Annotated in this window: 53 protein-coding genes, 2 tRNA genes and 1 pseudogene (2 of these 56 only partly in view); 26 read left to right on the top strand and 30 right to left on the bottom strand. The window is 67.7% G+C overall.

What is annotated here, in order from left to right; translation table 11 throughout:
• Window positions 1-1063 carry the 5' portion of an amino acid permease gene (locus ON43_RS17200; protein WP_040808468.1) on the bottom strand. The gene continues 365 nt to the left of window position 1, outside the view, so only the first 1063 of its 1428 coding nucleotides appear in the window; its start codon is at window positions 1061-1063; the stop codon falls past the left edge of the window.
• Between the two features lie 322 nt (window positions 1064-1385).
• Between ON43_RS17200 and hsaA the strand changes: the two genes are divergently transcribed.
• The gene (hsaA, locus tag ON43_RS17195) at window positions 1386-2582 is read left to right on the top strand and encodes a 3-hydroxy-9,10-secoandrosta-1,3,5(10)-triene-9,17-dione monooxygenase oxygenase subunit (protein WP_040808466.1); all 1197 of its coding nucleotides are present in this window, start codon (window positions 1386-1388) and stop codon (window positions 2580-2582) included.
• Between the two features lie 9 nt (window positions 2583-2591).
• On the opposite strand, the gene ON43_RS17190 is transcribed toward hsaA, so the two are convergent.
• Window positions 2592-3575, bottom strand: coding sequence for a proline dehydrogenase family protein (locus ON43_RS17190; RefSeq protein WP_373283451.1), 984 nt, complete (start codon window positions 3573-3575; stop codon window positions 2592-2594).
• Window positions 3572-5230: an L-glutamate gamma-semialdehyde dehydrogenase gene (gene pruA / locus ON43_RS17185; protein ID WP_040808462.1), complete on the bottom strand. Its 1659-nt coding sequence runs from the start codon at window positions 5228-5230 to the stop codon at window positions 3572-3574. Before pruA ends, ON43_RS17190 begins: the two co-directional genes overlap by 4 nt.
• Window positions 5231-5386: 156 nt before the next feature.
• On the opposite strand from pruA, the gene ON43_RS17180 reads away from it, so the two are divergent.
• Window positions 5387-7057: a PucR family transcriptional regulator gene (locus ON43_RS17180; protein WP_083913474.1), complete on the top strand. Its 1671-nt coding sequence runs from the start codon at window positions 5387-5389 to the stop codon at window positions 7055-7057.
• On the opposite strand, the gene ON43_RS17175 is transcribed toward ON43_RS17180, so the two are convergent.
• The 3 genes from ON43_RS17175 to ON43_RS17165 all read right to left on the bottom strand — a co-directional run bounded on the left by ON43_RS17175 (window position 7054) and on the right by ON43_RS17165 (window position 10760).
• Window positions 7054-8307 carry a lipase family protein gene (locus ON43_RS17175; RefSeq protein ID WP_083913473.1) on the bottom strand — a complete coding sequence of 418 codons (1254 nt, stop codon included), beginning with the start codon at window positions 8305-8307 and terminating at the stop codon, window positions 7054-7056. The genes ON43_RS17180 and ON43_RS17175 overlap by 4 nt on opposite strands.
• Window positions 8308-8427: 120 nt before the next feature.
• Window positions 8428-9390, bottom strand: coding sequence for an alpha/beta hydrolase (locus ON43_RS17170; protein WP_040808714.1), 963 nt, complete (start codon window positions 9388-9390; stop codon window positions 8428-8430).
• A gap of 134 nt (window positions 9391-9524) precedes the next feature.
• The gene (locus tag ON43_RS17165; RefSeq protein WP_245568629.1) at window positions 9525-10760 is read right to left on the bottom strand and encodes a lipase family protein; all 1236 of its coding nucleotides are present in this window, start codon (window positions 10758-10760) and stop codon (window positions 9525-9527) included.
• A gap of 131 nt (window positions 10761-10891) precedes the next feature.
• On the opposite strand from ON43_RS17165, the gene ON43_RS17160 reads away from it, so the two are divergent.
• The gene (locus tag ON43_RS17160; RefSeq protein ID WP_157514080.1) at window positions 10892-11998 is read left to right on the top strand and encodes a hypothetical protein; all 1107 of its coding nucleotides are present in this window, start codon (window positions 10892-10894) and stop codon (window positions 11996-11998) included.
• Window positions 11999-12011: 13 nt separating this feature from the next.
• Here ON43_RS17160 and ON43_RS17155 read toward each other — a convergent pair whose 3' ends face one another.
• Window positions 12012-13244 carry a cytochrome P450 gene (locus ON43_RS17155; protein ID WP_040808459.1) on the bottom strand — a complete coding sequence of 411 codons (1233 nt, stop codon included), beginning with the start codon at window positions 13242-13244 and terminating at the stop codon, window positions 12012-12014.
• Window positions 13245-13252: 8 nt separating this feature from the next.
• Window positions 13253-13447 carry a ferredoxin gene (locus tag ON43_RS17150; protein ID WP_040808458.1) on the bottom strand — a complete coding sequence of 65 codons (195 nt, stop codon included), beginning with the start codon at window positions 13445-13447 and terminating at the stop codon, window positions 13253-13255.
• A 234-nt stretch (window positions 13448-13681) separates the two neighbouring features.
• Between ON43_RS17150 and ON43_RS17145 the strand changes: the two genes are divergently transcribed.
• Window positions 13682-14272, top strand: coding sequence for an NADPH-dependent FMN reductase (locus ON43_RS17145; RefSeq protein ID WP_040808457.1), 591 nt, complete (start codon window positions 13682-13684; stop codon window positions 14270-14272).
• An 8-nt stretch (window positions 14273-14280) separates the two neighbouring features.
• Here the strand turns inward: ON43_RS17145 and ON43_RS17140 are convergent, their stop codons facing one another.
• Complete coding sequence (locus ON43_RS17140) at window positions 14281-15855, bottom strand: FUSC family protein (RefSeq protein ID WP_051178545.1); 1575 nt, start codon at window positions 15853-15855, stop codon at window positions 14281-14283.
• A 199-nt stretch (window positions 15856-16054) separates the two neighbouring features.
• Window positions 16055-17164: a tetratricopeptide repeat protein gene (locus ON43_RS17135; RefSeq protein WP_157514079.1), complete on the bottom strand. Its 1110-nt coding sequence runs from the start codon at window positions 17162-17164 to the stop codon at window positions 16055-16057.
• Between the two features lie 150 nt (window positions 17165-17314).
• On the opposite strand from ON43_RS17135, the gene ON43_RS17130 reads away from it, so the two are divergent.
• The 7 genes from ON43_RS17130 to ON43_RS17100 all read left to right on the top strand — a co-directional run bounded on the left by ON43_RS17130 (window position 17315) and on the right by ON43_RS17100 (window position 25144).
• The gene (locus ON43_RS17130) at window positions 17315-18289 is read left to right on the top strand and encodes a 4Fe-4S binding protein (RefSeq protein ID WP_051178544.1); all 975 of its coding nucleotides are present in this window, start codon (window positions 17315-17317) and stop codon (window positions 18287-18289) included.
• Window positions 18286-19398, top strand: coding sequence for a 4Fe-4S binding protein (locus tag ON43_RS17125; RefSeq protein WP_063712565.1), 1113 nt, complete (start codon window positions 18286-18288; stop codon window positions 19396-19398). The genes ON43_RS17130 and ON43_RS17125 overlap by 4 nt, the downstream gene beginning before the upstream one ends.
• Entirely contained in the window at window positions 19391-19987 is a 597-nt protein-coding gene (locus tag ON43_RS17120; protein WP_040808454.1) for a hypothetical protein, read from the top strand. The genes ON43_RS17125 and ON43_RS17120 overlap by 8 nt, the downstream gene beginning before the upstream one ends.
• An 87-nt stretch (window positions 19988-20074) precedes the next feature.
• Complete coding sequence (locus ON43_RS17115; RefSeq protein ID WP_040808453.1) at window positions 20075-20362, top strand: hypothetical protein; 288 nt, start codon at window positions 20075-20077, stop codon at window positions 20360-20362.
• Between the two features lie 15 nt (window positions 20363-20377).
• On the top strand, window positions 20378-22411 hold the full coding sequence (locus ON43_RS17110; RefSeq protein WP_040808452.1) for an aconitate hydratase: 2034 nt from the start codon (window positions 20378-20380) through the stop codon (window positions 22409-22411).
• Between the two features lie 4 nt (window positions 22412-22415).
• A complete protein-coding gene (locus ON43_RS17105; RefSeq protein WP_218003285.1) occupies window positions 22416-23912 on the top strand; it encodes a bifunctional phosphatase PAP2/diacylglycerol kinase family protein in 1497 nt (498 codons plus the stop codon).
• A gap of 149 nt (window positions 23913-24061) precedes the next feature.
• Window positions 24062-25144 (top strand): GGDEF domain-containing protein, encoded by a 1083-nt coding sequence (locus tag ON43_RS17100; RefSeq protein WP_040808451.1) that lies wholly within the window; start codon window positions 24062-24064, stop codon window positions 25142-25144.
• Between the two features lie 308 nt (window positions 25145-25452).
• Here the strand turns inward: ON43_RS17100 and ON43_RS42550 are convergent, their stop codons facing one another.
• Window positions 25453-26091 (bottom strand): Uma2 family endonuclease, encoded by a 639-nt coding sequence (locus tag ON43_RS42550; RefSeq protein ID WP_051178543.1) that lies wholly within the window; start codon window positions 26089-26091, stop codon window positions 25453-25455.
• Between the two features lie 252 nt (window positions 26092-26343).
• Between ON43_RS42550 and ON43_RS17085 the strand changes: the two genes are divergently transcribed.
• The 3 genes from ON43_RS17085 (at window position 26344) to ON43_RS17075 (ending at window position 28358) form a co-directional block, all read left to right on the top strand.
• A complete protein-coding gene (locus tag ON43_RS17085) occupies window positions 26344-26625 on the top strand; it encodes a sigma factor-like helix-turn-helix DNA-binding protein (protein ID WP_083913472.1) in 282 nt (93 codons plus the stop codon).
• 44 nt (window positions 26626-26669) lie between these two features.
• Window positions 26670-27287 carry an anti-sigma factor family protein gene (locus ON43_RS17080; RefSeq protein WP_040808448.1) on the top strand — a complete coding sequence of 206 codons (618 nt, stop codon included), beginning with the start codon at window positions 26670-26672 and terminating at the stop codon, window positions 27285-27287.
• Between the two features lie 213 nt (window positions 27288-27500).
• Complete coding sequence (locus tag ON43_RS17075) at window positions 27501-28358, top strand: enoyl-CoA hydratase-related protein (RefSeq protein WP_051178541.1); 858 nt, start codon at window positions 27501-27503, stop codon at window positions 28356-28358.
• A 94-nt stretch (window positions 28359-28452) separates the two neighbouring features.
• Here ON43_RS17075 and ON43_RS17070 read toward each other — a convergent pair.
• Together ON43_RS17070 and mihF are read right to left on the bottom strand one after the other, a co-directional pair.
• A tRNA-Leu gene (locus ON43_RS17070) sits at window positions 28453-28537 on the bottom strand.
• Window positions 28538-28677: 140 nt separating this feature from the next.
• Window positions 28678-28992 (bottom strand): integration host factor, actinobacterial type, encoded by a 315-nt coding sequence (mihF, locus tag ON43_RS17065; RefSeq protein ID WP_040808447.1) that lies wholly within the window; start codon window positions 28990-28992, stop codon window positions 28678-28680.
• Window positions 28993-29266: 274 nt separating this feature from the next.
• Here mihF and ON43_RS17060 point away from each other — a divergent pair, with 274 nt between their 5' ends.
• The 3 genes from ON43_RS17060 (at window position 29267) to ON43_RS17050 (ending at window position 30775) form a co-directional block, all read left to right on the top strand.
• Window positions 29267-30097 (top strand): tetratricopeptide repeat protein, encoded by an 831-nt coding sequence (locus ON43_RS17060; RefSeq protein WP_040808446.1) that lies wholly within the window; start codon window positions 29267-29269, stop codon window positions 30095-30097.
• A gap of 187 nt (window positions 30098-30284) precedes the next feature.
• Complete coding sequence (locus ON43_RS17055) at window positions 30285-30593, top strand: hypothetical protein (RefSeq protein WP_040808698.1); 309 nt, start codon at window positions 30285-30287, stop codon at window positions 30591-30593.
• A 94-nt stretch (window positions 30594-30687) separates the two neighbouring features.
• Window positions 30688-30775, top strand: a tRNA-Leu gene (locus ON43_RS17050).
• 94 nt (window positions 30776-30869) lie between these two features.
• On the opposite strand, the gene ON43_RS17045 is transcribed toward ON43_RS17050, so the two are convergent.
• The 8 genes from ON43_RS17045 to ON43_RS17010 all read right to left on the bottom strand — a co-directional run bounded on the left by ON43_RS17045 (window position 30870) and on the right by ON43_RS17010 (window position 38187).
• Window positions 30870-31058: a hypothetical protein gene (locus ON43_RS17045; protein ID WP_157514077.1), complete on the bottom strand. Its 189-nt coding sequence runs from the start codon at window positions 31056-31058 to the stop codon at window positions 30870-30872.
• 268 nt (window positions 31059-31326) lie between these two features.
• The gene (locus ON43_RS17040; protein ID WP_040808440.1) at window positions 31327-31806 is read right to left on the bottom strand and encodes a VOC family protein; all 480 of its coding nucleotides are present in this window, start codon (window positions 31804-31806) and stop codon (window positions 31327-31329) included.
• Between the two features lie 373 nt (window positions 31807-32179).
• Window positions 32180-32944, bottom strand: a complete 765-nt coding sequence (locus tag ON43_RS17035) for an SDR family NAD(P)-dependent oxidoreductase (RefSeq protein WP_040808438.1) — start codon at window positions 32942-32944, stop codon at window positions 32180-32182.
• Window positions 32941-33924: a hypothetical protein gene (locus tag ON43_RS17030; RefSeq protein WP_157514076.1), complete on the bottom strand. Its 984-nt coding sequence runs from the start codon at window positions 33922-33924 to the stop codon at window positions 32941-32943. The genes ON43_RS17035 and ON43_RS17030 overlap by 4 nt, the downstream gene beginning before the upstream one ends.
• A gap of 160 nt (window positions 33925-34084) precedes the next feature.
• A complete protein-coding gene (locus tag ON43_RS17025) occupies window positions 34085-34897 on the bottom strand; it encodes an alpha/beta fold hydrolase (protein WP_040808436.1) in 813 nt (270 codons plus the stop codon).
• Between the two features lie 64 nt (window positions 34898-34961).
• A complete protein-coding gene (locus ON43_RS17020) occupies window positions 34962-36089 on the bottom strand; it encodes a cytochrome P450 (RefSeq protein ID WP_051178540.1) in 1128 nt (375 codons plus the stop codon).
• Window positions 36090-36133: 44 nt separating this feature from the next.
• Window positions 36134-37030 carry an SMP-30/gluconolactonase/LRE family protein gene (locus ON43_RS17015; RefSeq protein ID WP_040808434.1) on the bottom strand — a complete coding sequence of 299 codons (897 nt, stop codon included), beginning with the start codon at window positions 37028-37030 and terminating at the stop codon, window positions 36134-36136.
• Window positions 37024-38187 carry a cytochrome P450 gene (locus tag ON43_RS17010; RefSeq protein ID WP_245568628.1) on the bottom strand — a complete coding sequence of 388 codons (1164 nt, stop codon included), beginning with the start codon at window positions 38185-38187 and terminating at the stop codon, window positions 37024-37026. Before ON43_RS17010 ends, ON43_RS17015 begins: the two co-directional genes overlap by 7 nt.
• Before the next feature lie 86 nt (window positions 38188-38273).
• On the opposite strand from ON43_RS17010, the gene ON43_RS17005 reads away from it, so the two are divergent.
• A complete protein-coding gene (locus ON43_RS17005; RefSeq protein WP_040808429.1) occupies window positions 38274-38885 on the top strand; it encodes a TetR/AcrR family transcriptional regulator in 612 nt (203 codons plus the stop codon).
• Window positions 38886-38890: 5 nt separating this feature from the next.
• On the top strand, window positions 38891-39646 hold the full coding sequence (locus tag ON43_RS17000) for a helix-turn-helix transcriptional regulator (RefSeq protein WP_051178538.1): 756 nt from the start codon (window positions 38891-38893) through the stop codon (window positions 39644-39646).
• A 7-nt stretch (window positions 39647-39653) separates the two neighbouring features.
• Here the strand turns inward: ON43_RS17000 and ON43_RS16995 are convergent, their stop codons facing one another.
• Window positions 39654-40574: an alpha/beta fold hydrolase gene (locus ON43_RS16995; RefSeq protein WP_051178537.1), complete on the bottom strand. Its 921-nt coding sequence runs from the start codon at window positions 40572-40574 to the stop codon at window positions 39654-39656.
• 83 nt (window positions 40575-40657) lie between these two features.
• On the opposite strand from ON43_RS16995, the pseudogene ON43_RS43730 reads away from it, so the two are divergent.
• Window positions 40658-41285, top strand: a pseudogene (locus ON43_RS43730) (winged helix-turn-helix transcriptional regulator).
• 4 nt (window positions 41286-41289) lie between these two features.
• Here the strand turns inward: ON43_RS43730 and mug are convergent.
• Window positions 41290-41853, bottom strand: coding sequence for a G/U mismatch-specific DNA glycosylase (gene mug, locus ON43_RS16990; protein ID WP_040808425.1), 564 nt, complete (start codon window positions 41851-41853; stop codon window positions 41290-41292).
• Window positions 41854-41975: 122 nt separating this feature from the next.
• Between mug and ON43_RS44850 the strand changes: the two genes are divergently transcribed.
• Together ON43_RS44850 and ON43_RS44845 are read left to right on the top strand one after the other, a co-directional pair.
• Window positions 41976-42131 carry a hypothetical protein gene (locus ON43_RS44850; RefSeq protein WP_157514075.1) on the top strand — a complete coding sequence of 52 codons (156 nt, stop codon included), beginning with the start codon at window positions 41976-41978 and terminating at the stop codon, window positions 42129-42131.
• Window positions 42132-42407: a hypothetical protein gene (locus ON43_RS44845; protein WP_157514074.1), complete on the top strand. Its 276-nt coding sequence runs from the start codon at window positions 42132-42134 to the stop codon at window positions 42405-42407. It begins immediately after the preceding gene.
• Here the strand turns inward: ON43_RS44845 and ON43_RS16985 are convergent.
• From ON43_RS16985 to ON43_RS16955, 7 genes are read right to left on the bottom strand one after another with little or no spacing between them, the layout of a single operon-like run.
• A complete protein-coding gene (locus ON43_RS16985; RefSeq protein WP_051178536.1) occupies window positions 42386-43123 on the bottom strand; it encodes an aspartate/glutamate racemase family protein in 738 nt (245 codons plus the stop codon). The two genes, ON43_RS44845 and ON43_RS16985, sit on opposite strands and share 22 nt — an antisense overlap.
• A gap of 23 nt (window positions 43124-43146) precedes the next feature.
• Window positions 43147-44436, bottom strand: a complete 1290-nt coding sequence (locus ON43_RS16980; protein ID WP_040808424.1) for an NAD(P)/FAD-dependent oxidoreductase — start codon at window positions 44434-44436, stop codon at window positions 43147-43149.
• Between the two features lie 9 nt (window positions 44437-44445).
• Complete coding sequence (locus tag ON43_RS16975; RefSeq protein ID WP_040808422.1) at window positions 44446-45321, bottom strand: family 3 encapsulin nanocompartment shell protein; 876 nt, start codon at window positions 45319-45321, stop codon at window positions 44446-44448.
• Window positions 45315-46139, bottom strand: coding sequence for an SDR family NAD(P)-dependent oxidoreductase (locus tag ON43_RS16970; protein ID WP_040808420.1), 825 nt, complete (start codon window positions 46137-46139; stop codon window positions 45315-45317). Before ON43_RS16970 ends, ON43_RS16975 begins: the two co-directional genes overlap by 7 nt.
• A 6-nt stretch (window positions 46140-46145) precedes the next feature.
• Complete coding sequence (locus ON43_RS16965) at window positions 46146-47081, bottom strand: sulfotransferase (protein ID WP_040808419.1); 936 nt, start codon at window positions 47079-47081, stop codon at window positions 46146-46148.
• On the bottom strand, window positions 47078-48244 hold the full coding sequence (locus tag ON43_RS16960) for an MFS transporter (protein WP_040808685.1): 1167 nt from the start codon (window positions 48242-48244) through the stop codon (window positions 47078-47080). The genes ON43_RS16965 and ON43_RS16960 overlap by 4 nt, the downstream gene beginning before the upstream one ends.
• Window positions 48241-49581 (bottom strand): DegT/DnrJ/EryC1/StrS family aminotransferase, encoded by a 1341-nt coding sequence (locus ON43_RS16955; protein ID WP_040808683.1) that lies wholly within the window; start codon window positions 49579-49581, stop codon window positions 48241-48243. The genes ON43_RS16960 and ON43_RS16955 overlap by 4 nt, the downstream gene beginning before the upstream one ends.
• Window positions 49582-49965: 384 nt before the next feature.
• Between ON43_RS16955 and ON43_RS42545 the strand changes: the two genes are divergently transcribed.
• The 4 genes from ON43_RS42545 to ON43_RS16935 form a co-directional block, all read left to right on the top strand.
• Window positions 49966-52689 (top strand): tetratricopeptide repeat protein, encoded by a 2724-nt coding sequence (locus tag ON43_RS42545; RefSeq protein ID WP_157514073.1) that lies wholly within the window; start codon window positions 49966-49968, stop codon window positions 52687-52689.
• Between the two features lie 24 nt (window positions 52690-52713).
• Window positions 52714-53109, top strand: coding sequence for a hypothetical protein (locus ON43_RS16945; protein WP_051178534.1), 396 nt, complete (start codon window positions 52714-52716; stop codon window positions 53107-53109).
• A complete protein-coding gene (locus ON43_RS16940) occupies window positions 53090-55582 on the top strand; it encodes an Hsp70 family protein (RefSeq protein WP_040808416.1) in 2493 nt (830 codons plus the stop codon). The genes ON43_RS16945 and ON43_RS16940 overlap by 20 nt, the downstream gene beginning before the upstream one ends.
• 556 nt (window positions 55583-56138) lie before the next feature.
• Window positions 56139-57267 carry the 5' portion of an MFS transporter gene (locus ON43_RS16935; protein WP_083913469.1) on the top strand. 224 nt of this gene lie beyond the right edge of the window, so 1129 of the gene's 1353 nt are visible here — the first part of the coding sequence; its start codon is at window positions 56139-56141; its stop codon lies off the right edge, out of view.

Raw genomic sequence — 57267 nt, 5'->3', positions numbered from 1 at the left:
GGGTCGGGTGGGTCTTGGCGAACCACTCCGGCAGCAGCCCGTCACGGCTCATGGCGTACCAGACGCGGGTCACGCCGAGCATGAAGGTGAGCACCACGGTGATGATGCCGACGATCGCGCCGACGGCGATGATGTTGGCGACGCTGCCCATCCCGGCGGATTTGAACGCGGTGGAGAAGCCACTGGTGGGGCTGATGTCGGTGTACTTCTGCATGCCGGTCAGCACCAGGCAGGCCAGTACGTACAGCACCATGGCGATGGCGAGTGAGTAGATGATCGCCTTGGGCAGATGCTTTTTCGCCTCGGTGGACTCCTCGGCCGCGGTACTCATGGCGTCATACCCGAACACCGCGAAGAACACCGTCGCCGCACCCGTCCACACCGCGCCGGTCCCGAACGGGAAGTAGGGGTGATAGTTCGCGCTGTCGATCTTGAACACGCCGAGCACGATGATCAGCAGCACGATTGCCACCTTGATCCCCACCGCGATCGTCTCGAACCGCCCCACGCTCTTGATTCCGCGCGAGAGCACCCACGCGCTGCCCAGGCAGAACAGGATCGCGAACACGTCCACCACATGCCCGTCGCCGGTGCCCGAAGCCCCGAGCATCCAGTGCGGCAACGTGATTCCGATCTGATCCAGCAGGAAGTTGAAGTATCCGGAGACGCCGATCGCGACCACCGCCGCCACCGCCACGTACTCGAGCAGCAGATCCCAGCCGATGAACCACCCGGCCAGCTCCCCCAGCGAGACATATCCGTAGGTGTAGGCCGATCCCGCCTTGGGCACCATGCCGGCGAACTCCGCGTAGCACAGCGCCGCGCACGCGCTGGCCACACCGGCGATGAGGAACGAGATGAGAACCGAAGGCCCCGTGGTGGTGTGGGCCACCGACCCGGCCAGGGCGAAGATGCCCGCACCGATGATGCCGCCCACGCCGATGGCCGTCAGCTGCCACAGCCCCAGGTGTTTGGACAACCGCTCGTCGGCGGGCGTGTCGTCCTCCACGTCCGTGATCGGTTTGCGGCGCAAGATCTGTCCGCGCAACTCCGCAATCGACATGCGGGATCCTTTCGTCCGCTGCGCCCGCTCCGATGCAGTAACGCAGGTCACACTCGAGCCAGAACAGCTAATCGGACCATGCCGGACGCTGTGATCGGGCGATTGGTTAAATAAAGTTCAAAATCATTGGCTGATCGGCCAAAGTCCCCGGTTTCGGCGAGGCGCCGCGTGTCGTGCACCGACACACCGCCCGGTGCCGCCGTCCCGGTGACCGGAACACCTTGCGGGCTCGGCGGATTCGGCGCGCGCCGGTACCTGCAGTGCCTTAACCTCAAACCGAAATGTGTTCCTTTCGTTATTTCAAGGTGGGAGTTCAGCTCACGTGACTCTTGGCGTGTTCGACCACGAAGTGCTCGAGGCAATCGAGAAGCTCCTACCCGTGCTGCGCGAGCGCGCGCAGCAGACCGAGGATCTGCGGCGCATCCCCGACGAGACCATCGCGGACCTGCGCGAGACCGGATTCTTCAAACTCATGCAGCCCACCCGATGGGGCGGCTACGCGGCGGAGCCGGTGATCGTCTACGACGCCATCCGTCGCCTCTCGCGCGCCTGCGGCTCCACGGGCTGGATCTCCAGCGTCTTCGGCATCCACCCCTGGCATCTCGCCCTGTTCGATCAGCAAGCGCAGCAAGACGTCTGGGGCGAGAACCCGGACGCGCTGCTGTGCTCCTCCTATGCCCCGATGGGCATCGGGATCCAGGCCGAGGGCGGCTTCCGGGTCAGCGGTGCGTGGCGTTACTCCTCGGGGTGCGACAGTGCCGACTGGGCGCTGCTGGGCGGTCCGGTGCTCGTCGATGGCGCGCCCCTCATGGTCGGCGACATCCCGCAGTTCGGCACCTTCCTGATTCCCAAGGCCGATTTCACCATCGATCAGGTGTGGGACACCTTCGGTTTGGCGGGGACCGGCTCCAATACGGTGCTCGTGCAGGACGTTTTCGTCCCTGAGCACCGGTTCCTGAGCTTCCACGATATGAACGACGGCACCATGCCGGGCGTGGCGGTCAATACCGAACCGGTGTACCGCATGCCGTGGGGCACCATCCTGCCCACCGGCCTGTCGACCCCGGTGCTCGGTATGGCCGAGGGCGCGCGCGACATCTACGTCGAATACCAGCGCGAGCGTTGGCGGGCCGCCTTCGTCGGCGAGCAGGCCAAGAACGACCCGTACGTCACCGAGCGGGTGGGTCGCGTGACCAGCGACATCGATGCCTCCTGGCGGCAGCTGGCGGGCCACCTCGTCGAGGAGTACCAGACCATTCTGTCCGGCGGGGAGATCTCCATCGACACTCGCCTGGACGCGCGCCGCGATCAGGTGCGCGCCACCCAGCGCTGTGTCGCCGCCATCGACGTGTTCATGGAATCCGCCGGTGCGGCGGCCCTGTCGAAGGGCACGCCGCTGCAACGGTTGTTCCGTGACGCGCACGCGGCCCGCGTGCACGCCACCAATGAGGCGGAGAAGGTCTACGACATGTACGGCAAGTACAAGTTCGGCCTCGACCCGATGCTGATCATGGTTTAGCTCCGCACATCACCGCCGTGCGCCCGGACCGAACGATCGCAGGAAGAACGCGAGATTGGCCGGGCGCTCGGCCAATCGGCGCATGAAGTAGCCGTACCACTGGTCGCCGTAGGGTACGTAGGTGCGCAGATGCGCGCCCTCGGCGACCAGTCGCCGCTGCTCCTCGTCCCGGATGCCGTAGAGCATCTGGAATTCGAACCGGTCGGGTTCGCGGCGCACTTCGAGATCGTTGCCGGGCACAGCCCGGATGTACCTGGCCGCCGCCTCGAGCATGACCGGATCGTGGGTGGCCACCATGGGATAGCCCTGGCCGTTCATGAGGATGTCGAGGCAGCGCAGATACGACGCGTCCACTTCGTCCCGGTCCGGATAGGCCACCCCGGCCGGTTCCCGATACGCGCCCTTGCACAACCGGATTCGCGATCCCGGCCCGGCCATATCGCGGCAGTCGCCCTCGGTGCGCAGCAGATACGCCTGCAACACCGTGCCCACCCACGGGAAATCCTCCCGCAGCGCCCGCACCACCGACAGTGTGGAATCGGTGGTGGTGTGATCCTCCGCGTCGACCGTCACCCACACCCCCGCGGCCGAGGCCGCGGTGCAGATCTTGTGGGCGTGCTCGAGCGCGATCGCATGCCCATCCCGCGGCAACGACTGCCCCAGCGCGGAGAGCTTGAGCGAAACCTCCAGCGGCCGAACCGCCCCCGCCGACCCCGGCAACTCACCGAACGTCTCGAGCAGGCTCAGATAGTGCGAGACGGTCGCGCGCGCCCGCTCGATATCGGTGGTGTCCTCGCCCAGATAGTCGATACTCGCGTACCGCCCCGACGCGAGCAGCGCCTCGGTGACCGTGGCCGCCTGCTCCTCGGTCTCCCCGGCGACGAAGCGCCGCACCACTTTCCGGGTCGAGGTCATCCCGGTGACGGTCTTCTCCACGCGCGGCGACCGCGAGGCCGCCAGCAACGCCGGACGCAAAACGGTCGTGAACATCAGCGCTCCCCCGCTTCCGGCGCGACCGCCTGATGCGGATAGCGGTGATCCCGCGGCGGCACGAAGGTCTCCTTGATGGTCCGCGCCGAGGTCCAGCGCAGCAGATTCTGCGCCGAGCCGGCCTTGTCGTTCGTCCCCGAGGCGCGCGACCCGCCGAAGGGCTGCTGTCCGACCACCGCACCGGTCGGCTTGTCATTGATGTAGAAGTTGCCCGCCGCGAACCGAAGTCGCTCGGTGGCGGCGGCGACCGCAGCCCGATCGTCGGCGATCACCGCACCGGTCAGCGCATACGGCGACCCGCGATCGACCAGTTCGAGCACCGAATCGAATCCGCCCGGCGTCGAGTCGTCGTAGACGTGCACCGCCAGGATCGGCCCGAAGTACTCGGTGCGGAAGGCCTCGTCGGAGGTATCCTCACCCAGCAGCACCGTCGGCTCCACGAACCAGCCTTCGCTGTCGTCGGCGCGCCCACCGGTGAGCACGGTCAGGCTCGGCGTCGCCTTGGCCCGATCCAGCGCCGCCACATTGCGTTCGAAGGCGCGCCGATCGATCAGCGCCCCACCGAAATTCGTGAAATCGGTGACGTCGCCATAGGTCAGCTCCGACACCTTCGCCAGGAAATCCCCCGACATGCGCTCCCACACCGACTTCGGGATGAACGCCCGCGACGCCGCCGAACACTTCTGCCCCTGGTAATCGAACGCCCCGCGAATCAGCGCCGTACTCAACACCTCCGGATCGGCGGAGCTGTGCGCCAGCACGAAATCCTTCCCGCCCGTCTCCCCGACCAGCCGCGGATAGGTGTCGTACCCGGCGATATTGTCCGCCACCGACTTCCACAGATGTTGGAACGTCCCCGTCGACCCGGTGAAATGAATCCCGGCCAGCCGCCGATCGGACAGCGCCACCGCCGACACCTCCGGCCCGTGCCCGTGCACCAGATTGATCACCCCGGGCGGCAGGCCCGCCGCCTCCAGCAGCCGCATCGTCTGATACGCCGAAAACGCCTGCGTAGGTGAGGGTTTCCACACCACCGTATTGCCCATCAAGGCGGGTGCGGTCGGCAGATTTCCCGCGATGGCCGTGAAGTTGAACGGCGTGATCGCGTACACGAACCCCTCCAGCGGCCGGTACTCCACCCGATTCCACACCCCCGCCGACGAGATCGGCTGCTCGGTGAGAATCCCGCGCGCGAAATGCACATTGAAGCGCCAGAAATCCACCAGCTCACACGGTGCGTCGATCTCGGCCTGATACGCGGTCTTCGACTGGCCCAGCATGGTCGCCGCCGCCACCGTCTCCCGCCACGGCCCGGACAGCAGATCCGCCGCCCGCAGGAATACCGCCGCCCGCTCATCGAAGGACAACCCCCGCCACCCCGGCGCCGCCGCAGCCGCCGCCTCGATCGCCTCGGCCGTATCCCGCGCCTCGGCCACGGTGATCGTCCCCAGCACCGCCGAATGCCGATGCGGCTGCACCACATCGACGGTCTCTCCCGAACTCCGCCGCTCCTTCCCGCCGATCACGTGCGGAATCTCGAACGGTGTCCCGGCGAGCTCGGCCAGCTTGCCCTGTAATCTCGCGCGCTCCGGGCTCCCGGGCGCGAAGCTCCCCACCGGTTCGTTCACCGGCGGCGGCGTGAGGGTGACGGCATCCATGACAACCTCCTGGCGGAATGTGGCCCGAGCCACTGAGCGAATACGCCGAGTCAACCGCGAACCGCACCACGAATATTGAGCCGATCGGCCAAAGACCTCACCGGAGTGTTGTACGGTCGGCCGAACCCTCGTCCCCGCCTACCCGGAGTCAGCATCATGGCCAGCGACAATCCGGCCGACAACCACACACCGGGCATCGCCCTGCGCGAGTTGCTCGCCGCGCTCGGCGCGACACTGGTCGAACTGCTCGACGCGCCCCGCGGCGACGAGGTGGCGATCGGGTCTGTCGCCTTGGTCGACAGCTCCGACCTGACCTCGGAAACGGCTGCCCACGCACCGATTTCGGACATGTACCTGCATGTCGGCGTCAGCGAGGCCGAGGCGGTGCGGTGGCTGCGGGAGGTCGGTGAGCGGGAGGCGGACGGGCGACCGCGAGTGGTGCTGTCCAAGACCGCCGAGTCGGAAGAACTGCGCCGGGCGGCGCGGCGGGCCGGGGTCGCGGTCGTCGCGGTTCACCCACGCGCGCGCTGGGACCACGTGTACCCCCTGATCCGTCGAGTCCTCGACCGCACCCGCGGTGCCCGCGAGGGTGAGGAGCGTGATCTCCTCGCCGCCGACACCGACCTTTTCGGATTGGCGCAGATCATCGCCCAGAACGCGGGCGGAATGGTGACCATCGAAGACGCGCAGTCCCACGTGCTCGCGTACTCGGCCTCCAACGAATCCGCCGACCGCTTGCGCATCCAATCCATCCTCGGCCGGGAGGGGCCGCGCGAATACCTGCGCATCCTCCAGCAGTGGGGCGTCTTCGACCGCCTGCGGCAAACCGACGAGGTCATCGATCTCCCCGCCCACGCCGAACTCGACATCAAACACCGTCTGGCCGTGGGCATCCGGCGCCCCGGCGAGGGCAGCGCCGCGACCGTGCTGGGCGCGATCTGGCTCCAGGAGGGCGACAAACCCTTCGAACCCGGTGCGGCCGAGGTACTCCGGGGCGCATCGGCCATCGCGGCCCGCATCATCTCCCGCAGCCTCGACGCCCCCTCCACCGAGGCGCTCCTCATCCAACGCCTGTTCGGCGCACGCGGCGAGGGAGTCGACGTACCGTCCGTGGCCAGCGCACTCGGCATCCCGGTCACCGGCCCCGCCGCGGTCATCGGTTTCGCACTCACCGGCGACACCTCCGGCACGCGGGAGCGTGAGATTCTCGGGAGCGCGCTTCGGCTGCGCGCCAGTGCGTTTCGCCGGGACTCGCTGACCACCCTCATTGGGGATCGCGCCTACATCCTGCTGCCGCGCTACCAATCGGCGCGGGCGGTCAGCGCCTGGACGCGGCAACTGGTGGAGCAACTCGAATCCGCGAGCAATCTGATCCTGCGGGCCGCCATCGCGATTCCGGTGCCCGAACTCGATCAGGTCGCCCGCGCCCGGCTGGAGGTGGACCGCGTCCTGGACAGCACCGCGGCCACCTTCCCCAAGGACCGCGTCACCACCCTCGCCGAATCCCGGACGGCGGTGCTGCTGGGCGAGATCCTCGACCACATCGCCGCCCGTCCGGAACTCCACGACCCCCGCCTGACCGCGCTGTTCGACTACGACCGCAGCCACGCCGCCCAACTCGAGGCCAGCGTGGAGCACTATCTACGCCACCACGGCGACGTGCGCGCGGCCGCCACCGCCCTGCGCATCCACCCGAACACCTTGCGCTACCGGCTGCGTCGCGCCCAGGACATCACCGGCATCGACCTGGAGGATCCGGCCGACCGGCTGCTGCTGGAACTGCAACTGGCCCGCCACCGCCGCGCCGGAGACCGACCGCATGACTAGCAGTTCGATGGTGCGGGCACGCCGCGGAACCGCGCATCGATCCAGTTGATCGCCGCCGGCGCGCCGAGCACAGCGGTGGTGAGATGGTCCGGGCTGGGGAACAATTCGGACTCCACCGGGACCCCGCCCGCGCAATACCGGCGCATCGTGTTCGCGATGGCGTCGACCGGGATCAGCGCATCCTGCGGGGCGTGCCATTCGAAGATCGGCGTCGCGGGCAGCCCGTCGAACAGCTCGATGCTGTTGTCCTCCACCACATGTCGCGCCACCGGATCGCCCACCAGCGAGGTAGAGGCGGCGAAGTCGACGACGCTGTGCCCGGCCCCGGCGACCAGGATGTCGTTGGTGCAGCCGTTGGCGATGGCATTGCGCACCGCCAGCCCCGCGGCATTCATGTTCTCGCTGATCGGCAGCTGCGCCGGATACTCGCGCTCCAGACCGATGGCCGCGGCCATCGCCAGCCCGAACACCGGATGATGCTGATAGCCCAGCCCTTCGATCATCTTCACCAGATTCATCGGCACCCCGCCCGCCGCGGCCCCGACCAGGCGCAGCTCCGGCGCGTAGCGCGGCTGCAGCGCCGCCGCCCACGAGGTCGCCATGCCGCCACCCGAATAGCCCAGCAGCGCAACCGGACTCGCACCGAGCCCGAACTCGCGCACCCGCTGCACCGCGCGAATCCCGTCGAGGGTGATCAGCCCGCCCAGCCGCGCCGCGCCATAGGCGATGGTCGGCCCCAGATGATCGGGCAGCGCGATCGACCAGCCGCGCAGCAGCAGCCCGTTGAGCACCGGCGCCTCGCGTACCGCCAGATTCGGATCCTGGGTGTAAAGCACATGCGACACCGCGCATTTGGTGCCCAGACCATTGATGATGTGCTGATACGACAGCAGCGGCGCACCCGGAATCGCATTGGCCGGGCGCAGCACCGTGGTCGTCGCGGCGATCGGATCACCGGCGGAATTCGTCGAGCGGAACTTCACCAGCGACACCGAGACACCCGGGAAGGTGATCAGCGGCGGCATGGCCCGCACCGCGAGCACCTCGCCGGGTGCGGCCGCGGCCAGCTCGGGCGGTGCCGCGTAGAACGGATCGGGATCCGGTGTCGGGTAGAGAGGCGACGCGCCCGCGGGTGCGGCGGCGAGCGCCAGCAGCACGGGCACGGCACCGAGCGCGATCAGACGGCATACGCGGGCGCATCGCACACTCAGGATGTGGTTGCCCGCGCCGCGACGAATCACGGCGGTCATCACGGTATAAGTACCTCCGGTGGGTTTCGGAAAAGTTGCCGATAGCACTTTCGGACCTCCGAACCATCCGGTGATCACGACACGCCGAGATCTTCAATAGTTCATCCGAGAAATACGAAATTAATCCGAAAGGGCCGCATCTAATAAAGGCCACGAGTCATGTAAATCCTGCTGCCAATACGGCCAGGAATGGGTGCCCTGCGGATGGAAAACAAATGTCGCGGGCACCTCGAGCTGTTCGAGCCGCCGCTGGAAGGTCTCGGTGCACCCGCGCACCAGATACTCGAGCACCGCGCCGAAGGTCACCGCCTGCGGCATCAGCGGATCGGTCAGCGATTCCGGCCCCGGTGTCCCGCTGCCCGCCGAGATGTAGACCGCCTTGCCGCGCAGCGCCTCCGCGTGCGTCACCGGATCGTGGGCGGACCACGCCGGATCATCGTCGGGACCCCACATGTTCTCCGCATCGCCGCCCACCCACCGCACCGAATTCCGAATGGCCAGTTTGGCATTCGCGCTCACCGTGTCCAGGCAGCCGCTGAAGGCCGCGAAGCCGCGATACAGGTTCGGGTAGCGGATGGTCAGCGTCGCCGCCGACAGCGCGCCCATGGACAGCCCGCCGATGGCATTGCGCCCGGTGCCGTGGAAGCGCGCGTCGATCAGCGGCGGCAGCTCCCTGGTCAGGAACGTCTCCCACATCTGCACCCCGCCCAGGCCGGGATCGGGCCGCTCCCAATCGGAATAGAAGCTGCCGCGCGCCCCGACCGGCAGCACCACATTCACCCGCTTATCGGCGAAGAACGCGGCGATATCGGTCTTCTGCGTCCAATTCGTCTCCCCCGCAGCGCTGTCCACGCCGTCGAGCAGGTAATAAGAAGGGCGCGGCGCGTCATCGGCGGGATGCAGCACATCGACGGTGACCGCGCGCCCCATGGCGGCGGAATACACCGTGAGTTGTGATCGGTTCGGACCGATTTCCCGCGCTCCCGTAATGGCGGATTCCGGCAGCGGTTCGGCGTGCGGGACGCCGGTACCCGATATCAGGAACACCATCAAGGCGAGTACCGCGGTCGCGGCCCTGCGCATATCGGCGGTCATCGATTTCCATTCATCAGGATGCGACTGTCCGGGCAAATCGCATGCTAAGTGAAATGTTCACGAGCCAATCGAAGCGACGCCGCAATTAGTTTGCTAAATGTTAGCTAAATCGCGATGACATTTCAGTGACCTGGACCGGTGCACCCCGGTGGCACCAGCCGCCCGGCCAGCAGCTGATCGATCCAGCCGTTCGTCAGCGGAATAGAGAGCGCACCGACCAGGAAATGCTCACCCGGGAACGGCTGCAACCGCACTCGCGCGCCCCGGGCGCACCACTCGTCGAACAGATGCCGCGCGCCTTCGTAGGGAATCCAGATCTCGTGGACCCCGTGGAAGATGAACACCGGCGCGGTCGGTGCGACGGCACCGGGCCGGTTCTGGTCCAGAATCCGCTGCACCATGGGTAGTTTCGTCGGTTCGGGCACATTCGAGAGTTGATCGATGCGCAGCGGTGCGATCACCCCGAGCTGGGTCTCCTGCGCAATGCAGATGTCGCGGAACAGCTTCGCCACCCGCCAGCCGTTGTCATTGAGCAGCGTCAGCAGCTCCGGATACTCGCGGGCCAGCCCGAGCGCGGCCGCCAGCAGCACGCCGGAGGCGAAATTGACCCCGTCCATCCGGGGCAGCAGCAGCCGGAAATCCGAGGGTCCGCCGCCGACGATCGAACCCGCCAGCCGAATCTCCGGGGCATAGGACGGCGCGAGCTGCGCGGCCCACGCGGTCGCGATCGCGCCTCCGGAGTAGCCGGTCAGCACCACCGGCGTCGCCGGGCTCAGCCCCGGCATGGGCGTACGGGTCACGGCCCGAATCGAATCGAGCACGGCGTGCCCGCCCATGAGCCCGGCCGCATAGGCCTGGCGCGGTCCCTGATGGTCGGGGATGACCACCGCGTAGTTCTTGGCGAGCAGCATCTGGATCGCGAGGAAGTCGGCCGAGATGCCCCGCTTCAATTCGGCCGAGGGGGCGCAGGTGTGCCCCACCGAGGAGATCGGAATGTTGTAGGAGACCAAAGGCCTTGGGCCGGGCCCCTTCCAGGCTGCGTTCGGCAGCAGCAGGGTGGTGACGACCGGGACCGGCTGATCGTGCGAATCCGTCGATCGCACCAGCAGCTCCAGCGAGCGCGCGGTTGGGAACAGGCCACCGGCCACGCGGACGGACAGCAATGACCCCGGCGGTCGCGCCTCGAAACCCGGCTTGGGCATGTAGAAGGGATCGCTGCTCGGAGTCGGCATGATGGACGCCGGATCGTGTTGCGGCTCCAGTAGATCCTGTACCGGATTGGCGTGCGCGTACGTGGGCAGCAGCGCCGTCGTCAGCGCCGCCAGCATCCACACCCGAATTGTCCGGATTGCCGTCACGATCCGCGATCGTCACATACCGATTGGTCTTCTTTCTGGATTTGCCCCGGCGCGTTCCGGAATTGCTCCGCCCCGCCGGCAAGATCACCCGGAACCCTGCCGTGACCGGGTTGTTCTGGCACAGTGGCGGAATGAGGCGCGGTGTCGGAATGTGGTGGCCGATCCTGCTGGTGGCGGTGCTCGCCCTCGCGACCGGATGCACCACGCGGTCGGCGGAGTCGAATTCGGACTGGCGGGAACTGACCCTGCCGCAGCGCGACGCCCGCATCCTCGAATTCGCGCCCACCGCCGACGGCGTGCTGGCCCTGGGCTCGATCCCGGTCGGCGACGGCCGCGCCCCCGCCGCCTGGACCTCCACCGACGGGACGCAGTGGAAACCGGTCCCGGTGCGCGGCGAGAGCGCCTACGCCAAACTGGCGGAACTGATCTCGGCCGGTGTGGGCGACCGGACGGTGGTGCTGGGCCAGGCTTTCGGTGGCGCGCACAGCAATCCGCGCATGACCATCTGGAGTGGTGACGCACAGGGGCTCACCGAGCATCCGCAGGCCATGGAGATGTTCGGCGGCCCGCACGCCATCGCGGTGACGACGGCGGCGGCATTGCGCGGCACCGATCTGCTGATCGGCGATTGGGACGGGCCGGAGGGCCGCTACGGTGCCGCGTTCTGGACTTCCGCCAATGGCGCGGACTGGGTGCGCCACGCCGATGACCCGGCCCTGTCCTCGGCCCCCGGCGAACAGACCGGCGCAGCCGCCGTCACGACCGGCCCGTCGGGGTTCGTGATCGTCGGAGAAACGTTGCGCGACAGCGTGCTCCGGCCCGTGCAGTGGACCTCACCCGACGCTGTCACCTGGCAGCGCCACGAGATGGCGGGGACCAATGCCGTGGCCAACCGCGTGGCATGCGGTTCGAGCGCGTGCGCGGTCTTCGGTCAGACCATCGGCGCGGCACCGAAGGTCCTGTGCTGGGCCTCGCCTGACGCCGAACCCGTCACCGGTCCCTCCGCGACGACCGTCGACACCCTGCAACTCGTGCCGACCGGCTCACGCGTACTGAGTCTCGTCGCACTCGACCACACCGTGCAACTGCACTCGGTGACCACGAATTGCGGCGACTGGCAACGGATTCCACTGCCCGCCGACGCACCCGCGGCCCGCATGATCGCCATGCCCGCCGGCCTGCTGCTGGCCACCACCGGTGACGACCGCAGCAGGCTCTGGCTGCATGCCCTGCCGTGATCCGGCTACTGCGTCACCACCGCACCGGCAGCTCGACGACGCCGTAAACCATGGCGTCCCACTTGAATTCGATCTCCTCGACCGCCTTGCCCAGCCGCAGCTGCGGAATGCGGCGGAACAGCGTCTGCAGCACCATGCCGAGCTCGATGCGCGCCAGCTGCAGCCCGATGCACTGGTGGCGGCCCGAGCCGAACGCCAGATGCTGGCCGGCATTGGCGCGGGTCAGGTCCAGGTTCTCCGGATCGGCGAAGACCGTCGCGTCGAAATTGGCCGAGGCCAGATCGAATACGATCGGATCGCCGGCCGGAATGACCGTCCCGGCGACCTCGATGTCCTCGACGGCGACGCGGCGCAGCCCGGTGTCCACGATGCTCATGTACCGGATCAGCTCGTCGACCGCGGTGCCCAGCACCTCGGGGTCCTCGGTATCGCGGATGACGGCCAGCTGCTCGGGCTGTTCCAGCAGTGCGATCACCGCCAGCGAGATCATGTTCGCAGTGGTCTCGTGCCCGGCGACCAGAATGCCGACCGCCTGCAGCGCGGCCTCCCACACCTGCAGCTCACCGGAATTCACCAGCTCGGCGATGTCGGAGAGCAGATCCTCGGCCGGGTTGGCGGTCTTGGCCTCGATCAGCTTGTTGAGGAAGCCCAGCACCTCCAGCGTCGACTGCTGCTGCTCCTCGGCGGTGGCCTGACCGCCGAAGCCGAGCTCGGTGGCCTCCTGGAAGAAGGCGTGATCCTCATAGGGCACGCCCAGCAGTTCGCAGATCATCAGAGAGGGCACCGGCAGCGCCAGCGCCCGCACCAGATCGGCCGAATCACCCGCGGCCAGCATGGCATCGATGGTCTGGTCGATGTGCTTCTGGATATTGGGCCGCATGGCCTCGAGCCGCTTGGGCGTGAACGGCTTGGCCAGCATGCGCCGGTAGCGGGCGTGCTCGGCACCGTCGGTGTTGAACATGGTGCGCGGGCTCATCTCCGCGACCGCCTTCATCCCCTCGTGGATGTGCGGGTAGGCCGGGTGATGGTTGTCGGCGCTGACCCGCGGATCGGCGAACAGCTCCCGCGCCTCGGCGTAACCGGTGATCAGCCAGGGCTGCTTGCCCTCCCAGGTCCGCACCGTGGAAATCGGTCCCGCGGCGGCGAGTTCGGCGATCTCGGGGGCCGGGCGGAAGGGGCAGGTCGCCGAGCGGCGTCCCGGATAGAAGGTGGGCTCTGCGGTGGCTTCGGCTAGTGAGTCGGACATCGTCAGCGTCAATCCTCGATCTGTATCGCTTGTGCTGGGCAGAATTCGGCGGCCGAGCGCACGGCCTGCGCCAGCTCCGCCCCCGGATTCTCATCGAGCAGCACGACGATGCCGTCATCGTCGCCCTGATCGAAAACTCGGTCGGCACGCACGGCGCAATGACCGGCCGCGATGCATCTGTCGCGACTGACAGCCACCTTCACGTAGAGCCCCCCGAAGAACAGTTCGCCGCAACGACTTTGGCGGCCTGTCAGCCTAACACGCTGAATCAGGGGTCGCGGGGCGTGTGAATCCTCGCGCGGACACCGCGCACGGCTCACCTGTGACAGTGATGATCAGTGAGTCTCGTCATCGTGAGGGGGTGTCACAACGGCGCGGCGGGCGGGGTCTCGGGGTCGAAACCAGCTTCCGGCGGACACTTTCGAGGAGACAACATCATGATCAGAGTCGGCATCATCGTGGCCAGCACCCGTCCCGGCCGCGTCGGCGTCCAGGTCGGCGATTGGGTGCGGGACCTGGCGGTCGAATACGCGGGCGAGACAGCCGAATTCGTGCTACTGGACCTGCACGACTACCGGCTGCCGCTGCTCGACGAGCCGGTCCCGGCGCTGCGCGCGCCCGGGCAGCAGCCGCACACCCGGCGCTGGGCCGAAAGCGTCGCCGCCTGTGACGCTTTCATCGTCGTGACGCCCGAGTACAACACCGCTCCCCCGCCGTCGCTGATCAATGCGATCGACTTCCTGTACCACGAATGGGTCGGCAAGCCGGTCGCCTATGTCGGCTACGGCATCTACGGCGCGGTCATGGCGATCAAGCAATTGCGCTCGCAGGCGGGTGCGATCGGAATGGCCGATATCGCACCCCAATTGGGGCTGACCCTGCGCGAGGATTTCGTGAACTTCAGCGAATTCCGGCCGCAGCAGACGCGCGCGGCGGCACTGCACGGCCTCGTCGACGGGCTGCTGGCATGGGCGCGGGCGCTGACTCCGCTGCGCACCCCCGGCGAGCCCGCCGCCCTACCCCGGTAGCGGGTGCCTCAGGCACGGAATGCCCGCGACCACTCGTCGATCGCGGGCAGCTCACCGCCGGGCGGAACGGTCCGGCAGGCGGCCAGCAGGTCGTAGCCGGCGTGCACCAGAGTCACATGGTGCGACCAGATTTCGTGCGCCCAGCCGGGATCGTTGTGCGCGGAGTCGAGACCGCCGCGCATGGCTCCGATCAGATCGAATTGCAGATCCCTGCGCAGCGCCATCGGGCCGGGCGCATCGGCGGGTTCCCGGCGCAGCCGCGCCAGCAGGGCGGTCGCGCCGGTGCGCACTCGGTGGTCGGTCCAGCGCAGGGTGCGCCGATCCGCATGCGGCATGAGGAATCTCAAGGCCAGGACCGCGACGATCACGCCGATCGCGGTCTCCGCCAGCCGGTCCCGCAGCGCCGGGCCGAGCTCACCGCCCGCGCCCGCACCACCGGCGAGCAGGGCCACCGGAGTGAAGAAGATGGCAGCGAGCGCGTAATTGCGCACGATGAACAATTCGACGCCGAATTGCAGCACCGCCAAGACGATCACCAGCGGAAAACCGGTGAGCGACAACTGGAATACCACGGCGAAAACCACCAGACCCGCCGCGGTGCCGACCAGACGATGCACCGCGCGCACGCCGCCGTTCACGCGATCCGGACCGGCCTGCAGGATGATCAGCGCGGTCAGGATCGCCCAGTGCGGATGCTCGGAACCGACCAGACCACCCAGCAACCCGGCGATCACGCAGGCGCAGCCGACCCGCGCGGTCGTCACGGCCGCATGCGAATCCCAGGTCAGCGACCGGCGCAAGCGGTATCGCAGGGTCGGCATGGCCAAGGGAATGCCCTGCGGCGCCTCGGTCTCGTCGTCGGGCTCGACCGCCGCACCCCAGCGCCGATGCGCCGCCAGCAACTGCGACACCAGCTCGGAATCACCTGCCCGATCGGACAATCCGGCGTCGTAGACCGTCGCCCAACCCGCCCACAGGGCCTCGGCCGCCGCATGGCGCTGCGCGGCCGTCGCGGTGCCCTGCTCGCGAGCGGCCACATAGCCGTCCACCGCGCGCAGTGCCCGCGCCACCGCCTCCCGCTCGGGATGGTCGGGCGCGACGATCCAGCCCGCCATCCCCGCCACCAGCGATCCCGCGATGCCCAGCACCGTCGCGACCAGGATGCCCGCCGCGCCGATACCTGCCCGCACGGCCGCCAACGCACCCGAACACGCCACGAGGAAGAACATCACGCCCGGCGGACCCAGCCGCGCGGCCGCGATCACATACACGCCGACCATCGCCACGGCCGGGAGGACCACGATATTCACCAGCCACGCCGGAACATTCGGCCCCGGCCCGCCCACACCCACCGCGATCCCGACCCCGACACACGCGAGCAATGCCGCCCCCGCCAGCGCGATCACCCGCCACCGCACCCGATACGCGCGCCCCTCGCCATACATCACCGCGAACGCCCCGAAACACACGAACAACGCCCACTCGGCGCGCCCGACGATCACCAGCAATCCCGCGGGCACCCCGAACGCCAGTCCCGTCCGCAACCCGGCCTCCCACCGCCAGCCGACCGGATTGACCTTCAAAACGAGGTCTCGAACCCCGGCAACACGCGGTGGACGTTCTCCTGGTAGATCACTATCGGCAGCCACCCTGCCATCCAACACCCCGCCGCCCGGACCGATCAGCGAAGGTCCGGCTACCGTCGTGTGAGCCGGCGCGGCGATGCGATATCAACGGTCGGGGCGCCTCCCGGATCGGGCGGGTGGGTCCGGTGCGACGGTGTCAGTGGCGCGGGATCGCAGCTAGCAAGCGGCCCACCGCGATTCGCGCACGCGATCCTCCGGACGCGGGCCGCGGCGGCTGCGCGGGGCGCTGGAAGTACACCACCTCATCGGCCAGCTCCGCGTGGATTCCCAGGTCCGCGAGAATCTCCAGGGCCAGCCGGGCCTGTCCGGCCGCCGGGATCACCCCGGCGCGGCCGTCGGCATCCTCGCAGGAGCAGGTGGTGTCACAGTCACGTTCCCACAGGGCGGCGAGGATGTCGGCGATCTCGACGTCGATGCAGCCTTCTCGCTCGCCCACCTGTATGTGCTGTTGGCGGTGGCGCACCGCTATCAGGCCGCCGTTGACCGGTTCGCACCGGGCGCAGAGCGGATAGGGACCCAGGACGACCTGTCCGGCCCGTTGCAGTTTGTCGAGTTGCAGTTCCCGATTGCTGATCGCCACGTCCATCCGGGGTGTGAACGCGCCGGGCTCGAGCTCGTCGAGGTCCTGATAGAGGCGGATGGCTTCGTCAGTGGCGCGCAATGCTTCCGCGGTGTCTCCCGCGTGGTCGGCGTAGACGCCGAGCATGTGCAGTGCGACGGCCAGACTGGAGTGGTAGGTGGGCCGGTGCGGCACGAGGCGCCGCAGGATCCGGACCTCTTCGGCGCCGGCCGACAACGCCTGCTGCGGGTCGCCTGCCTGGTCGTGGGCTCGCGCGAGGGTGTCCAGCGCTGCCAGCAGCAAAGGTCCGAACCACCGAGGTTTCGCGTCGATTCCGGTGCGGCACAACTCGACCGCCTCTCGTGCGTCGGTAGTGGCCTCGGCGTAGCGCCCCAGTTCGTACAGAAGGTCGGCCCGCAGATAGAGCGACTGCGCCAAGCCCACGCGATAACGAACGCGACCCGTGGTCAGGCCGCGGCGACAGATCCGCATGGATTCCTCGACATCGGCCAAGGCCGGTTCGAGTTCTCCGGCGCTCTTCCGCGACCGCGCCGAACTCCGCAGCATGCGGGCCAGATCCACGTCGAGACGCGGTACTGCGTCGGCCAGCCACCGGGACAATTTGAGCGCGTCGCGCATGAGTTCCGGTTCCCGCTCAGCCTGCCGGACGATCATGCTCGAGACCACAGTCGGCCCTCCCCTCCGTCGAATCATGCGCCGCGAGGGCGCACCGGGTTATGTCCAACCCCCGTGGCTCTCAATGTAATTCCCGATACTCTGGCGTGCACCGATGATTTCTCGCGGCTCGCGAGGTCTACATCTTCGGGAGGTATCCGTATGACCGGAGTATTGGACGCGGCACAGCTACGGCAGATCTGCCTGGACGCTGGGGCCGACGATGCCGGATTCGCGGCCCTGGAGACGCCGGGGCTCGAAGGCGAGGTCGACTATGTGCGTGAGGCATTGCCGAGTACGCGGTCGCTGATCGCGGTGTGCGTGCGGCTGTCGCGGGAGAATTTCACCAGCCGGGCGGCCAGCATGGTGAACACCGAGATCGATACCGCCATACCGGTGCTCGACCGGATCGGGCACCGGATCAGTATCGCCCTGCAGGACCTGGGGTTTCGAGCGCTGTATCCGTCGGTGACGTTCCCGGTGGAGGCGCACCGGCTGCCCAGTCGCGGCTGGACGGTGTCACACAAACCGGTGGCGGTGGCGGCCGGACTGGGGCATCTGGGCATTCACCGCTGTGTGATCCATCCGAAGTTCGGCAGCTTCATCGGTCTCGGCACCGTGCTCACCGACGCCGAGGTCACGCCGTATTCGCAACCGCTGGACTGGAATCCGTGCCTGGGCTGCTATCTGTGTGTGGCCGCTTGCCCGGTCGGGGCCATTCACAATGATGGCAGTTTCGATTTCAACAGCTGCTACACCCACACCTACAACCAGTTCGTGAACAACTTCGCCGACTGGGTGGAGACCATGGCCGACAGCGAGGACGCCGCCGATTACGGCGAGCGGATGACCCCGCGCGAGACCACCCTGCAATCGCGGCGGCAGTATCGCTCCGGGTATTGCGTGGCGGTGTGCCCGGCCGGTGAGGATGTGATCGGGCCCTATCTCGACAACCGGAAAGAGCATCTGCAGCTGGTGCTGCGGCCGCTGCAGCGCAAACCCGAGAACGTGTACGTCAGCCCGGGGTCGAACGCGGAGACCCATGTGCGCAAGCGGTACAAGAAGAAGACGGTCCGCTATGTGGATACCGGGATCATGCCGCCCGATGGCATCGACGCGGCGCCGGAGTCGAAATGAATGAGACCGAGCGGTTGTGGAATCGGCTGCATGTGCCGGTCCAGCGCGGGACCCGGGAGCACGAGCATCCGACGGTCGCGGCGGTGCGCGCTCGCGGTCAGCGCGAATCCGACGGTGAGCCGGTCGATCTCGACGCCGACTGGTTACGTGAGCTGTGCCTGTCCGCCGGATTGGACGATGTCGGATTCGTCGCGCTCGATACGCCGGGGCTCGAGGGCGAACGTGACTACGTGCTCGAGGCTTTGCCTGGCACGCGGTCATTGATCGGTCTGTGCCTGCGCACCAGTCGCGACAATTTGCAGAGCCGCTCGACCAGTGCCGCCAATCGTGACGTCGCCACCACCCAGGAACTGGTCCACGAGGCGGCCCGGCACATCTGCCTGGAATTGCAGCGGCACGGGGTGCGCGCGCTGTATCCGGCGTCCGGATTCCCAGCCGAGGTCCACCGATATCCGAATCGCAGCTGGGTGGTGTCGCACAAGCTGGTGGCCGTGGCCGGCGGTCTGGGGCAGATGGGATTGCACCGCAATGTCATTCACCCGCGGTACGGCACCTTCATCGTGCTGGGCACGATCCTGCTCGACCGCCCGATCAGCCGTTACGACCAACCGGTCGCCTCGAATCCCTGTATCGACTGCGGGCTCTGCGTGACCACCTGCCCGGTCGGCGCGATCCACACTGACGGCGGTTTCGACTTCGACGCCTGCTACACCCACAACAACCACCACGAGCTCTCCAACTTCGCGGGCTGGGTCGAGGAGGTCGTCGACAGCGCCGACGCCGCCGACTACCGCCGCCGGGTCACCCCGAGCGAGACCCTCGCGGTGTGGCAGAGCCTGTCGTTCCATCCGCAATTCCGCGCGGGCTACTGCGTCGCGGTCTGCCCGGCCGGTGAGGACGTGCTCGGCCGCTACCTCACCGATCCGGATACGCATTCGCGCGAGATCGTGCAGCCGCTGATGCGTAAACCGGAATACGTCTACGTCGACGCGGGCTCGGACGCCGAATCGCATGTACGGAACAGGTTTCCGCACAAGACGATCCGCCATCCCCGGCGCGTGGAGGTGCCCGAACCCGAGATCGATCCGGTGCCCGAGCACCATGACTGACACCTACGAACTGCGCCGCGACCTGCCGATCTTCGAGATCTACACCGGTGCGCGCGGCGCCCGCCTGGAGATCCACCCGTGGTTCTTCGTCAACGGGCAGCAGTACCTGGGCCTCACCCGGGTACTGCCGCCAGGCACCGGGAAGGGACCGGCGCACATCCATCTCGGCGTCACCCAGCACTCGTTCCTGCTGGACGGCCCGCGCGCCCGCTACCGGCGCGGCCTGCGCTCCGGGTCGCTGACCACCGACGACGAGCTCATCATCCCGCCCGGCGCGGCCCATGTAGACCCGTACAACGACACCGACCGGCCCATCACCATCCGTACTCTCTACTCACCGGGCCCGGTCTGGATGCTGTCCTTCGGCCGCACCCTCGGCCAAGCGGTCCGCGACGGCAAAACCAATGCCCACCAGGAACTTCACTTCCTGCACCTGCTGATGATGCTGGCCTCACCGGGCTCGGTCACCTACGCCGCGGGCATCCCCCTCCCCGTGCAGCGTCACCTGCTGCTCCCCCTCGCCGCCCGCCTCGCCCGCCGCCGCGGTTACGGCCCCGCCGCCGGATTGCGTCCCCACATCTTCCGATGATCGAGGTTTCGTCCCGTCGTTCCCGGTTACCCGACCGACTGCCAGCACTCTGCGCTGGCACACCCGACGACGGAAGGAAACAGCCACATGTTGATGCTCACCCCCATGGCCGTCAAGGCGGTTCGCGACATCACCTCCACCGAAGGCGGACCACAGGACGCCGGACTGCGAATCACCACGGCCGACCACGCCGAGACCTTCCGGCTGCGGGTCGCCGACGGTCCGGCCGAGCACGACGAAGTCTTGAATGCCGAGGGCGCGCGGATCTTCATGGACCACGACTCGGCGCAATACTTCGACGACAAGATCCTCGATACCGGCGTCGACACGAACGGGAACGCCACGTTCGTCGTCGGACCGCAGGCCGGTAGCTGACCGAATGTAGCCGCTATGCCAATGAATCTGGCGCGCAAGCTGATCGCATCGCATCTGGAGTCCGGTGTCATGACGCCGGGCGAAGAGATCGCGATCCGGATCGATCAGACCCTGACCCAGGACGCCACCGGGACCCTGGTCATGCAGGAACTCGAGGCGCTGGGCCTGGACCACGCGCGCACGGAGGTCAGCGTCCAATACGTCGACCACAATCTGCTGCAGACCGATGAGAAGAACGCCGAGGATCACGAATACCTCCGCACGGCCGCGCAGCGCTTCGGACTGTGGTTCTCCAAGGCGGGCAACGGCGTCTCGCATCCCACCCATATGCAGCGGTTCGGGGTGCCGGGCCGGACGCTCGCCGGATCGGATTCGCACACCCCGGCGGCCGGTTCGCTGGGCATGCTGGCCATCGGCGTCGGCGGACTGGAAGTGGCGCTGGCGATCTCCGGCCGTCCCCTGCACCTGCGCATGCCGCAGGTGTGGGGGGTTCGGCTGGAAGGCGAACTGCCGCAATGGTGTTCGGCCAAGGATGTGATCCTGGAGATGCTGCGGCGGCACGGCGTGTCCGGGGGCGTCAATCGGATCATCGAGTATCACGGGCCGGGGCTGGCGGGACTGTCGGCGATGGATCGTCACGTGATCGCGAACATGGGGGCCGAATTGGGCGCGACCACAACGGTTTTCCCCAGCGACGAGGCGGTGCGCGCCTTCCTCGGCGAGGAGGGCCGGGAAAGCGATTGGGTCGAGCTGGTCGCCGATCCCGATGCCGACTACGACGTCGAGGACAGCATCGATCTGTCCGGGCTCGAGCCGCTCATCGCGCGGCCGTCCTCACCGGACAATGTGGTGCCGGTGCGCGAGGTGGCGGGCACCGAGATCGCGCAGGTGGTGATCGGATCCAGCGCCAATCCCGGGCTGCGCGACTTCGCGATCGCGGCGGCCATGGTGGCCGGGCGGCAGACCGTGCCGCAGGTCAGCTTCGACGTCAATCCGACCTCCCGGGAAATCCTCACCGACCTGACGCGAATGGGTGCGGTCACCGAGCTGGTGGCCGCCGGGGCGCGCATCCATCAGGCCGGGTGCATGGGCTGTATCGGCATGGGGCAGGCACCCGCGGTGGGGCGGAATTCGTTGCGCACCATGCCGCGTAATTTCCCGGGCCGCTCGGGCACCAAGGAGGACTCGGTGTGGCTGTGCTCGCCGGAGACCGCGGCGGCGTCCGCGCTGACCGGTGTGATCACCGATCCCCGCGCCTGGGCGCACACCGCGCGCATGGAGTATCCGAAGATCGAACTGCCCGGCCGGGCCTCGGTCAACACCACGATGCTGGTCGCGCCGCTGGATCCCGAACAGGCCCACACCGTGCGACCGGTCAAGGGCCCCAACATCTCCAGCCTGCCCGACCTGACGCCGCTGCCCGAGCGGGTGGAAGCGCCGGTGCTGCTGAAGGTCGGCGACGGTATCTCCACCGACGAGATCTCCCCCGCCGGGGCGCGCGCCCTGCCGTTCCGATCCAATATTCCCAAGCTGGCGATGTTCACCTTCACCCAGATCGACGAGTCGTATCCCGAACGCGCGCGACAGGTCGGCGAATCCGGTCATATCGTCGTCGGGGGCGAGAACTACGGTCAGGGCTCCTCGCGCGAGCACGCGGCGATCACACCGCGCTACCTGGGTCTGCGGGTGGTCATCGCGAAATCCTTCGCCCGCATCCACTGGCAGAATCTCGCCAACTTCGGTGTGCTGGCAGTGGAATTCGACGATCCCGCCGACTACGACAGCATCGAGCAGGGCGACACGCTGCTGCTCGAGGGGCTGCACGATATAGCCCGCACCACGCGGTTGCGCGTCCGCGACATGACCAACGACCGCACCTTCACCGTTCACCACCGTCTCTCGCCGCGCCAGGTCGACGACGTGCTGGCGGGCGGATTGATCTCGCGTCTGGCGCACGAACAGCAGTCTCCCGAGGAGGGCTCGAACCGCGTTGAAGCACACAGTGTTGTTGAGGCACATAGTGTTACGGCAAAGGGCGATCGGGACTGATCGAGTGGAGCTCGCCCGGGCGCGGGCGCGCCGGAAGTTCCGCCGGGTCGGGCGGGCCGATCGGGCGCTGACCGCCGCGGTGGCGCGCCTGCCCGCCTCGGCGGTGGACGACGGGCTGCTGATGCTCACCCGCAGCGCGGATTTCGGTGTCCTGTGGCTGCTCATCGCGGGCGTGCTCGGCACCCGCAAGGGCCCGCCGCGGCGAGCCGCCGTGCGCGGCGTCGTATCCCTCGGCGCCACGTCCCTGCTCGTCGACTCGATCCTCAAACCGATCATCGCGCGCCGCCGCCCGGCCGCCGACCTGCTGCCCGTGCACCGGCGCCTGACCCCCGCCCCGGCCTCCTCGTCGTTCCCATCGGGGCACAGTGCGGCCGCGGCCGCGTTCGCCACCGCCGTCGCACTCGAAAACCCCCGCGCGGCAGCGGTTGTCGGGCCACTGGCCGCGATCGTCGCCTATTCGCGCGTTCACACCGGCGTGCATTGGGGCAGCGATGTCCTCGTCGGCGCGGCCGTAGGCTCCGGCGTCGCCCTGGCGACCCGGCGCTGGTGGCCCGCGCACGTCCCCGCCGGAGCCCACACCCGGACCGTCACGGACGTCCCCGCGCTCCCCGACGGCGAAGGGCTACTGGTACTGGTGAATCCGGCCTCCGGTGATCCCGACGTCGATCCCGCCGCGGACATCAAGGACCTGCTGCCCGCGGCCTCCATCGTGAGCCTGGATACCGGCGAGGACCCGGTCGTCCGACTCGAAACGGCCTATCGCGAACACCCGCAACCCGTCTCGGCCCTGGGCGTCGCGGGCGGCGACGGCACCCTCGCCGCCGCGGCCACCGTCGCCCTGCGCCACGGCCTTCCGCTGGCGGTGTTCCCCACCGGCACCCTCAATCACTTCGCCCGCGACCTGGGCGTCCTCGACCCGAGCGCGACCGCCGCGGCCGTCGCCGCCGGCGAGGCGGTCACGGTCGGAATCGCACGCGTCGACTACGACGACGAACGCGGCCCCCGCACCAGGCACCTGATCAACACCGCGGGCCTGGGCACCTACCCGGACATGCTCGCGCTGCGCCGCGAATGGCGCCCCCGCTGGGGCCGCTGGCCCGCCTTCGCCGCCGCCCTCCTGGTCGGTCTCCGCCGCGCCCGCCCCCTGCACGCCCGCATCGACGGCCGCTCCCACCGCATCTGGGTCCTGTTCCTCGGCAACGGCCCCTACTACCCGCGCCGCGCCATCCCCGCCTTCCGCGAACGTCTCGACTCCGGCCTCCTCGACGTCCGCTGGGTGCGAGCCGACCTCCCCTTCTCCCGCGTCCGCGCCGGCCTGGCCGTCCTCTCCGCCACCATCGGCCACACCAAGGTCTACGCCGAATCCCACCCCTCCGCCCTGACCATCGAATTGCCCACTCGCACAAGTCTCGCCGCCGACGGAGAGGTGATCGGCTCCGCGACCCGCATCCACTTCCGCGTCGCGGGCCGTATTTCCGTCTACCGCGCGACCGGGAGGTGATCGTCACACGGAGCCGTAGCGACGTCACTCACCGGTTCCACCCGCAGCGCACAACTGGCAAAATTCTCCATTCAGGCGAGAGTTCCCTGTAAGCGCAGATCGAGAGTTCCTGTAAGCACAGCTGCTGATGCCGATCCGGAAGCGTTGACATGGAGGATGTGCGGGGCGGTTTCGCGACAATGCGGGCGTGGTGGCGCGATCCCGTCGATTACGGCTGGCTGCCCGCCGCCCTGCGTGCCCGCCACGGCCTCGGTTTCGTTCAGCTGTTCGTGGGCGCCGGCGGTGCGGCCATGGGCGCGACCAGCGTCCTGACCATGCTGTCGCCGGCCGGACCGCAGGGCACCGCCGCGCGGATGGTCCATTGGGCCGTCGCGGCGCTGGCGGTGGTGTGGGCACTGCGCTGGTGGACACTGCCCTGGCCCAGCCGTCGCGAGTCACTGGTTCTGGTCTCGCTCGCCGATATCGCCATCACCGCGGCCTGCCTGCTCGACGCCGACCCGGTGTACGGCTCGCTGGGCTCGGTGCTGCTGGTGGCGACCGGCGGCTATATCGCGGTGTTCCACTCGTCCAAAGTGCTTGTCTCGCACGCCATCTGGTCACTGCTGTCGGTATCGGCGCTGACCGTGGTGATGATCTGTGTGGCCTCGGATGTGCCCCTGGCGCTGGCGATCCTGTTCATCGTCGTGGTGGCCACCGTGATCGTGCTGCCGACGGTGCACTTCTGCTATTGGGTGCTGCGCACCGAAGCGATGTCCGACCCGCTCACCGGTCTGTTGAACCGGCGCGGTCTCGACTACTACCTGCCCAGCCTGGCCCGGTCCTCCGGCGCCAGGATGTATGTCATCTCGGTGGACCTGGACCGCTTCAAACGCATCAACGACACCTACGGCCACCACGCGGGCAACCAGGTGCTGACCGGCGTCGCCCGTCAACTTCGTGCCGTCGCCGACCCGGGTACCGTGATCGCCCGGATCGGCGGAGACGAGTTCGTCGCCTTCTGCCGATGTGAGCACACCGACGTCGACGCGGTGGCCCAGCGCGTCCGGCGTGCGGTGGCGAACGGCACCGGAAGCGCGATCCCGGTTACCGCGAGCGTCGGAGTCGCCGTCTTCGTTCCGTCCGAGATCGCGACCGTTTCCGACTCCGTCCTCGTCGACCACCTCCTGCACATCGCGGACCTGCCGATGTACCAGGCGAAACGCCTCGGCGGTGACAAGGTCGTCAACGGCTGATGATGGCCAGATCACACTTGAGGCCCGATGTGAGCCCATCCCGCCCGACTGTGCGGTCCATCCCAATCGCATTGCCGCCCGCCGAACGTGAATCCTACGATCGCGATGGATTCATGGTCTCTCCGAACGACGAAGGGCGGCACATCATGACAACGCTCATCCTCGCGGGCATTGCGGCAGCGGGCGTATTCGCGTTCTTCCACGATCGCAACAACATGGACTTCCGCGCCCGCGAAATCGCTGAATACCGCAACGGAAAGTAGCGACGCCCGCAACCGGGCGCTCACCACGCACAGGCGTCGTCGAACTCAGTCGATCCCTTCGTCGAGGTCTTCCCAGGTAAGGGTGATCTCGAAAGGGGTGAGCGTATCGATCGCCGCGGCGAGGTGGTCACTGCGATTGCGGTATCCATTGGATACGTACCTGCCATCGGAGTCGAGCGTGAGCATCTCGATCGAAACCGCCGGGCCGTCGTCGTTCGCCATGCGGACGATCCAGTAGTGCTGGATGCCGTAGCGGGCGTATTCAGCGCGTTTGTCGATGGTGTCAGCGGTGACAGTGGTCGGTGATACCACCTCGACCACCAGAATCGTATCCGCGACAGTAGGTTTCGTCTTCCAGCGCGGGCGCGGTTCGTCGATGCAGCGGTACACGATCGCGTCGGGACGCTTGTAATGGAACGGGACCTCCGAAACCAGCATGTCGATGTCGCGATTGACTCGAAGACAGGGTCGCCGGTCAGCACGTTTCGCTTCGCCATCGGCCAGCGCGCGTTCGATGCTTCGGGAGATGGCATTGTGATTGGGCGAGGGCGACTCGCAGAAGATGATCATCCCGTCTTTGATCTCGACGGTGCGGGAGACGTCCTCGGGCATCGCCAGGTAGTCGTCGATATCGACGACCTGGCTGTATGTCTTGGGCGAAGACCAGTCGAACGCTTCCGACACGGTGGCGGTCCTTCGGTATGCGGAACGGCTACTCGATCGACATCCACACCGGGTGCGGACGCTATGCAAGCATATCCAGCCGCTGGCCCTGGTTCGGTAGGCGACGGCGCGGGTGCGGTGGTCTCGTCCTGGTGTGTTGCCGTGGTGTGAGGAGTTAGCTGGGTCACAGTGTCGGAGTGGGTTCGAACCTGATCGCCACTATCGACGTCCCATCGCGTGCATTGCGGCAGACGCGAGGATGGGAGTTCATCGATGACACTGCGACGTCGGATGGCGGGCACGGCCGTGCTGGCCGAATTGGCCGCGGTCGACGAACCATTGGATCGGGCCATCGACGGCTGGCTGGTGTCGGAGGCCCTGGCGCGTCTCTCGCCCGAGCACCGGGCCGTGGTGGTCGAACTCTATTACCGCGACCGCAGCGTGGCCGAGACCGCGCGGCCGCTCGGAATCGCCGAGGGCACAGTCAAATCCCGTTCCTACTACGCGGTACGCGCATTGCGTTCCATCTTCGACGAATTGGGGGTGACCCGGTGACCGACCCCGGCCACGAGCACTACCGGCAGCTGCTGGGCGCGTAGGTGCTGGGCGGGCTGGACCCGGCCGATCGGGCCGCCGTGGACGCACACGCGGCGGTGTGCCCGGAATGTCGGCGCGAGCTGGCCGAATTCGCCGTGGTACCGGGTCTGCTGGCCAAAACCGAAGCACCACAGGCGGATACGGCGGCCCCGGAGGCGCCTTCGGCCGCCCTGCGGGCCACGCTGCGCGCGGTGGCGGACGAGCGGGCGGGGCAGCGCCGACGCCGCTTCGCGGCGACCGCAGGCCTCACCGCCGCCGCGCTGGTCGCCGGAATCGCACTCGGATTCGTGCTTCACCCAGGCGATTCGCCGGCCCTGCCGGGCGTCGACCGTGTCATCGCGCTCACCAGCAGCTCCGGAACATCCGGCGGCACCATCGATCTCACGCCCAAACCGTGGGGCACCGAACTGCACCTCACCCTGCGTGACCTCCCGACCGGCCAGCGCCTGACCGCCCTGGTAGTCGGTGTGGACGGACAGACCGAATCCGCCGCCACCTGGACCACCCCCGCGGTGAACCCCATCACGGTGACCGGAGCGGTCTCCTTCCGCGCCGACACCGTGCACCGCATCGAGATTCGCACCGACAGCGGCACTCCCGTCGCCGTCGCGACCGGCTGACGCCGGGACCGGAGTACTCGTGCCCGGCAACGCGCTCGGCACTCGGCGAACCTGGCCAGGACGGATATGGACTTCCGCCAGCGCGAGATAGCCGAATATCGCAGTCGGAAGGTATGTACGGCTGCTGAGTCGGGGCGCGCGGGGTTGACCTACCGCTGATACGTTGAGAGGCTTCAGCTTCCGGTATCTCGAGGCCTGGGGAGTTGGTGCGGCATGGCGGCCGACGCGGTGGATCAGTGCGGTTCGGCTTCGTTTTCGACGATCGTCTATTCGGTCGAGGACACGATCGCGACCATCACACTCAACCGGCCCGCGGCGCGCAACGGGTTCACGCTGAGGATGGCCGACGAACTCGGTGCGGCCCTGACCGCCGCCGATCTCGACGATGAGGTTCGGGTGGTGGTGCTCACCGCTGCTGGTGACTACTTCTGTGTCGGAATGGATTTCGCGGAGCCCTCGCTCGGCGACATCGCCGATCCAGACTGGGACGAACCGTCGACCCGCGTCGCCCGCCCGATGACGAACCTGAACAAGCCGGTTATCGTGGCATTTCAGGGACCCGCTGTCGGGGTCGGCATTTCCATGACGCTCGCCGCGGACTTCCGCCTGGCCGCCGACACCGCCCGCTTCGGTTTCGTGTTCGCCCGCCGCGGTCTGTTCCCGGAGGGCGGATCGACCTGGTTCCTGCCCCAGTTGGTCGGCCTCGCCAAGGCCAAGGAGTGGATGCTGACCGGGCGGCTCTTCGACGCCGCCGAAGCCCTCGACGCCGGGCTGGTGACGAGCGTGCACTCCCCCGCCGAACTACTCCCGGCCGCCTACGCCCTGGCCCGCGATCTCGCCGCCAACATCGCCCCCACCTCCGCCGCCGTCATTCGCCGAGCCCTCGTCGCCATGGCCTCTCACGGCGATCCGGAGGCGGCGTTCGCCCTGGATCGGCGGACCATCCCCTACGCTTCCGCCAGCCCCGATCTGGCGGAAGGTATTTCCTCTTTCCTCGAGAAACGCGCGCCCCGATTCACGGGCGTGCCGCGCACCGATCTACCTCAGTTGGCCGACTGGCTCGCACCCTGAGTGCAGCCACCCACCCCGCTATCCCGGATCACGTCGGCCTCGGAAATGGAAAGAGGAGCGGGTTCCACTGCTCGGTGGAACCCGCTCCTCGTTGTGTCCGGAGGGGGACTTGAACCCCCACGCCCTAATACGGGCACTAGCACCTCAAGCTAGCGCGTCTGCCATTCCGCCACCCGGACCGGTGGTGCTCAGCAAGGTTATCGGATCGGACCGTTCAGACCAAATCGGCCGATATCCTGCAGGTTTACCGAGCAAGCAGAGGCGGTGGGAGCGGTTGCCGCCGGGTCGATTTCGCGACCCGGCAGGCCACCCCCCGATCTCAAGCCTTCAACGCCTCCAGCAGCGCGGCGCGCTGACGGGAGCCCAGGCCGCCGATGCGGCGGTCGGCGGGGATCTCGGCCTCGTCCATCAGCTTGGCCGCCTTGACCGGGCCGATGCCCGGGAGCGCCTTGATGACTGCCGCCACCTTCGTCTTCTTGACCAAGTCCTCCTTGTCGGCACGCTTGAGGAGTTCGCTCAGGCTCAGCGAGCCCTTCTTGACCTCAGCGATCATCTCGGAGCGTGCCTTACGAACAGCCGCGGCCTTGGCCAGCGCCTCGGAGCGTTGTTCGGGGGTCATGGTGGGCAGAGCCATATGTCCTTACCTTTCACTCGTTCGCTGGTATTTCGCCGACGATTCAACAGGACACCGGCCGTTGCGCAAGTACGACACACCGCGTGGACGTGGCCGACACGTCGAGCGACCGGCGAAATCCGGACACGGACACCCCTCGAGGGGCACTCCGGACGCAGGTCATTTGACCAGGTGTTTGCTGATTTCAGGTAGCTGGCAAATACGGGACGCTGCGGGCGGCATCGGTACTACGGTATGCGCGAACATCCCACGGCACCGGTGAAAGGCGGGGCAGATGAAGGGGTCGTATTCGTACGCCGAGCCGGCCACGACCGAACCTCCCCTGGCGGACCGATACGACAGCGCGGACCCCGTGACCTGGAACGGGGCACACGTCTACCCCCTGCACACGGAGGTCGTGGGCGTCTCGCCCACCACGGTCCGCCTCGGCCTGCGCGCGGCCGCCCCGCGCCCCGGTGTGCGCAGCCTCGGCATCGGGCTCGGCGTGGACCGGGGGTACGTGTTGCTGGACGGCCGCCGGCTCAGGGGGGTTGACGTCTGGAGCGATGCCATGACCGGCGGCATCGACCTCCAGGTCTGCCCGAGCGAGGCCGATGCGGCGATCACCCTCACGCCCGTCTGGGTGGACGAGGCCGACACCATCGTGTCCTGGTCGGGCAACTACGGCATGCTCATCACCCGCGAGCCCACCATGACCGTCCTGCACTGCAGCACCGGAGTCGGCCCGCCCGACTTCGGGGAACTGGTCGTCGAACTCACCCTCGCCCTCACCCCGCCCCCGCCGGAGCCGCCCACCGACGCGGGCCGCTACCAGAACGCCCTCTACGAGCTCGGCGTCGCCATGCAGAGCCGCGGCGAAGAGGCCCAGGCCGTCCAACTCTGGACGCAGGCAGCCGAATTCGGCCACCTAGCCGCGGCCTACGACCTCGGCGTCCTGCGCTACCGCCGCGGCGATTTCCCCGAGGCCGAACACTGGTGGCGCACCGCCGCCGCCCACGGCGACCCGCGCGCCATGGCGGGTCTGGCCGAACTCCTCACGCGCCGCGGCAATGCCAGCGAGGCCCGGGTCTGGCGCGCCGCCAGCGCGGCCGAATCCCGGCCGTGAATCGCTTGCACCGCATGCCAATTCGCAGTCGATGCACTGTCGAGGGGCCGTAGGGGTTGTGACTGGAATCACACCTCATTGCGCCGAATCTCCGGGTCCAGCCCCGATTGCCGAACGGTCGCGCCCATCTACAGTGGCGGTCGATCGCGGTCGACACCCACCGCGCACGACCCACGAGGAACGCATGATGAACACCGCGCGATGGGCGGCCCTGGCCGCCGCCGCAACCGCCGTAGCCCTGCTGTCCGGTTGCTCCGACGTCGAGAAGGCCCTCAACAAGGGCGGCGAAACCAAGTGCAGCGACTACCTCGCCCAGGACGCCAACACTCAGCGCATCACCATCACCAAGTTCATCAAGCAGCAAACCGGCAACGACAACGAGCCCGCCGGCACCCAGGTCGACCTCTCCATGGCCGCCGTCCAGAGCCTCTGCCAGGTCCAGGCCAACAAGGACACCCAAATCAAGAACGCCAACCTCCTCGGCATCCTCCACTAACCCCCAAACCCTCCCCCGCGCACCCCATTTCGCCTGCTCCAGCCCCGATTTCCTTTTCCGCCAACCTCTCCGCTAATCTTGTCCAGCATCACCGGTCCGGGTGGCGGAATGGCAGACGCGCTAGCTTGAGGTGCTAGTGCCCGTATTAGGGCGTGGGGGTTCAAGTCCCCCTCCGGACACCAAGACAGGCGAATTCCTTGTTACGCAAAGGAATTCGCCTGTCGGCTTTTCGGGCCCGAGTCGAACCCATAGGTTGGCCGGGTTCAGGCTGTCTCCTTACGGCTCGAAGACCTTCCCGAGGGTATCGGCGGTGAGAACGCGGGTCGTCCACTGTTGAAGCTGCTCGATGGAAGAGTTGTGAACCCGGTCCGCGATGCGCGCGGGCACGGGTCCGAACCGCAAAGCCAGCAGTTCGAGCAATGCCTCGGCACGGCCCTTTGCTTCGAGTCGTTCCGCGGTGGTCATCAGCGCCTCCTTGGCCTCGGGTCCGAGCGCCACCGGCCCGCGCCAACATAGCCAGATACCGCATGATCGGGCGCAGATCCTCCAGCCCCAGCCTGGGCTCGCGGGGCGCGACCTTCGGCAGGTAGAACAGCGTCGTACCCCGGCAACCCCCGCCGCGCAGGCGTTTACGAGTGGCTTCGTTGCGACACGCGTGTGGGCAGTAGTCGTGTCGCCCGCTGGACGGCATTACGAAGTGGGTTCCTTTGCGATGCAAAGGAACCCACTTTGTCTATGCTTCCGCCGCGGCGCGTTCCAGGGTGGCGAGGTCGATCTTCTTCATCGGCATCAGCGCCTGGTTGACGCGGTCGGCGCGGGCCGGGTTGGAGGGGTCGGCCAGTTCGTAGTAGCGCTTCGGGGTGACCTGCCAGTTCAGGCCGTACTTGTCCTTGAGCCAGCCGCACTGGGATTCCTGGCCGCCGTCGGCGGTGAGGGCGTTCCAGTAGTAGTCGACCTCTGCCTGGTCCTCGCAGTCGATCATCAGCGAGATCGCCTCGTTGAACGACCAGTCCATCTTCCCGCCGTTGAGGGCGGTGATCCGCTGGCCGTTGACCTCGAAGTCCACCACCATCGTCTGGCCGGCCTTACCGCCGAAGGCTTCGCCGTAGGGCACCACGGCATTGATCTTCGAATTCTTGAAGATAGAGGTGTAGTACCGCGCCGCCTCCTCACCTTCGTCGTCGAACCAGAGACAGATTCCCAGTCCACTCATCGCGATCGTTCCTCACTCGCTCGTATGGGGTGTTGGCCCCTATTGAGACGGATTCGGGCGCGGAAATTCATCGGAAGGCCGATCTCCGATCATAAGGCGTGGTGGGCGAGGATCAGCAGCACGCAGAGTGGGGCGGCGAGGGTGACGGCGAGGGACAGCCACGTTCCGCCACGCGCGATGCACCTGCGGGTGAGGTCGGGCTCGGACATGGGTGTTCCTCGGGTGACGAGTGATGCGATGGCGTGGCCAAATGTAATCGGCATCACATGTCATGCGAAGACGCATAATCTCCAAGACCGGCCGCGGGCCCGATGGCTGCGGTTGGACGAACCTCCAGCCATCGGGTTCCCGGCGAACGGCTGGGTGCGGGTGCTCAGATGTGGGCGCCTCCGTCGACGTGAATCGTTGTGCCGGTGATGAATTCGGCGTCGGCGGAGGCGAGCATGGCGACCACGCCCGCCACCATGTCCGGTGAGCCGAGCAGGGGGCCGATGGCGGGGGCCATTTTGGACAGGAGTGTCGGGTCGATGTCCGGGGGTGGGGTGAGGCTGTAGGTCATGGCGGTTTCGATTCCGCCCGGGGATACGCAGACAGCGCGGAGTCCTTGTTTGCTGTATTCGAGAGCCAAAGCGCGGGTGAAGGATTCGAGGCCGCCCTTGCTGGCGGCGTAGGCCGCGCGGTAGGGCGCGGCGTAGGCGGCGGCGTTCGAGCTGATGTTCACCACGACCGGGCGATCCGACTCCAGGAGGGCGGGCAGGGCGCCGCGGGTCACCAGGAACGTGCCGGTGAGGTTCGTGCTCAGCACTTCGTTCCACAGCGCGGTACTGGTCTCGTGCACGTGTGACATGCGGACTATCCCGGCCGCGTTGATCAGTACGTCGAGCCCGCCGAGTTCGGCGACGACCTTGGGCACCACCCGTTCGACGGCGGATTCGTCTGCGATATCTAGGGTTTCGACGCGCAGCCGGTCGTGCAGCGCCCGCTCCCGGGCCAGTTCGACCGTCTGTTCCAACGCGGCAGGCGTGCGCCCGACGCCGCAGACGGTGGCGCCCTCGGCGAGCAGGCGCAGGGCGATCGCCTGCCCGATACCGGAGCCGGCGCCGGTGACGAGTACTCGGCGATCGGTGAAGCGCGTCATGCCACCTCCGCCGACGGTCCGGCCAGGTGCGTCGCGATATCAGGCAGCCGGTCGAGATCGGCCGGTTCGGCGAGCACCTCGACCGGGAACGGCTGCACCGCGGGCGCGGGCAATCCCGGGCCGAGCACCAGGCCACCGGTCATGCCGAGCCGATCCATTTCCGCGATGAGCGGTTCGTAGCGGGCGGGGAGCAAATTGTGGGTGAGCACGAAATGCTTGACCTCCTCGGCCGACCGCAGAGCGCGCTGCCGCACCGGTGAGCACACCGGAATACGCGGATCGCGAAATGTCATGCTGTCCACGAATTCCCGCATGAAGTCGACCGCATGCTGTTGCAGCGGTGAATGGAACGCACCCTGATATGCGTCGAGAATGTACATCTGCCGGGGGCCGGGGTCGGATTCCACCTCCGCCAGTATTTCCCGAAGCGCCGTCATATGACCGGATAGGACGAAGGAGCGCATGACCGCGTCGATCGGCCCGGTATCGACCGCGAGATAGACACCCGGCCGCCGCTTGCCGTAATAGTTCTTCGGCGCGTCGGAAACCGGTGTGTACATCAAAGCCATGCCCTGCGCCGCGACATCCTCCGGCAGCGGTACCAGCCGCCGCCGGTGCAGCAGCCCGAACAGTTCTTCCCTGGCCACGGCTCCCGCCACGCAGGTCGCGATGAGCGCGCCGAGGCTCAGACCGCCCGCGGCCGCCGGCCGCAACCCGCGCCCGGCCAGCTCCTCCGCGAATCCGAGCGCGAAGGCGGCCTGCCGGAGCGCGCCGATGCTGTGGCTGTCCTCGCCCGAATCATTCGATGCCCCCGGATATTCGGATTCCGGTAAGCGCGCCCGCAAGATATCGAGGGGTATTCCGGTCGCGTCGGCGGCCTGTTCATAGGCGATGCCCACAGCCGGGCAGGCTTGCGCGAATTCGTCGATGGTTTCGGCCGTCAGACTGACCTGGCCGCCGAACAAAAAGGAAGTCGACATGGTTCTACCCCATTTGCCTGTACTCGAGGTGAAGAAGTGGCGACGCTGCCGAGAAAAATACAACAGGCGCAACGGTTCTCCGGGCAATAACTTCACCGGCCCGGGTGCTGCCCGCCCCCTGCCCAGGGGTACCCCTCGCGCGGGGGCACCCCGGCCGGGATCAGAGATGTAGCGAGTCGAGAAAACGCAGGATGAGCCCGTCCACCTCGGGGCCGTGGGTGAGCGTGACGGCGTGCGCCGCCCCCTCGATGGTTCGGAATTCGGTGGGCCCGCCGAGCCCCGCCTCCAGCACACGCATGGTCGGCTCGCTGAACGCGGGATCGGACGCGCCACGGATGAGCAATGCGGGGCAGGCGATATCGCCGAGCAACTCGACAATGGAATCCACATTGATCAGGCCGTCGACGGCCTTCGACAGGCGCTGCCGGTCGCTGGCGAGCCACTTCTCCAGCCAATCCGCGTAATCCTCGCGATTGACGCTGATGGTGAGCCCGGCGACCATCTTCGCGATCACCTCGAGCGGCGCGGTCCCGGTCCACGCGTCCAGGACCTGCCGATAGCCCTCCCGTTGCGCCGGGGTGTACGCCTCGGCGGAGGTGCCGATCAGGACCAGACCGGCGACGCGCGGCGGGGCCAGCAGCGCCATCCGCAGGGCGGTGAAGCCACCCATGTCGTAGCCACCGGCCACCACCCGGTCCACACCCAGATGATCCACCACCGCCCAGGCGTCACGAGCCAGATCCCAGCAGCTGAAAGGCGTGTCATCACTGAGGGTTTCGCCGTGTCCGCGCGCATCGACGGCGATCACCCGATAGCCCGGTCCGAGGGCCTCGGTGTGCGGCCGGAAGGACTCGGCCTCCCGGTCGAACACCTCGTGATCCATCAGGAACGGATGCCCCAGGACCACGACCGGCCCATCCCCTCCGCTGTCTGTGAAGAACACCTTCGCCCCCGCGGAGATGGCATAGGGCATGAACAATGAGCTCCCGTCAGACAAACGACCGGAAGCAGCCTAACAAGCCCTACCCCAACGGTTTTCACCACATGACGGGCAACTCCTCCACACCACCGGTGAAGGTGCTGGTGCGCATGCGGATCTCCTCCGGCGCGACGGCCAGCCGCAGCGTCGGGAACCGGGTCGCCAGCTGCCCGAACACCGATTGCAGCTCCACCCGGGCCAGGGGTGCGCCGACACAGTGCCGCAGACCGTAACCGAAGGTGACATGCGTTGCGCCGGAACGGGTCAGATCCATGCGTTCGGGCTCCGGGAAGGCGTCCGGATCGTGATTGGCGGCGGTGATGTCGAGGAGCACGAGATCACCGGCCGCCACCGTCGCGCCGTCGATCTCCGCACTCTCCCGGGCGTAGCGCGGGATGCGAATGGCTTCGTTGACCCGCAGCAGCTCCTCGACGCCGGACTGCACCAGCCCGGGATCGTCCACCAGCCGTTGCCACTGATCCTGATTGCGCAGCAGATTCAGTGCGCCCAAACCGATTTCGACGACCGTGGATTCGTGCCCACCGAACAGCAGGCCCAGGCCCAAGGTGGCGACGCCGTTATCGCTGACATCGCCACGCTCGATGAGGTGCGTCAGGATGTCATTTCCGGGCTCGCGGTGCTTGCGCGCCACCAGATCGCCGAAGTAGCCGAAGAGGCCGGCCAGACCCGCGCCCACCTTCTCGTTGTCGTGCTTGTCGGCGACGCCCTCGGTCCAGGCGCGGAACTGCTCGCGATCGACATAGGGCACGCCGAGCAGTTCGCACATGACCAGCATCGGCAACGGCACCGCGACCAGGGCGCGCAGGTCGGCCGGGGACCCGTGCGCCTCGAGATCGTCGAGCAGCCCCGCGGTGAGCTGGTCGATGTGCGGGCGCATATCGCGCATGCGACGCGGCGAGAAGTAGGGCACGACCAGCTCGCGCAGCCGGGCTTGGTCGTGCGGTTCGGTCTCGAAATTGCCGGTGGGGCCGCCGAAGAACAGCGATTCCGAATCGCGGGCCGCGGTCTCGGGCGTGGGGTGGGAGCGGCCGAAGCCGGGGTCGCTGAAGAGCGTGCGGACCTGGGTGTAGCCGGTGGCCAGCCAGGCATCGTGGCCGAGGGCGGTGGTGGTGCGTGCGATGGCGCCGGTGACGGGGCAGGTCTGGGGCAGCGGTTCCGCGGTCATCACGGACTCCTTAAGGGATGAAACGTGGTGTGGGGTAGTTGGATTCACAGATAGACGCGCAGCAGATCGCCGCGCGTGGTGGCGACCAGCAGGTCGTGCTCGGAGCCCGGCGGCACGGCGACCGCCGTCATACCGCCTCCGGACAGTACGGTGCAGGCGGTGTGGGCGGCGGAGGTGATGCGCACCAGGTGGCCGGTGGTGCTGGCGTCGTAGAACACGCCCTCCCCCGCGCTCGCCAAATCATCGGGCAGAGAAGGGAATCCGATCGTGTCACCCAGGTCCGCCACGACGGTGGGGTGGGCCGGATCGGCGATCGGCACGCGCAGCACGCGTCCGGTGGGGCTGAGATACAGGGTCACATAGAGCGCGTCGCCGTCGCTCACTAGCCCATCCGCGCCGAAATTCCCGGCGAGGGAAGACCATTCGCGATCCACGGTGTCGTCGGACCGGATATGGATGATCCCGGCCGAGGTATCGGCGACATACAGCTCGCCACGGGCGTCGAAGGCCAGGCCATTGGCCATCCCGAGACCGTCGGCGAACGGCTCGGCGGTAGGTTCGGCCGCATCCGGGTCGATCCGTACGACACCACCGCCGCTGGAGCCCGGCCGCAGGTTGGACAGCGAATTACCGTACGTCACATACATTCTCCCGTCCGGCCCGAGCTTGATCGCACCCGGCGAGGGGACGGCGACCCGCGCCGTGATTCGTCCCGTGGCGTCGTAGCGCTGCACCTCATTGCGCCGCACCCGCGTGACCCACAGCTCGCCGTGCGCGTCGTAGCCGAGTCCCTCGGCCCAGTCGATATCGGGAGTTTCCGCCGCCGACATCACCTCCGACCGCGCGGGCGCACACGAGCCCGGCTCGGCCGCTGCCGTACCCGCGTGCAACAGCCCGGCCGCCAGACCCAATGCCGCCCCGGCGGCCGCGAATCTCACCATGCGACCGGCAGTTCGGTCACGCCATTGGTCGCGACGTCGGTGCGGAAGTTCAAGTCGGCCGCGTCGACGGCGAGATGCAGGGTGGGGAATCGCGAAACCAGCTGCTCGAAGACGACTTCGAGTTCGACCCGGGCCAGCGGCGCGCCCAGACAGTAGCGCGGCCCGTAGCCGAAGCCCAGATGCTGCGCCTCGTTGCGGGTGATGTCCAGGCTGCGCGGATCGGTGAAGACCTCGGGATCGTGGTTGGCCGAATCCACATCCAGCAGCAGGAGCTCGCCTTTTGTGATGGACACGCCCTCAACCTCGAAGTCGGTGCGGGCATACCGCGCGAAGCCGGTGGATTTGTGCAGCCGGAGCAGTTCGTCCACGGTGCCGGGCACCAGATCGGGCCGCGACACCAGCAGGTCCCACTGCTCGGGGTGCTGCAGCAAAGCCAGTACGCCCAAACCGATTTCGACGACCGAGGTCTCGTGACCGGCCAGCAGCAGCGACAGGGTGAGTGTCGCGATCACATCATCGCTGATGTCGTCGACCTCGCACAGGCTCGGCAGCACGCCCGTCCCGCCGGGTTCGCGCCGCTGCCGCTCCACCAGTGATTTGCTGTAGGCGAACCATTCCGCCCCGGCCCGAGCCGATTTCGCGGCGTCGTACTTGTCGAAGAGCGCGGCGGTCCATTCGCGCACCATGTCCCGGTCCTCGTACGGGACGCCGATCAATTCGGTGATGACCAGCAGCGGGAGCGGGACGGCGAGGGCGGCGTGCAGATCGGCGGAACTGCCCGAGGCGGCCATCTCGTCGAGCAGCCGGCTGGTGAATTTCTCTACGCGAGGCCGTAATTCGCGCATTCGGCGGGGCGAGAAGAACGGGTTGAGCAGCTGCCGCATGCGGGCGTTGTCCTCGGGCTCGGTCTCGAAGTTGCCCAGTGGCGAACCGAAGAAAACCGAGTACGAGGATCGCGGGGCGGTGGCCGGGGTCGGGTGCGAGCGGCCCAGCCGGGTGTCGGTGAAGAGGTCCTTGACCAGGTGGTAGCCGCACACCTGCCAGGCGGGGTCGCCGGTGGGGGTCTCGACCTTCTGGATCGGCACCGCACTGCCCGACATCGGACAGCCCGGTGCCATGTCGGTGGCGGGAGTTGCGGTCTCGGCTTCGGTGGTCATGATCATTCCTACCTTTACGGACTCTTGTACAACCACACTTAAACATAACTGGTTGTACCATTCCACCTGAACAAGGAGGTGAATCCGTGCCACCCAAGCGAACTCGGCTCCCCACGGCACCCGAAACCGCACGTCGCATGCCCCGCGCCGAGCGCCGTGAGCAGCTGCTCGACGCGGCCACGCGCGTGGTGGCGGCCAATGGCTTCGCGGCCACCGGGCTCGATCAGATCGCGGCGGCCGCCGGGGTTTCGCACGTGATCCTCTACCGGCACTTCGATTCCAAGGCCGACCTCTACCGGGCCGCCCTCGAACGCGCCTACACCCGGCTCGGGGAGGCGGTCGGCACCGACGCCCCCGACCGCACCAGCATCCCCGCCTTGCTCGCCGCCGCGGCCGCCGATCCGGACGCCTTCCGGCTGCTGTTCCGACATGCGCTGCGGGAACCCGATTTTCACGATGTGAGCGATATGGTGCGCGGCTACTCCACCCTGGTCGCCCAGGGCTACCTGGCCCAGGCCGTCCCCGCCGGGCCCTGGCAGGACTGGGCCGCCGCCGTCATCCCCGCCTACATCCTCGACGCTGTGATCGCGTGGCTCGACGTCGGCCAACCCGCCCTCGAAGACGCCGCCGACCGTATCGCGCGCGGGGCGGCCGCCCTGGTCGAAGTGGCGAAAGGCGAAACGACGCACCAGGATTGAACCCGATGGACGATCTACAGCTCCCCAGCCTCGCCGAGTTCGTTCGCGCCCGCCGCCTGCGCCCCACCCCCGACGACCCCTCCGGTCTGAGTCGCCAGCAGCTCGCGGCCGCCATCCACTCCAGCGTCGGCTATCTGGCCAAGATCGAACAGGGCGAAGCCCACAACCCCAGCCCCTCGGTCCTGGATGCGCTGGCCGAGGCTCTCGGGCTCACCCCCGACGAACGCAGCCACCTGTATCACCTTGCCCAACAACATATCCCGGGCCATTCGCCGTCCGGCGACGCCGTCGACCCGCTGCTCCACACCGATCTCGACGCCATGACGCCGCACCCGGCGGCCGTCCTGGACCGCGGCTGGCAGATCCTGGCCGGCAACGCCGCGTTCGAAGCCGCCTTCCCCGGCCTGCCCGCCAAGGGCAATGCCCTGACCTGGATGTTCACCGATCCGCGGGCGCGCCTGGTCATGGAGGAATGGGAACAGGAAGCCGACCACATGGTCGGCCGCTTCCGGGCCTGCGCCGCCCGCTCCATCACCAACGACCTGACCGCACCCCTGCTCCGAACCCTGTCCCCGATCCCCGACTTCCGCCGCCTGTGGACCACCGGCCACGTCTACCAATCCCGCCCCTCCCCCGCCCTCCACCTCCGAAACCGAAAAACCGGCCACCCCTACACAATCCACCTCCAGCTCCTCCGCACCAGCACCCACCAACTCCTGTTGGGCCTCCCCGTCCCCGCCCTCCCCGAGATCGACGGCTGAATCCGACCTACACACCCGTCTCGCTCGCGCGACTCGCGTCGCCGCGCTGGGTCGCTGTCCAGTCGCAGATCGCGGCGACGAACTCCTCGGGGGCGTCGGACTCCACATAGGTGCCCGCGCCTTCAACAATCACGGTCGTGTGGTTGGTGAACGTCGCTTCCAGGCGCTCACGCTCCTGAGGGCGGAAGGCGATGTCGGCATCACCCCACACGATCAGCGTCGGCAACTGGGCGACATCCGGCAGAGCGGCCTCGATCTCGGCGAAGAAGTCACGGCTGGCGAGGACTCGGCCGGGGAACACGGCCGAGGACTGGCGTCGCTCGGGGGTGTCCAATGCCCGGCGGTAGTGGGCCATTTCGGCCGCGGTGAGCTTGCGCCTGCGGTGGCCGGTGGGGATGAAACCGTTGACGAGCAGGTTGAATCGCCGGACCAGGAACCGGCTCACGGGATTGCCGATGAGGCGGCCGAAGGCCTCGAAGTGGAAGGCGCCGTTGACCGGCCACGCCCAGGTATTGGCGAGCACCAGCCGATCGAAGACACCCGGCCGCCGCTGCGCGACCGCCAGCCCGATCAGCCCGCCCCAATCCTGGCCGACCAGCGTGACCCCCTCGATCCCGAGTGCGTCGACGAACCCGGTGACCACCTCCGCGTGTTCCTCGGGCAGGTAGCGGTACCCGGCCTTCGGTGTGGACAGCCCGAAACCCGGGTAATCCATTGCGACGCAGCGGAAGTCATCGCGCAGCGCGGCGATCACCTCGCGCCACAGGAACGACCAGGTCGGATTGCCGTGCAGGAACAGCAGTGTCGGGCCCGACCCCTCATCTACGTAATGCACTGTGTGACCGTCGATTTCGACGAAACGACTCTCGAACGGAAACAGCTCGTCGTCGACCCAGGCGGGCCGCACGCTGCTGGTGGAATCGGCCATGGTGGCCCCCCTCCGGACTTGGCATCCAGGTACACTTGAGAATCTCACGTGCACTTGAGAAGATCAAGCGATAGAAGGAAATGATGCGTAGCTACGGCCAGTACTGCGGGCTCGCCCGGTCCCTGGAGGTCGTCGGCGACCGATGGAACCTGCTCATCGTCCGCCAGCTGCTCATCGCCCCCGCCCGCTACCGCGACCTGATCGAGGGTCTACCCGGCATCGCGACCAACCTGCTCGCCGACCGGCTGCGTGACCTCGAATCCTCCGGCGTGGTCGAACGTCGACTGACGGGCGCGGGCAGTACGGTCGAATACGCCCTCACGGCGTGGGGCGCCCAGCTACGCGAGCCGATCGAAGGCCTCATCCGCTGGTCGACACCACTGATGACTTCCGGCCCCGGCGGCGACATCTTCCGCCCCGAATGGCTCGCCCTCGCCGTCCCCGCCCTCCTCAACGCCCGGGGTCCAGGTCCGGCCCACAGCGACAATCGGCCTCGAGATCGACGGCGCGCCCTTCGGACTCCGTTCGGCGCCCGTCGGATTCGAAGTCGGCTTACCCGACGGCTGCCCCTTCGATGCCACCCTCCGCGCCGACCCCGCCTTCATCCTCGGCCTCGCCGCAGGCGCCCTCACCCTGGACACCGCCCGCACCCTCGCCCCGATCGAAATCGATGGCGACGAATCCCTCGTCCGCAAGATCTTCGCCGCCTGACAGGTCAGTCGGTTTCCACTGTCTCGCGCAGGGCGCGGAATTCCACGGCGAGAGTGTCGAGGGCGTAGTGGGCGTTGAGGCCGCTGGGATTGGGTAGCACCCAGATGGCGGTGTTGCCGATCGTCTCCGATTGGGGGCCGACCGTGGTCTTGGGGCGGCCGAAGGCGGTGCGGTAGGCGCCGATGCCCAGCACCGCCAGCACTCGCGGCTGGTAGCGGGTGACGCGCTCGATCAAGGCTCGACCACCGGCGCGCAGCTCGTCGGCGGTCAGTTCGTCGGCCTTGGCCGTCGTGCGCGGAGCCACATTGGTGATCCCGAGTCCCAGCTCGAGCAATGTCTCCTGCTCTTCGGGCCGCAGCTGTGTCGGGGTGAAGCCCGATCGGTACAGCGTCGGCCAGAAACGGTTCCCGGGCCGCGCGAAGTGGTGCCCGGTCGCCCCGGACCACAATCCCGGATTGATCCCGCAGAACAACACCCGCAATCCCGTCCCGATCACATCGGGAATCGTCTTGTCCTGCGCCGCAGCCATATCCGCTGCCGAGGGTCGAATCGAAGAACCAGCACCCATGCCCCCAGTCTGCCGCCCATCCATCGGCCAACCGTTCGGCGGGGTCGGTGCACAGGCATCAGGAGCCCGGAGCTCGCCCTGTGGATGCGTCCCGAGCTGTCGAGTGTTGGTACCGTTCCTTCATGGAACGGGCCGCGCGCCACGAGCTCATGTACCTGGCCGGGCAAGCCGTCAGCGATTGGGAGCGGCGGCAAAATGATGACGTCGAGGCTCGTGCGCTGGCCGATCTCGAACTACAACAAGCGGCGATGCGGCAGGTGCGCAGCGAGGCGCGTTAGATGGCAGTCCGGCGCGGCGAGATCCGCTCCTACCTGCCCGGCGTGAGTGGCCGCGACAAGTCGTCGAGCATATCCGGCCACCGGGTCGTCGTGATCTCCAACGACGGCGCTAACCGTGCGATGTCCACCGCTCTCGTGTTGCCGATTCTCGACCGAATCGACGACGATCTCGCACCTAACGATCAGCCAGGCCACTATGCGGAAAGTGTTTGCGGCATTCGTCGACTACGTCGGCGAATAGCACATGCCTTACGTCACCCGTTCGAATCATTCTGACGGGGAACTGGTTCCGGGAAAGGCCGGCGGCACAGGGTGTGGTGGACCATGTTGGTCAGTGTCACGATGTCGAAGACCGGGATGCGCAGTAGTTGCTGGATGGCGTGGCTGTAGGGGGCAAGGTCGGTGCATTCGATGACCAGGGCGCCGAGATCGGGGTGGTCGGCGGTGAGCCGGGATACCGCTTGCAGGACCTCGGCTCGGAGGCGGTCGCCGTCGAGGTTGTGGCGGCGGCCTTCGAGGATGACCTCGCGGAATTCCGGGTAATCGGCCATTCCGGCGACGTGGATCGGGACCGCTTGGGCGCCCACGGCTTCCAGGTGGCGGCGGGTGAGGGCACGGTCGTCGGCGACGAGCAGGCCCACCGCGCGGTCGGTGGCGAACATGCGGTGGACGAGGGGAAGCTGGATGAGGCTCGAGGTGTAGAGGGGAATACGGACCGCATCGGCCAGCCGCTGCTGGAACAGGGCCAGGAAGCCGCAGGCCGACGTGATCGCTTGCACGCCTTCGGATTCCAGTTCACGGGCCGCATCGATGAACGGGTCGAGCAGGCTCGGATCCCCCTCGGTGACCACGCGGCGCGGAGTGGCGCCGCGGACCACCCGATAACGGATCGGGAAGTCGAAGGTCGACGGGTTGCGGATGTGGCCGGGGAGTTTGGTGAACGCGGTGTCGAGGCATAAGACGCCGATCCTGGCGTCGGTGTTTTCTGGCATGTCTTCACCGTTCGGGTGACGGGTCAGCTGGCGGGATGGAAACGACCGGCCCGCAAGGGGATCGGGTCGATCAGTGTCGGCTCGCCGGCGAGGATCTGGCCGATGAGTTCGCCGGTCGCGGGTGCGAGTCCCATACCGATATGGCCGTGTCCGGCGGCGATGAGCAGGTTGCGCACCGCACCGGCCGGACCGACCAGCGGCAGGCTGTCCGGCGTGCAGGGCCGAAGTCCGCTCCAGGTCTGCAGGCTCGCTGTTTCCTCCAGCGCCGGAAGGTATTCGCGCACGGCGCGCCGCAGCGCCGCTACCCGGCGTTCGGAGACCGTCGTGCTCATCCCGGTCAGTTCGAGCAGACCGCCGATCCGCAGCCGGTCGCCGAGCGGAACCATCGCCACCTTGGCCTCGCTCAGCAGAACCGGCAGCCCGGGAGCACCCGGTGGCATGGCCATGGTGAGGCTGTGACCCTTGATCGGCTGCAGCAGCAGGTCGATATTCGCCATCCGAGCGCACTCGGTGCTCCAGGCACCGGCCGCGATGACCACGCTCCCCGGTCGCAGCTGCCCGTGAGTTGTGTTGAGCCGCACGATATTCCGATCGCGCACGCTGAACCCCGTGACTTCGGTGTGCTCGCGGATCTCCACCCCAGAAGCCCGGAGCACCCGGCCGAATTCGACCAGGAACTCCGGGACGTGCAGGTACGCACCCTCGGGGTTGTACAGCGCGCCGTGAATATCGAATACGGTCTTGGGCGCGAGCTCTTCCAGCTCTCCCGGCGCGAGTACGCGCAGCGGCACCCCGCCGGCAACGGTCCGCGCGACACTCCGGCACGCCTGGTCGAATCCGGCCGCGGTCTTGAAAGCCAGCACGATGCCCGGTGATTCGAGCAGATCGCCCAGCTGCTCGTCGGCACTGAGCCCGAGCAGGATTTCGAGGCTGCGCTTCTTCATCGCGATCAGCGCCCGGAATCCGGCCGCCGCGGCCTCGGCGGTGCAGGCCTGCCGGAAATGCCCTAGCCAGCGCGACAATTCCGGATCCGGTCCGGGCCGGATGTACCAGGGCGCGTCCGGATCCGTCGCACCGGGCACCGCGAGGTCGAGCATGCCGGGTTCGGCCAGCGGTGCGGCGCCGTGCGTGCCGACGAACCCGGTATTGCCGAACGAACACGACTGCGATCCGCCCACCGTGTCGCGCTCGAGCACCGTGACCGAGGCTCCGCGCCGCCGCAACTGCTGGGCGCAGAACAGCCCGACCACTCCCCCGCCGATCACCACCACATCGGGGTCCTCCCGACCGGGAGTCCCCTGCTCGCTCGTCACGGCCGCGACCTAGATGCTGACGACGAAGAAGTTCGTCGGCAGATTGACCACGACCCGCTCGTAGATCTGCGCCTGCAACGCGATCCCGGGCTCGGTGAAGGTCCCGGCGGGCGGTTCGGCGAAGCGGATCACCGATCGCCCCGCATCGAAAAGCTGTGCGCCGTGGCCGAAGTCGCCGACGATGGCACTACCCGGTTCGACCAGCCGGGTGCGGACGATGAACACGCCGTTCTGCTCCAGATCCTCCATCAGCCGCCCGCTGCCCATGGCGCGGTAGTAGTCGACCGGGTTGATGATCATGCCGTCGGCGGTGCCGCCCATCTGCTCGATCTCATTGCAGGCGCGCAGAATCGTCGACGCGAACGGCCCCGCCTCGGTCATCCGCTCGATCTCCGGCATGTTCAACAGCCCGCCCGGACCACTGATGATGGTGTGGTTCTCGGCGGTGCACAGCCGCACGATCAGCCGGTAGTTGAGGAAGTTCTCGAAGGTGTCGGGATCCTCCCACAGCTCCGGCGGGACCTGCACCCACGCCGTGGTGGTGAGCAGCTCCGGGATCGGCGACTTGTGGAAGGTGCTGGCCAGCTCGCGCCGCACGTCCGCGCCCTCGATGGGGGTGTGCTCCGGCGTGGGTGCGGCTTCGTGCCAATAGAACCGGCGCGGATCCCGCGACAGGTCGATGGTCCGGAGCATGTTGCGGGCGGGATTGCGGGGTTTGCGCCGCGAGCTGGTCAGCGAGTCCGTGATCGTCACGTCGTATTCGACGGCGGCATCCAATCCGTCGCGGATGCAGGCCTCGACGAACATCCGGCCCGGCGACAGCTCACTCTTGCGGTCCGCGACAACCTCGGCCAGGGTCTTCTTGATCGAATCTGCCTTCAGCATGTCCCCTCCTGGGAAACGGTGTAATGCGATGAGGACGCGCCGAGCACGCTCGAGCCGCCGTCGATCAACTGGACGGTGCCGGTGATGTATCCGGCCCGTTCGCTGGCCAGAAATGCTGCGAGGGCGGCGATTTCGGCGGGCTGGGCGATGCGGCCCACGGCGGTCTTACCGCCGACCGCGGCCAATTCGGCCTCGATCGGCCCGCCCGCGGAGCCCTGCGCCAGCACCCGCTCCAGCAGCGGGGTGTGCGTCGCGCTCGGTGCGAGCACATTGACGGTCACCCCGTCGCGCCCGACATCCGCGGCGAGCGCCTGCGCGAATCGCACGATCGCCGCCCGGCTCACCCCGGACAGCGCCAATCCGCCGATGGGGACCGCCGCCGTCTCCGAGGCCACCAGAAGTATTCGGCCCCAACGTGCTTCGCGCAGGTGCGGCACGGCCGCCAGCGCCAGCCGGACCGCGGGCATCAGCACCGTGTCGATCGCGTCGCGATACTCGGACGCCTCGAACGCCGTCGCATTGCCGGTGGGTGGTGTGCCGCCGCTGACGGCGACGATGTGCAGCCCACCGAACTGCGCGGCGACCTCGTCGACCCAGCCGACCGCCGCGTCGGGGTCCGTGACGTCCACGCGGGTGGCATGGACCCGGCCACGCGCCACCGCCTTGATCGTGCGTTCGGCGGCGGCCAGCCGCCCGGGGTCCCGGGCCCCGATGGCGACGTGGGCGCCCTCGGCGGCCAGCTCCTCGGCGATCGCCAACCCGATGCCGCTCGATCCGCCCGCGACCAGCGCCACCTTATCGGTCAGTCCCAAATCCACTGTCGCTCAACCTCTCCCGCGCCGATCCAAGATCGGATACCCGTACCGGATCGCCAGCGGCCAGGACAGCGCCGCCACTGTCGCCCGGGCCGAATTCGGCAGCGCGTCACGCCAGGCGTCATCGGTCGGGCGGATGACGGTAGCTCCGGTGTGGAACCGGTCCGGGTTCCCGGTGACCGTGTGATTGGCGTGCAGCTCGATCGTGCGTCCGGTCATCGGATTGGCCGCCGGATCGAGCTCGCACAGCCGCAGCACCGTGTCGATCGTCCCCGCCGGATCGGCGATGAAGTCCTCGTATCGCAGGAACAGCGACCGCTGCGGGAATTTCCGGCCGATCGCGTGCGACGCGAGATTGAACCCGCTCCAATAGCCGGTGCTCTTGCCCGCCGACATGGCGTACACGTATTCCTTCGGCTTGCTCCACGATTGGGCGACGGCCCGCGGATCGCGCACCAGATGCAGGTAGTACGGCGTGATCCCGTCGAGATAGGACAGCAGTGCCGCCTCCCCCGGCATCTTCGAGGTATCGACGATCACCTGCGATTCGCTGCGTTCGGCGATGGCGCGGTAGACCCCGCCCAGCAGGTCCGCATGCGCACGCAAGGGCTCATTGCGCAGTCCGCGGCCCAGCACCTGCCAGGTGTGCCGGGTGCGGGCATAGCCGAGTTGGCGTCGAATCACCTTGTCCGCGTGGTCTTCCGGGGTGACATCATCGGCCCGGCCGACCGGAAGGATGGTGGACCAGAACGGGCAGTCGACGAGCTTGTGCCCGCAGCCGCACAGCTCGTTCACGCCCCGCCCGGCGGCGTTCTTCCACAGGAAATGCAGTTCCCCGACGTGAAATACGCCCGGGATCTCATTCAGGATATTGCCGAGAATGGTGCTGCCGTTGCGGCACCACCCGGTAACGGACAGGACCTTGACCGGTGGCGCGTCGCTCATTCGCCGCCTCCTTCGCTGTGCACGGATTGCGGAATCGTGTAGGCCATGACCGCGGCGACCAGCGCGCAGCCCGCGCCGACCAGAAACACGGCGGAATAGCCGAGCCCGCTCGCGATGGCACCGGTCGCCGGACCCCACACGAACAGCCCCAGATCCCAGAACGAGGTGTAAGCACCCAGTGCCGCACCCTGTTTCGAACTCGGGGCATTGTTCATGACCAGCAGGGCCAGCGACGGATGCAGCAGTGAGAACCCGAGCCCCATGACGATGACGCCCAGCACCGCCACCGCCAGATTCGGCGACCACGCGATGATCAGCAGCCCCGCGGCCTCACCGAGGCCGGACCAGGTGCCCACCCGCCGCGGTCCGAGTTGATCGGGCAGCTTCCCGATGACCAGTCGCGTACCGGCGTACACCGCGCTGAAGACCGCCAGAACGACTGCGCCGGAACCGATTCCGCGTACCTGAAGATCGCGGATGATGAAGGCGGCCAACCCCACATAGCCCGCCGCGGCGAGAGCCAGGGCCAGTCCGGGCAGGGCCGCGGGTTTGAGCATCAGCCCGCGCCCCCCGCTCGGCCGGGCGGTCTGCGGCTCCGGACCGGCGGCGGTGATCAGCGCGAGCCCGGCCAGCGGCGCGACCGCGCACAGCGCCCACACCGCCCCGATCCCGAAGTGCCGCAACGCCGCACCCAGCGCGGTCCCCGCCGAGATACCGCCCCACATGGCGACGCCGTAGAGCCCGATGAGCTGCCCGCGCCGATTGTGCGGCGCGAGCGTGACGACCCAGGCCGCACCCGCCACGAACAGCGCCGCCTCGCCGACTCCGACCAGCAGCCGCACCACAATCAGCCCGGCCAGGCCGAGCGGGACGAAATACAGCAGCCCACCGGCCGCGATGGCCAGCGCGCCGAGCCGCATGACCTGCCGATACCCGTGGCGGTCGGCCAGTCCGCCGAACACCGGCCGGGTCAGCAGCGCGGTCAGGGCGGTGGCCGTCACCACCAACCCGACGCTCAGATCGCCCGCACCGAAACGGTCGCGAACGTGATCGGGCAGCACCGGAATGGCCGCGGACAAGCCGAGATAACCGCAGAACAAGCCGCCGAACACCCCGATGAGCGCGAGCCGCGGCAGCGTTCCGGTCTCGGGTGTGGCCGTCATGGGCGCCCGGCCCACGAGGTGTCCGCGTCGAGCTCCGCCAGGGTCAGCGCCGCCGCGACCTTGCGCACCGCCGCGACCAGATCGTCGCAATCCGCCCGCGACAGCGTCGAGGACAGTGGAATGTCCACGGCCCGCCGCAGGTACTCGGTGGTGGCCGGCAGAGACGCCTGTACCTCCGCGGTTTCCTTGCCGCGGAACAGGAATCGCCAATTCCAGAAGGCGCGAATATTGTGGTCGGAGTCCGAGCCGAGGTTGCGCGCCTCGACGCCTTCCCGGCACAGCGCTCGCGCGAACCACTCTGCGCGTCCTTCGGCGACCTGGAAAATGAAGGCCTCGCCGAGATACGCGCCCGCCGCGACCGGTTGCCGGATTCGAATGTCGTCCAGGTCGGCCAGTTGCGCGGCGACATAGTCGTAATTCGTCCGGAAGGCGGCCAGTCGCAGGGGCAGCCGTTCCAGCTCGGAGCGCAACAGCGCCGCGCGGATCTCGTCCATCCGGAAGCTGTACAGCGGCAGTTCCAGATCGGTGGCCAGCGGTGTCCGCCCATCCGGGAAATGCCGTCGCAGCCTGCCCTCGTAGGCGCCGGAAAGCACTGTGGCCCTGGCGAACAGGGTGCTGTCGTCGGTGACGAGGAACCCGCCCTCGCCACTGTTGAGCGACTTGTCCGACTGGGTACTGAAGGCGCCCGCCAGCCCGAAGGTGCCGAGTTTGCGGCCGTTGAGCTCCGCGCCGAGCGCGGGCACGGCATCCTCGAACACCGGTACACCCTGCTCCTCCGCGAAACGCAGCAGCGCGTCCATGTCTCCGGCGAAGCCGCGCATGTGCACCACCACGATCGCCCGGATGCGCGGCGTCCACCGGCGGCGCAGATCCTCCACGTCCAGGTGCAGGTTCGCATCGGCCTCGACCAGGAACGGCGTGCATCCGGCCAGCAGGATGGCGCTGGGAGTGGCCGCGAAAGTGAAACCGGGACAAGCGATCAGGGCTCCCGGTTCGATTCCGGAGGCCATGATCGCCAACGCCAGCGCGGTGGTCCCGCTCGAGGTGGCCAGCGCGTGCGCGGTCCCGAAGTACTCGCACAGTTCCGCCTCGAAGCGCGCGCACTCGGTCTCGTGCGGCGGGCGATGGTCGTATCGGAAATAGAGGTGGCTGCGAATCGCGCGCAGGGCCGCATCCTCGTCCTCGGGGTGCACGCAGACCGCGCCGCGGTCATAGGTCGGCCAGGGCGTACGCCGTACCGGATCACCACCGTTCAGCGCCAGCCGCGCGGCCCGGGCGGGGTGGGTTTCGGGTGCTGTTGGGGCCGATGTCGAATCGTCGATCACATTGTCCGCCATCATGTTCATGGCACCGACCGACCAGGGATCGGCGGTACTGTCTGCTCTCCTACCGAGACTTTCAAAACGGGGAACCTCGGTGAATGTTCAAGGGACGCTACGCCGAATCCCTAGGATCCATGACCGAAATGTCGTTAAATTCTGGTCACGTGTCCGAAGTTGGCTGATTTCCGCAATCGACTGTGCCCCAACATAATCGGTTCAGAACCGGCCGCCCGCGGCCCAGTGCGACCTGGTTGCCGACCGGACGGTCGAGGCGTCGGTTCGAAAAATGGGCGACGACCAAGCGGACAGTCGGTACCATCTCGCGTTGAAAGGTCGTCGGTTGCTGACCGGGTGCGAGAGGCTCTGTGGCGGAACGACCTTGGGGAGGACGACGCTGCGGTGACGACGCGTGAGGGGTTCGAGCGGGCGGCCGGCGGAGGGGATCCCCGGGCCATGTACGACCTCGGGGTACTGCTTGTGCAGGCGGATCCGCCGGACTATCCCGCGGCCCGACGGTGGTTCGAGAAGGCCGCCGCGGCAGGCGAATCCGCAGCGATGTTCCAGCTCGGATTTCTGCTCTCCGAGAAGCTGGAACCGCGCGACGTCGATGCGGGCAACAGATGGTACGAGCAGGCTGCCGAGCACGGCCAGACGGCTGCCGTGTTCAACCTGGGGCACTATTACTACTACAGGGCCGACCCTCCCGACTATCCCACGGCTCGCCGATGGTTCGAGAAGGCGGCCGCAGCGGGTGATGCCGAAGCATGTTTCCGTCTGGGAGAGCTGTATTCGGAGAAGCTGGAACCACGCGACTACGCCGCGGCGATCTCGTGGTATGAGAAGGCCGCCGAAATCGGTAACTCGGATGCCATGCACAACCTCGGGCGTCACTACCGGTATCGGATGGAGCCGCCCGACAACGAGCGGGCTCGGCACTGGTACGAGAAGGACGCGGACCAGGGTTGTGCCCTGGCCGCCTTCGAGGTCGCGCTACTCGATGTGGCCGAGGGGAAACTCGGCGATGCGATACTGCGGTACGAGAAGGCCGCTGCCGGTGGGCAGACCGGTGCGATGAACAACCTGGGCGTCATGCTCGATCGGGGCCCCGTCGCGCCGAACGAGGTTGCGGCCGCCGAATGGTTCGAGCGCGCCATCGCCCTCGGCGACCAGCGGGCTCAGGAGAACCTGGACATTCTCCGCGGGGCCGCCGAGCCGCGGCCCGATGTGCCGAGAACCATCCTGCCCGAATCTGTTTCACTCGCGCCGCCGCCCGCGACGCCGGTGACCGCCGCGTCCACCGGAGTGACGGCGGCCCTGGATGCCGTTCTCGACGACTCCCCATACTTGCGCAACCCATTCCGGCTGGCTGGACTGCGCGCCGATGCGGACTCGCGCCAATTTCGTGCGCGGGTAACCGAACTGGAGGCGTGCGAGCGGCTCGGCGCGCCGCTGCCGAGCCGGGGCGTGTTGCCGGTATCCGCCTCCCCCGAGCCGGGCGACGTCCGGGCCGCCCTCAACCACCTGCGTGACCCGGTGAATCGTCTGGTGCACGAGCTGTTCTGGATTTGGCCGGCCGAGGGCGCCGACCCTGCGCTCGACGCGCTCGCGGCAGGCGATGTCGCGGGTGCGGAACAGATCTGGCTGGGCCAACTGGCCGAGAACGGTATCGCGGCACACAATCTGGCCGTCCTGCGTCACATCCAGGGTCTGGAGTCGCCGCGGGGGCGTGCGCCCGAAACCTGGCTCGACGCGCTCACCGCCTGGGATGTCGCGCTGAGCGGCGCGGCACTGTGGGATCGATTGCGAGCCCGGGCCGCCCGCATCGACGATCGCAGACTCGGCGACTCGGCACCGGCCGAGTTGCGGCGCGCGCTGCCGGCCGGGCTCCTGCGTTTCCATGCCGCGCTGATCGTGCAGGCCGCCAAGGACTCCGACGCCAGGACCGTGACCCTGCACATCGACGTGCTCACGCGATTCGGTGAGCAAGTGTCCCGATCGCCGAGTTCCTTCGCCGCGGAGACGGTCAACGACGTGCGACGGTCGACGGTCGGTCTCCTCGCCGCCCACGTTCGAGCTGTCGTCGCCGATGTCGCCGATGTCGAAGGCCGCGAGGCGCTACCGGCGGCACATCGCATGCTCGATCGCGCCCGGGTACCGGTGCTGGCGATGGACCGGATCCGTGAGCCGTCCGACCTCGAGGGGCTGGGCGCCTACGACGAACTCGTCTGGGCGGCGGTCAATCTCGACATCAGATACGTGAACGAGACCGAGGATTGGACGGCGAGCATCGCCCTGCTCGAGCGGATCGCCCTGCCCGCGTCGGACTCGAGCCGGCGGCGGCTCGCCGAAGGGTGGGAGCACACCGCGCGCAACAAACTCTCGGAACTGGTCGCACACGCACGGACCATAACCGCGGCCGATAAACGCGGAGGTGCGAACGCGGCGGGAGTTCTGCTGGATCGTGCCCAGTTCCTGCTCGCCCGCATGCGCGCCCACCTGGGACCCGACCACGAGCTAATCGTGGAGTGGCAGGACATGGTCGCCACCCGGGTCACCTACTGCCTGGTGGACTATTTCAATGTCACCGACGATCTGGACACCGTCGAGCCGTTGCTGGCGAGGATCCGGCCCCTGCCCCTCGGCGGCGAGGCGAGGAAATATGTGGCCGACCAGAGCGCGAACCTGAACCGAATCCGCGAGCGGCGCAAAGAGACCGCCCGGCTGGAGGCCACCTGCTGGTTCTGTGGGAAGGAACCCAAGTACCCCGGAGCCCACCTCGCACTCGACCTGCATCGAGACCTGCGGGCCTACCGGGGCGGCACGGAGCAGTGCACGGTCGAGGTACCGCGGTGTGCGACGTGCTGGCACGAGCACCTGCCGGAGGCAAAGCGGGAGAGACGTGCCGCCGTGGTCTTCCTGCTGGGCGTGGTGACGACCATTGTCGGCTTCTTCGCCGGCCTGGCCGCCCACATGCTGTTCATCGTGGCCGCGGGTGGGTTGATGGTCGCGATCGTCGCCGGGAACGCGGATTACGGCATCGAGATAAAAGCGCGCGCACACAAGTTTCCGACCGTCGTCGAGCTGATGGCCAAGGGCTGGATGCCGGGCAAGCGGCCCGCCTAGCGGTTCGCCGATAAGTGAGGTGTTATGGACGGCAGGGATTTCCGGCCGGTGCTGGTGGAAATGGCGACAATGGTCTGGAGGTTGCGGAGCAAACTCGCCGCCAATTCCACCGCCAATGGCGATGATTCGGCGAAACTGCTGAATTCCCTTTCCCGCCAGGTGGAGTCGATGGCGCTCGCGCTCGCCGAGGCGGGCGTGCACGTGCAGTCGCATACCGGCGAGGCGTTCGACCCGGGCCAATCGGTGGAGGTGATCGCCTTCGAGCCCACGGAGTCGGCGGACCGCGAGACGGTTCTGGAAACGATCACCCCGACGGTGTATCTCGACGGCCGACTCGTACAGCGCGGCCAGATCATCGTCGCCACACCCGAACTCGGGCAACAACTCTCGGAGGATTCCCATGGACAGATCGACCGTTGACTTCGGGATCGACCTCGGCACCACCAACAGCGCCATCGCGGTGTTGCGCGGTGTCGAGGCCGAGATCGTCAAGAACAACGAGGACGCCGACACCACACCGTCGGCGATCTGGATCGATCGCCGCGAGCAATTGCGGGTGGGTCGTGCGGCCAAGGAACGCAGTGAGTCCGATCCGGACAACGCGGCCGTGGAATTCAAGCTGCGCATGGGAACCGCGGGCGAATCGGTGCGATTCGCCTCCAGCGGACGCGAATTGACGCCTCCGCAGCTGTCGGCCGAGGTGCTCAAGTCGTTGCGCGCCGATGTGCAGCAGCGACTCGGCGAGGAGATCGAGGCCGCGGTGGTGACGGTGCCCGCCGCGTTCGACATGGCGGCCTGCGACGCCACCCGGGCCGCCGCCGAAGCCGCGGGCCTGCGTTTCTCGCCGCTGTTGCAGGAACCGACGGCGGCCGCGCTGACCTACGGCTTCCAGTCGGCCGACGAGGACGCGCGCTGGCTGGTGTACGACCTGGGCGGCGGCACCTTCGACGCCGCCGTGATCCAGTTGCGCGAGGGCGAATTCACGGTGCTCAACCACCGCGGTGACAACTACCTCGGCGGCAAGCTGATCGACTGGCAGATTGTCGAAGAGCTGCTGATTCCCGCCGTGCGGGCGGAATTCGGGCTGCCCGAGCTGGCCCGCGGCGCGGTGCGGTGGCGTTCGGTGGTGAACAAGCTGAAGCTCAACGCCGAGAAGGCGAAAATCCAGCTGTCCCGCTCACCCTCGGCCGATATCGAGATCGAGTTCGACGACGGAGACGGGCGCAGATTCGAGTTCTACTACGAATTGCGGCGCTCGGAGGTGGAGCGCCTGACCGAGCCGTTGCTGACCCGGTCGGTGAACCTGTGCCGCAAGGCGCTCGAGGAAGCGCATCTGACGCCCGGCGATATCGGCAAGATGATCCTGGTCGGTGGCCCGACGCTGTCGCCGTACCTGCGCGAGTACCTCGGTGACGAGCGGCACGGCCTCGGCATCGTGCTCGACCACAGCCAGGATCCCCTGACTGTCGTGGCCCGCGGAGCCGCCATATTCGCTGGGACGCAAAGGATTCCGCAGAGCGCCACACCCGTGGCCGTGCCCGGCGGGTTCACCGCCCAGCTCGAGTACCCGCCCGTCGGCCCGGACCGGGAGCCGCTGGTGATCGGACGGATCGACGGCGGCGAGGGCGGCGTGCCCGCCGGGCTCACCATCGAGGTGGTGAACCCGGAGTCCCGGCCGCCCTGGCGCAGTGGCAAGATCGCCGTCACCGACACCGGGATGTTCTCCACCACGCTGTGGGCGGACACCGGCCGCGCCAACACCTTCGAGCTCGAACTCACCGATTCCGACGGACGCCGACGCGAGCTCGTGCCGGATCGCCTGACCTACACCGTCGGTGCGGTCGAAACCCAGCCGTTGCTGACCCACCGCATCGGTCTCGGCCTGGCCGACAACAGCACCGAGGAGTTGATCGAACGTAATACGCCGCTGCCCACGCGCGCCCGTAAACGTCTCCGCACCTCGGTCGGGGTGCTGCGTGGCATCGCGAAGTCCGGGTTGATCCGAATCCCGGTGGTCGAGGGCGAGCACGCGCGCGCCGACCGCAACCGGGTCATCGGCCGACTGGACATCACCGCCGAGCAGATCGAGCGCTCCGTTCCCGCGGGTAGCGAGATCGAGGTGACCGTCGAGATCGACGCCTCGCGCATCATGGTCGCGCGCGCCTATCTGCCCTACCTCGACGCCGAGTTCGAGAACGTCATCGATTTGCGCACCGAAACCCTGCCCGACGCAGACCAATTGCGCCGCGATACCGAGGCGGAGCTGCAGCGCCTCGTCGAGGTCCGGCAGCGCGCCATCAGTCTCGGGAATCCGAGCTCGGGGCTCCTGCTGGAGCGCCTGGACGAGGAGAAAACGGTGAGCGATACCCGGCAACTGGTCGAGGCGGCGGCCACCGACCCGGACGCCGCCGTGGCGGGAGCACAGCGATTGCGCGACCTCCGGGCCGCGATCGACGAGGCCGAGGACGAGCTCATCTGGCCGAGCCTCGTCGCCGAAGCCAAGGAACTGGTCGGCTTTACCCGGGCCCGCGTCGGGGACGTCGGCCACGAGCTGTACCGCCACGAGTTCGACCAGCTCGAGGAGGCGGTGCACAAGGCCATCGACAATCGCGCTCCCGACCTGCTCCGCCAGCGCGTCTCCGACCTCCGCCGACTGTGGCAGCGACTGCTCGACCACACCGGGGAGCTGCATGTCATCCTCTTCGAGGAGCTCTGCGAGCGCCGCGCCTCGATGGTCGACATCGTGCTGGCCGATACCCTGATCGTGCAGGGGCACAGCCTGATTCGCGACAATGAGCTGGGGCAGCTGCGGGTGGTGAATGCGCGCCTGCGCACCTTGCTGGAAGAGCCGCCCGCCGACCCCGACCCCTTCAGCACCATCCGCAAGGCATGATGGCCGGTGGCCGCTCCGTCGGCGGCGAAACCGGACGGGAAACCCTCGGCACAATGCGAATCGTGCATCAGTCGATCACGCGGGAGCCTCGGCTTTCCTGTGTCGGCTGATCTCCTCATATCCGACTTCGATCGAGACGATCTCTTCCTCGGGGGCCGGGCTCATGCGGCGACCTGCTGTGACGTGCCCGACAGTCGCCTCCGAGGGCTGCTGTGAGATTGACGAAATATGGTGGTAACCGGCGAGCCAATTGATTAGGCTAAGGAAAGTGTTGGGCTTCCCGGCCACGCCGATGACGTCGTAGGGCCTGTCCCGTAACCCGAGCGTTCGCGCTCTCGTACAACGATCCGATCGCCGATGTCCCCGCGGCGGCTGGTGCGGGATAACCCGCTGCCGGGCCGCATGCGTGCGCTGCTGTCGATGCTCTCGTGGACCTGGCGATTTTCCGAGTCCGAACGTCCGGTGGACGTTGGCTGTTTCACCTCCTTCGGGCGGTAGCGGTTCAGGGCGCGTGCCCCACGCACCCGTAGTCCGTCGAACCGTAGGAGGCAGACCTGTGAGGCCGGGAGTTGTAGCGCCCCAGTCCGATATCCGACACAATCCCGGCGACACTCCCCCGCGCAGCACCTTCGCTTCGCTGCGAAATCGCAACTACCGCCTGTTCTTCACCGGCCAGGTGGTCTCCAATATCGGCACCTGGATGCAGCGGATCGCACAGGACTGGCTGGTGCTCAGCCTCACCGGATCCGCGGCCGCGGTCGGCATCACGACCGCTCTGCAGTTCCTGCCCATGCTGTTGTTCGGGCTCTACGGCGGCGTCCTGGTCGACCGCCTGCCCAAGCGGCCGCTGCTGGTGTTCACGCAATCCGCCATGGGCGCAACCGGTCTCGCGCTGGGCGTGCTGACTCTCACCGGTCACGTGCACGTATGGCATGTCTACGCAACGGCTTTCGTGCTCGGCCTGGTCACCGTCGTCGACAACCCGGCCCGCCAGACCTTCGTCTCGGAGATGGTCGGCCCGGACCAGCTGGCCAACGCGGTCAGCCTGAATTCCGCGAACTTCCAATCCGCCCGCCTCGTCGGCCCTGCGGTCGCGGGCGTGCTGATCGGCGCGGTCGGCAGCGGATATGCGTTCGTCTTCAACGGACTGTCGTTCCTGGCCCCGATTACAGCACTGCTGCTGATGCGCACCGCCGATCTGCGTGAGGTCGAGCGCACCCCGCGCGGCAAGGGCCAGCTGCGCGAAGGACTGCGCTATGTCGCCGGCCGTCCCGAACTGCTCTGGCCGATCGTTCTGGTCGGTTTCATCGGGACCTTCGGATTCAACCTCGCGATCTGGCTCACGGCCTTCACCGACACCGTCTTCCATTCCGGCGCACAGACCTACGGCGTGCTCAATTCGCTGATGGCGGCGGGCTCACTGGCCGGCGCCCTGCTGGCGGCCCGCCGCGCCAGCTCCCGCCTGCGCATGCTGGTCGTGGCCGCGGTGCTCTTCGGACTGCTCGAGCTGGTGGCCGCGATGGCCCCCTCCTTCTGGCTGTTCGCACTGCTGCTCATCCCCATCGGAATGTTCGGCCTGACCGTCAACGTGACCGCCAATTCCTCGATCCAGATGGCCACCGACCCGGCGATGCGCGGACGCGTCATGGCGCTGTACATGATGGTCTTCACCGGCGGGACCCCCA

Source organism: Nocardia concava NBRC 100430 (assembly GCF_000308815.1).
Lineage (GTDB): Bacteria > Actinomycetota > Actinomycetes > Mycobacteriales > Mycobacteriaceae > Nocardia > Nocardia concava.
The sequence above is the reverse complement of the archived record's forward strand: the minus strand, read 5'-3'. Positions and strand labels throughout refer to the sequence as shown.

Excerpts from the sequence above, each read along its gene's own strand:
- pruA (WP_040808462.1), bottom strand. The coding sequence starts at position 5,230 with ATGGATGCCGTCACCCTCACGCCGCCGCCGGTGAACGAACCGGTGGGG.
- ON43_RS17180 (WP_083913474.1), top strand. The coding sequence starts at position 5,387 with ATGGCCAGCGACAATCCGGCCGACAACCACACACCGGGCATCGCCCTG.
- ON43_RS17175 (WP_083913473.1), bottom strand. The coding sequence starts at position 8,307 with ATGACCGCCGTGATTCGTCGCGGCGCGGGCAACCACATCCTGAGTGTG.
- ON43_RS17170 (WP_040808714.1), bottom strand. The coding sequence starts at position 9,390 with ATGCGCAGGGCCGCGACCGCGGTACTCGCCTTGATGGTGTTCCTGATA.
- ON43_RS17160 (WP_157514080.1), top strand. The coding sequence starts at position 10,892 with ATGAGGCGCGGTGTCGGAATGTGGTGGCCGATCCTGCTGGTGGCGGTG.
- ON43_RS17155 (WP_040808459.1), bottom strand. The coding sequence starts at position 13,244 with ATGTCCGACTCACTAGCCGAAGCCACCGCAGAGCCCACCTTCTATCCG.
- ON43_RS17145 (WP_040808457.1), top strand. The coding sequence starts at position 13,682 with ATGATCAGAGTCGGCATCATCGTGGCCAGCACCCGTCCCGGCCGCGTC.
- ON43_RS17130 (WP_051178544.1), top strand. The coding sequence starts at position 17,315 with ATGACCGGAGTATTGGACGCGGCACAGCTACGGCAGATCTGCCTGGAC.
- ON43_RS17125 (WP_063712565.1), top strand. The coding sequence starts at position 18,286 with ATGAATGAGACCGAGCGGTTGTGGAATCGGCTGCATGTGCCGGTCCAG.
- ON43_RS17120 (WP_040808454.1), top strand. The coding sequence starts at position 19,391 with ATGACTGACACCTACGAACTGCGCCGCGACCTGCCGATCTTCGAGATC.
- ON43_RS17115 (WP_040808453.1), top strand. The coding sequence starts at position 20,075 with ATGTTGATGCTCACCCCCATGGCCGTCAAGGCGGTTCGCGACATCACC.
- ON43_RS17110 (WP_040808452.1), top strand. The coding sequence starts at position 20,378 with ATGCCAATGAATCTGGCGCGCAAGCTGATCGCATCGCATCTGGAGTCC.
- ON43_RS17100 (WP_040808451.1), top strand. The coding sequence starts at position 24,062 with ATGGAGGATGTGCGGGGCGGTTTCGCGACAATGCGGGCGTGGTGGCGC.
- ON43_RS17085 (WP_083913472.1), top strand. The coding sequence starts at position 26,344 with ATGACACTGCGACGTCGGATGGCGGGCACGGCCGTGCTGGCCGAATTG.
- ON43_RS17075 (WP_051178541.1), top strand. The coding sequence starts at position 27,501 with ATGGCGGCCGACGCGGTGGATCAGTGCGGTTCGGCTTCGTTTTCGACG.
- mihF (WP_040808447.1), bottom strand. The coding sequence starts at position 28,992 with ATGGCTCTGCCCACCATGACCCCCGAACAACGCTCCGAGGCGCTGGCC.
- ON43_RS17060 (WP_040808446.1), top strand. The coding sequence starts at position 29,267 with ATGAAGGGGTCGTATTCGTACGCCGAGCCGGCCACGACCGAACCTCCC.
- ON43_RS17055 (WP_040808698.1), top strand. The coding sequence starts at position 30,285 with ATGAACACCGCGCGATGGGCGGCCCTGGCCGCCGCCGCAACCGCCGTA.
- ON43_RS17045 (WP_157514077.1), bottom strand. The coding sequence starts at position 31,058 with ATGACCACCGCGGAACGACTCGAAGCAAAGGGCCGTGCCGAGGCATTG.
- ON43_RS17040 (WP_040808440.1), bottom strand. The coding sequence starts at position 31,806 with ATGAGTGGACTGGGAATCTGTCTCTGGTTCGACGACGAAGGTGAGGAG.
- ON43_RS17035 (WP_040808438.1), bottom strand. The coding sequence starts at position 32,944 with ATGACGCGCTTCACCGATCGCCGAGTACTCGTCACCGGCGCCGGCTCC.
- ON43_RS17030 (WP_157514076.1), bottom strand. The coding sequence starts at position 33,924 with ATGTCGACTTCCTTTTTGTTCGGCGGCCAGGTCAGTCTGACGGCCGAA.
- ON43_RS17025 (WP_040808436.1), bottom strand. The coding sequence starts at position 34,897 with ATGCCCTATGCCATCTCCGCGGGGGCGAAGGTGTTCTTCACAGACAGC.
- ON43_RS17020 (WP_051178540.1), bottom strand. The coding sequence starts at position 36,089 with ATGACCGCGGAACCGCTGCCCCAGACCTGCCCCGTCACCGGCGCCATC.
- ON43_RS17015 (WP_040808434.1), bottom strand. The coding sequence starts at position 37,030 with ATGGTGAGATTCGCGGCCGCCGGGGCGGCATTGGGTCTGGCGGCCGGG.
- ON43_RS17010 (WP_245568628.1), bottom strand. The coding sequence starts at position 38,187 with ATGACCACCGAAGCCGAGACCGCAACTCCCGCCACCGACATGGCACCG.
- ON43_RS17000 (WP_051178538.1), top strand. The coding sequence starts at position 38,891 with ATGGACGATCTACAGCTCCCCAGCCTCGCCGAGTTCGTTCGCGCCCGC.
- ON43_RS16995 (WP_051178537.1), bottom strand. The coding sequence starts at position 40,574 with ATGGCCGATTCCACCAGCAGCGTGCGGCCCGCCTGGGTCGACGACGAG.
- mug (WP_040808425.1), bottom strand. The coding sequence starts at position 41,853 with ATGGGTGCTGGTTCTTCGATTCGACCCTCGGCAGCGGATATGGCTGCG.
- ON43_RS44850 (WP_157514075.1), top strand. The coding sequence starts at position 41,976 with ATGGAACGGGCCGCGCGCCACGAGCTCATGTACCTGGCCGGGCAAGCC.
- ON43_RS44845 (WP_157514074.1), top strand. The coding sequence starts at position 42,132 with ATGGCAGTCCGGCGCGGCGAGATCCGCTCCTACCTGCCCGGCGTGAGT.
- ON43_RS16985 (WP_051178536.1), bottom strand. The coding sequence starts at position 43,123 with ATGCCAGAAAACACCGACGCCAGGATCGGCGTCTTATGCCTCGACACC.
- ON43_RS16975 (WP_040808422.1), bottom strand. The coding sequence starts at position 45,321 with ATGCTGAAGGCAGATTCGATCAAGAAGACCCTGGCCGAGGTTGTCGCG.
- ON43_RS16965 (WP_040808419.1), bottom strand. The coding sequence starts at position 47,081 with ATGAGCGACGCGCCACCGGTCAAGGTCCTGTCCGTTACCGGGTGGTGC.
- ON43_RS16960 (WP_040808685.1), bottom strand. The coding sequence starts at position 48,244 with ATGACGGCCACACCCGAGACCGGAACGCTGCCGCGGCTCGCGCTCATC.
- ON43_RS16955 (WP_040808683.1), bottom strand. The coding sequence starts at position 49,581 with ATGGCGGACAATGTGATCGACGATTCGACATCGGCCCCAACAGCACCC.
- ON43_RS16945 (WP_051178534.1), top strand. The coding sequence starts at position 52,714 with ATGGACGGCAGGGATTTCCGGCCGGTGCTGGTGGAAATGGCGACAATG.
- ON43_RS16940 (WP_040808416.1), top strand. The coding sequence starts at position 53,090 with ATGGACAGATCGACCGTTGACTTCGGGATCGACCTCGGCACCACCAAC.